This is a genomic window from Bifidobacterium sp. KRGSERBCFTRI (assembly GCF_025908335.1).
Map to the genome: position 1 here is coordinate 703728 of NZ_CP109653.1, position 57671 is coordinate 761398.

Consider the following 57671-nt stretch of genomic DNA (forward strand, 5'->3'; position numbering starts at 1 on the left):
TAGCCTTCCGTGGCACCGATGGCACGCTTGTCGGATGGAAGGAGGATTTCAATATGGCAGTGCGCTGTCCGGTACCGTCACAGGAATCCGCGTATCGGTATGTGAACTCGATTCTGGACAGGTCGGAAGGTTTCCTTTCGTCGGGCGATTCGCCCGCGGTCATGCTCGGCGGGCATTCGAAAGGCGGCAATATGGCCGTGTATGCGGCCATGCGTATCGCGCACGATGACATCGAAGTGGCTGGCGAGCGCGCGCGGCGGCTCGGATTGCTGCCCTCATTGGGTGGGCCAGTGCGGGGTCGCAACAGACGGATCTCCCGCATCTTTTCCCATGACGGGCCGGGCCTTCCGAAATCGACGGTGCGCGGTCAGGCGTACCGTGCAATCGAATCGCGTATCCGCAAAACCGTGCCCGAATCGTCCGTCGTGGGCATGCTGCTGCAATCGAATGCGCCAGTGCGCATCGTCAAAGCGGATGCCATCGGCATCATGCAGCATATGGGAAACAGCTGGCAAGTGGCGGAAAATGGCGATTTCGAACAGGTGGACGAGCTGACGGCCGGCGCGCAGCTCATCAAACGAACCCTCGACGGGTGGCTTGACACCGTAAGCCAGGAGCAGCGCGAGCGCGCCATTGACCAGATCTACGGGATCTTCGCGGCGGCGGGATACGGCAATATCGCCGATTTGGTGGAGCATTGGACGGATTCGCTGCCGAAGATTGTGGAGGCGGCGCGCAATACCGATCGGGAGACGCGCGGACTCATCAGGGCGGTGATCAAGGCGATTCCGGTCAGCGCGGCGAAGGCGGTGCGCGAGGGCTGAAGCGGGTTGAGTGCCGAGGCGGGCTGAAGCGCGTGCCGAGGCGGGGCTATGGGCGGATGCAGCGGCTGGTCGGGATGGTTGCCGAGCCGCATTTCGGCCGATTCATGTGTCACGATCCTCGAAAAGGCGTGAAAAATGGAATTGTGACACATAAGTGCCGCGCAAGTGACACACGAGTGCCGCACAAATGACACATAAGAAGGGCAATGGAGGGCATTGGGGCGCCGATGATCCGGATGCATCCCCGTTCGCTGACGTAGGATGGTGCGGTGCGGACGCATAATTGTGGAAGCATAATGGAATGCGGAATGTCGACGGCTGCGAAAGGGGTGTGCAATGGGCAACATCATCGATTACGCGCGTACGGAGACGCGCGATTTCGGCGAGCTTCCCTTCCGTGAGGCCGACGCGCTCGTGCTCGCGCAGCTTTCGTACGACGACGTGCCGGAATGCGTGCCGCGGCTTGACGACATCGAATCGCGATACGGCACGTTGCATGACCGTGTGAAGCAATTCGACCCGCGCCATCCCATACGCTCCGTGCGGATGCTGCGGAAACCTCCATTCGACGGTGTGACGATCGCGCGCGCCGACGACGAGCTGCACCATGGAAGCGCGGTGCCCGACCATAATGTCGAGAACGTGGGCTTGGTTGATCCGCAGGTGACGCACGATTTCTACCATGCCATCGCCGCGAATCCGCGTTTTTCCGACATTGAAATGGGGGCGTTTCTCGAGCAGTTCGACGGCGATGAGCAGACGCAGTTCGCCGCCGTGACCTATCGCCTGCCGTCCGGCATGCTGGTTGTGGCGTTCCGCGGTACCGACGATTCGCTCGTGGGTTGGAAGGAGGACTTCAACATGGCCTTCCAATACCCGGTGCCGGCGCAGGTGACCGCCGCCGACTATCTCGCCAGGGTGGCCGAGTTGTGGAAGGATGTTCCGATCGTGCTCACCGGCCATTCCAAAGGCGGCAATCTGGCCGTTTATGCGGCGATGAACGCTGAGGACGGGGTGAAGGACCGCATCGAACGCATCTATTCGTTGGATGGGCCGGGCTTCCCTGAGGCGGTGGTGAATAGCTTCGAATATGCGAGCGTGAGCGATCGAATCGTCAAAATCGTGCCGGACTCATCGGTAGTGGGCATGGTGCTGGAAACTCCCGAACGCTGCATCGTGGTGAAATCCGACGTGGAAGGAATAATGCAGCATTTCGTGTTCTCCTGGCAGATGCACGGCGGTGAATTCGACAAAGTCGAGGATGTGGCCAGCAGTTCGGTGACCTTCAACAAAGCGCTGAACAAGTGGCTTGCCAACCTGTCCAAGGAGCAGCGCGAGCGTGCGGTGGACGCGTTGTTTGCCGTGCTCGAAGCGTCCGGTGCGGGCAGTATTTCCGCCATGATGGCGGCCGGGCCGAAAGTCATTCCCGAAATGCTTGGCACGTACGTTGGGTTGAGCGGTGAGGATCGACGCAATCTCAACCAGGCGCTGGCGATTATGTTGCAGGCCGCTCTTGCCCGCAATCCGAAAGTGCGGCGCAAGTAGACGTAGCGCGGAGGTCGTGACGCAGTGGTGTGAGGTGAGGCGTTGCGGTGGATGGCAATCGCTATTAATGCGACATGCTGTGCAGTTTGTTCTAGACAACTTGTATAGTAATTCGCGTTGCGCTTTTAAATCGAAGGTACAAAATAGGGGGAGCCATGCCACGTCCACGCCGAGATTCGGAGATTCTGCCAGCCAAAGAACGGCTCGAAAACGCATTCTGGGAACTGCTTTCCGAACGCGAGTATCGCAAAATCACCGTCACCGACATCGTGCGCACGGCGGACGTGAATCGCAATTCCTTCTACTATCATTTCACGGGACTGCCGGAACTTGCCGATTCCGCCATTCTGCACGCCGTGGAAAACACGCCGCTTCCCAGCGCGCCCAACGCGAATTTCAATCCCGACAACGAATGGCGCAAGCATGTCACCGCGCTGCTACGCGAGCCCGAGCAGCGTCAGCGTCTTGACCGGCTCGCGCTGCTTGCCGGGCCGCACAGCTCGCCGGAACTCGTTGAATCCCTGCAGGACTTCGGCAGGCTCACGTTGATCTCCGTGCTGGGGCTTGACGCCGACCATCTTGACCTCAAAACTGACCTGATGCTCGACTTCACCGTCGGAGGCATGTTGGCGGTGCTGCGCCGCTGGCCGAAGCTCCATGAGCAGCTGCCGATGGACGCCGTGTTCAACGAGGATGTGGCGGTGCTGGCCACGGGCATATTCATGTCCATGTCCAAAACCGACATGCTGGGTTATTGGAAGCGCATCTTCAGCAGCGGTTTCGTGGCGGGGCAGGGCGTGCAGAGCGAAGCCGAACAGAAAGCCGAACAGTGAACGATGCGCCGCATGTCGTGACTTTTCGGTGGTAGAAACGTCTGTAGCGGCGCTCTTTCAGGGTGCGTCAGACGTATGCAACAGCACGACAGGGAGGTTGTTCCATGATCAACGAAGCCTACAAGGCCATGCTCGGCGGAAAATCCGTAATCCGCGAGCTGAGCGAATACGCGACCGCGCGTGGCGCCGAAATTGGCTACGAGAACGTGTTCGACTATTCGCTGGGCAACCCGAGCGTGCCGTGCCCGCAGGACTATACCGACGCCGTGATCGACATGTATAAAACGGCCGAACCGGTGGCGTTGCACGGCTATTCTCCGTCCTTGGGCATTTCGTCGGTGCGCAAGGCGATCGCCGAAAGCCTCAACCGCCGCTTCGACATGGACTACACCGCCGACTACATCTTCCCGACCACGGGTGCGGCCGGCGCGTTGACGCATGCGCTGCGCGTGGTGACCAAGCCGGGCGACGAAGTGATCACCTTCGCCCCGTACTTCCCGGAATACCAGCCGTATGTGAACGGCACCGGCGCGCACCTGACCGTCGTTCCGGCCGACACCGAGAACTTCCAGATCAACTTCGACGCGTTCGAGAAGGCGCTCAACCCCGGAACCGCGGCCGTGCTCATCAACACCCCGAACAATCCGTCCGGCGCGGTCTATTCCGCTGAAACGCTGACCCGCCTGGCCGAGGTGCTCAACGCCAAGCAGACTGAATACGGCCACGACATCTTCCTGATCGCCGACGAGCCGTACCGCGAGATCGTGTTCGACGGCGGCGAGCAGCCGTATCCGAGCAAATTCTACGACAACACGCTTTCGTGCTACTCGTACTCCAAGTCGCTGTCACTGCCGGGCGAGCGCATCGGCTATGTGGCGGTGAATCCGCGTGCCACCGACGCCAAGCTCATCGTGCCGATGTGCGGCCAGATCAGCCGTGGCACCGGCCACAACTGCCCGTCCTCCACCGCGCAGCTGGCCGTGGCCAAGGTGGTTGACGAGACAAGCGACCTGTCCGTCTACGAAACCAACATGAACCTGCTGTATGACGCGCTGACCCGTCTGGGCTTCGACGTGGTGCGCCCCGGCGGCACGTTCTACATCTTCCCGAAGGCGCTTGAGGAGGATGCGAACGCGTTCTGCATGAAGGCCAAGGATTACGACCTGATTCTCGTGCCGTCCGACAGCTTCGGCGTGCCCGGCTACTTCCGCATGGCCTACTGCATCGACACGGAGAAGGTGGAGCGTTCCATCGCGGCGCTTGAGAAATTCGTGCACGAGGTGTACGGCCGCTGAGCCGCTCGCGTATTTCGCCTATATTCCGCTTATAGATGGCGGATTCGCTCTCGTGCCTGATGCCATCTCGCTTATGGATGGCGGATGATGCGGGGAAAAGCCGGTTGGAGGGTATGGATATTGCCCCCTAACCTTTTTGCTGTAGGACCCCGCCATCTATAAGCGAGATAGTGCAGGATTGTGGGGCGGCAAGCCGACTGTCTGACGGGACCGTGTGCGTTGATACAGGTTCGCCCGGAGCTGGTGGGGTCCAGCTCCGGGCGAAGTCTGTTATGGGGAAGGAAGGAATCTGAATCGGTTAATGCGTGAATCCGTCAGTGGGTGGCGATCTCGTCGATCTTGGTGACGTGGCCGCCGAACTGGGCGCGCATGGTGGACACGACGCGCAGGATGTTGTCGGCGCCGCCGCGCGAGGTCTGACGTGCGTACAGTGCGGCCGCGGTGGCCGGGGTCGGCACGCCGAGTTCGAGAGCCGCCTCGATCATCCACTTCGCCTCGCCGGACTCGTTGGCGACCGGCGGCATGGACTTGAGCGTCGGGTCGGACTTGAAGGCGATGGCCAGCAGGTCGAGCAGCCAGGACTGCACCACGGAACCGTCCCTCCAGGAGCTCATCACGGCCGCCGGATCCTCAACGAGATCGGACTTCACCATGGTGGCGAAGCCTTCGCCGAAGGCCTGCATCATGCCGTATTCGATGCCGTTGTGCACCATCTTGGCGAAGTGGCCGCCGCCCACCGGGCCGGCCAGCACCAAGCCGGAATCGCCTTCCGGCTTAAGTGCCTCGAAAATCGGGCGCGCGCTCTCGAAGTCCCCCTGGCTGCCGCCAACCATAAGCGCGTAGCCGCGGTCGATGCCCCACACGCCGCCGGAGACGCCGCAATCCATGAAATGGATGCCCTTCGGCTCCAGTTCGGCCGCGTGGCGTGCGTCGTCGGTGTAACGGGAGTTGCCGCCGTCGATGATCATATCGCCCGGCTGAAGAAGCTCGGCAAGCTCGTTGATGGTGCTGTCGGTCGCTTCACCGGCCGGCACCATGACCCACACCAGACGCGGGGCCTTCAGCGCGGCCACCAGTTCCTTCAGGCTTGCCACGGTGCGGTCCGACTCGGGGGAGTGGTCGTAGCCGACCACCTCATGCCCTGCCGCCGCGATGCGCTTCGCCATGTTGCCGCCCATACGTCCCAGGCCGATCATTCCCAACTGCATGATGTGCTTCTTTCTCTAAAAATGGTTGAAAAGTTTTTGCGATTTTGAATAAGGATTGATGCCGCCCGTTGGCTTCCCGCGCCTTCCGCAACGCAGAAAAGAAGGTTGCGGCAAGCTTTGCGGGCGGCAAGTTTTGGTTATGTTTTGGGTTATGTGAGTGTGGTTGCGATTGCTGCGTTCAGTGCGTCAAAGCACCAGCGAGAGCAGCATCACGCAGCCCAGACCGACCACCGACAGAATGGTTTCCATCAGCGACCAGGTCTTCAGCGTCTGGCCCACGCTCATGCCGAAGTATTCCTTGACCAGCCAGAAGCCGGCGTCGTTGAGGTGGGAGAAGAACACGGAGCCTGCGCCGATGGCCAGCACCAGCAGTGCCAGATGGGTCGGGCTCATGCCGGCGGCGAGCGGCACCATGATGCCGGAGGCGGTGACGGTCGCCACGGTTGCCGAACCGGTGGCGAGACGGATGAGCACGGCCACCAGCCAGCCTGCGATCAGCGGGTTCATGGCGGATTCGGTGATGGAGTTGGCGATCACGTCGCCGATGCCGGAGTCGACCAGCGTCTGCTTGAAGCCGCCGCCTGCGGCGACGATCAGGATGATGCCGGCCACGGAGCCGAAGGACTGTCCGACCATGCCGTTGACGGCGTCACGGGAGAACTTCTGCATGTAGCCAAGGGCGACCATGGCGAAGACGGTGGTGATGAGCAGTGCCACGAGCGGGGTGCCGAGGAACGCGATCACACGGCCCCAGGCGGTGGTGTTCTGACCGGTCAGATCCACGATGGACGCGGCGAGCATCAGCACGACCGGCAGCAGGATCACGGACAGGGCGGTGCCGAAGGACGGGCGGTTTTCCGCGGACTTCGGAGCTTCGGCCTCAGCCTCGTTCTCCGGAGCTGCGATCGGAACCCACTTGGCGGCGAGCCTGCCGAACAGCGGGCCGGAGATGATGACGGTCGGGATGGCCACGATCAGGCCGAGGGCCAGGGTGATGCCGAGGTTCGCGTTCAGCGCGCCGATGGCGGTCAGCGGACCGGGGTGCGGCGGCACGAAGGCGTGCAGCGTGGACAGGCCGGCGAGGGCCGGGATGCCGAGCAGCACCACAGGGGACTTGGAACGACGGGCGGCGAACAGCACCACCGGGATGAGGATGACCACGCCGACCTCGAAGAACATCGGGATGCCCACGATGAACGCGATCAGTGCCATGGCCCACGGCAGACGCTGCAACGGTGTCTTGGCCATGATGGTGTCGACGATGGTGTCCGCACCGCCCGACTTGAACAGGATGGTGCCGATGATCGAGCCGAACGCGATAAGCAGGCCCACGTTGGAAATCGTGCCGCCGACGCCGGAAGTGAAGCTATCGAACGCCTTGTCGAACGGCACGCCCGCGCACACGGCCATGACGAATGAGCCGGCGAGCAGGGACAGGAACGGATGCACCTTGCATGCCGCGATGAGAAGAACGATGACGGCGATGCCGATGATCGCCGCTGCGATGAGATTCATGAATCCTCCTTGACTCGTTGAATTTCTCTTTCGATTTTTAGTTATGTGCGATTATTTTGCGCTGTGTTGCGGCTTGCGCCGTTCACTCGGCTTGCTGCGATTGCGAGGCCACCTTCGCCGCGTACTCGTTCACTGCGGCGACGGCACGTTCGACCATTTCCTCGACGCTGCCTTCGATGGAGACTTCCACGCCGTTCTCGTCTGGCTGGAGCGGCTCAAGAATGGCGAACTGGCTCGGCAGCAGTGCCGGCGGCATGAAGTGGCCCTTGCGCTCGTTGAGACGCTGCTGGATGAGTTCCTGCGAGCCGGTCAGATGCACGAAGAAGGTGGGAACGTTCTGGGCGAGCACCTCACGGTAGCTGCGCTTCAGGGCGGAGCTGGAGACCACGGTGTTCTCGTCCAGCGCCTCGCGAGCCACCATCCAGGTGTTGATGACCTTGAGCCACGGCCAACGGTCCTCGTCTGTCAGCGGAATGCCTGCGCTCATCTTGTCGATGTTGGCCTGCGGATGGAAGTCGTCGCCCTCCGCGTACACGTATCCGAGACGTTCGTGAATGGCTTCTGCCACGGTGGATTTGCCGCATCCTGCAACACCCATCACCACTACGTGAATGCTCATGTTGTCCTCCTTGAACTCTGCTGTATTGCCAGTGCCACTTCGCATCGGCGATGACATCAATATAGCTATGAAAGGTAGTACTAGTCAAGTTAAAAGTACTACGAATAAAAATAATCATGCGACTTGCTATGCTGTAGGTAGTACAAATCGGCGGCAAATCGCGCGAATCGTGCGGGGGTAATTATTCGGACGTCACGCGAACGGCAATCGTATACGGCGTGTCGCAAAAACCTGAAAAAAGATTTGCACGCACAACGAGAGGAATTGTGGATGGCAGGAAACGAAAACGGCGGCGAACTGCTGCAGGATGCAGTGTGCCGCACGCTGGCCATCGAAATGCTGGACGGCAAATGGCCGGCCGGTGAAAGCTTGACGTTGGAAGACGTGCAGAACCGTTTCGGCATCTCCCGTACCGTGGCGCGCGAAGTCGCCAAAACGTTGGAATCCATGGGTGCGGTGACGGTGCGCCGACGCGTCGGATTGGTGGCGCGGCCGTTCTCCGACTGGCAGGCGCTCAACCATCAGGTCATCGAATGGCGACTCCACTCCACGCAGCGCGAGCGGCAGCTGTCGTCATTGACCGAATTGCGATTGGCGGTCGAACCGGCTGCGGCGGCCTCGGCGGCACGCCTCGCCTCCATCGACGTCAAGGCGAAATTCCCCGTCTACGCGGCGCAGATGCGCCAAATCGCCGAATCAAACGAAGAGGGGGCTGCCGGCCTGACCAAATTCCACGATCTGGACGTGGAATTCCATACTTTGATACTGCGCGAAAGCGGCAACGAACTGTTCGCCGCGCTTGCCGACACCATCGCCACCGTGCTGCGCGGCCGTGTGGAACTCGGCAAATACCCGATGAAGCCGAAGCCGGCCGCGCTCGACGCGCACGATGCGGTCGCTGACGCGATAGCGAAGGGCGATCCGGAACGTGCGCGCAAGGCCATGTTCGACATCGTCGACGAAGTGGCCCGCGCGCTCAACTTCTTCTAAAACCAATCGCTACCGGCGTCGAACCGCCGGATTCGCGGTCAAATCACAGGTTCGCGTCGACCGTCTGACGCAGGTCGTCAACGATTTCGCCCAAAGTCTCGCTGAACACCGCCTGATCGGCGTACATCGAATCGAACAGCGTATCGATGTTTTTGCGGAAATCCTTCGGCAGAATGGCGCAGTCGCGTTCGGCGAGCTTGTCGAGACGCTTCTCGCCGGGATGCGTGCGGCGGTTCAGCGCGAATAGCACATCGAAATACGATTCCATGAACGCGGCCATGCGATGGTTGACCGCGATTTTGTCGCCTCGGCTCGCGGCCTTGCGGATCTGTGCGTCGTACGACGGCAGGTTGCCGGTAAGTAGACGCATGTTGCGATTGATGATGTTGCGGCGCAGTTCCTCGGGGAACGGCACGTCGAACCGCTGTCGGGTCGCGGCGTACTGGCCGTCGCGGTCGAACAGCACCTTGCTGGTGAGCATGTTGTGCCACATGCACGTCGTATAGCCGTTGCTGGCCTGAAACCGTTCCACCACGTCGGCGACATTGGCTGCGAACTGGTCCAGATCGCGGTACAGCACGTCGATATTGGTGCCGTCGTTCAGCGTGCAGTCGTCTTCGGTCTCCCAAAAATCGTTGTCGATTTCCATATGGCTGCAATAGTTGCGCAGCAGCCTGCGGCGGCGTTCGGCAGACACGGGTGCGGTGACGTACACGTAGACGTCGTAATCGGATTTTTCATCGTTATCGCCGGTGGCGCGTGACCCACCCAACGTGATGGCCTCGACTTCCGGCCATGCGGACACTGCTTCGACTAGTTCATTTGCCAATGACATCGTTTACCTCTCTCTGCGTCATTGCTGGAGCGGCGCTACGTTGCGCCACGGTGTGCAAACGATGCCAGTATAACATACCAGATGGTAACTGTCGAAGTTGTGCCGGCCTACGCGGTTTCCCGCAGGCCGGCACAGCGCATTCCGCCGAACGACGATTGTCAGGCGGAATGCTATCGAGCGATTGCTGTCGAGCGGAACGCTGTCGGACGGCAGCTGTCAGTCGACGGTTGCGGCTTCCGTCGAACCCTTGGTCGGATCCTTCTGCAGAAGCAGGAAGACGAGCGCGACGGCCAGCAGAATGGCTATCGACAACACGCCGATCGACGCGTTGCCAGTCAGCGACGTCGTGGTAGCGACGAGGAACGTGCCGATAATCGACGCCGTCTTGCCGAAAATATCGTAGAAGCCGTAGTACTCGTTGGCATGGTCCTTCGGAATGATCTTGCCGTAATACGAACGGGACAGCGCCTGGATGCCACCTTGGAACATGCCGACCAGAATCGCCAGAATCCAGAATTCAAGTGCGGCGCGCAGGAAGAACGCGGCGAAGAAGACGATGCACATGTACGCCACCACGGCCGCGGTGATCATGGTTTTCGAGCCGAACCGGCCTGCCAGCTTGCCGTAGATGATGGAGCAGGGGAACGCCACGAACTGCGTGACGAGCAGCGCCACGACCAGCTGCGTGGAGTCGATGCCCAGCTGCGTGCCATACGACGTGCTCATGGAAATGACGGTGTTGACGGCGTCGATGTAGAAGAAGAACGCGATCATGAACATCCACAGCGGCTTGTTCTTGCGGATGGCGCGGAACGTGGAGCCGAGCTCGGCGAACGTGCCGCGGATGGCCTCGCCTGCCTGCCCCGCGGTGGCGCGGTAATGCACCTGCTTATAGCTGGTGAGCAGCGGAATGGTGAACGCCACCCACCACAGCGCGGTGATGACGAACGAGGCGCGCGTGCAGGCTGTGGTCGACCAGCCGAACAGCGCGGGGCCTCCGAAAATCAGCGCGATGCAGACGATGAACGGCACGGTCGAACCGATATAGCCCCATGCGTAGCCGTGTGAGGAAATGCGGTCCATCCGTTCGTTCGAAGTCGTGTCCACCAGCATGGAGTCGTAGAACGTAAGCGAACCATTAAGGCCGATGGTGGACAGCACGTACACGATGAGGAACGCGAGCCAACCAAGCGGCATCGCCATCGCGCAGCACATGACCACGCCCGTCAGGAAGAAGCCGGTGAAGAAGCGGATCTTCATGCCCTGCACGTCGGCGATGGAGCCGAGCAGCGGCATAAGCACGGCGATGACGAGCGATGCGATGGTCTGCGCGTAGCCCCACGTCGACACGATGTTCGTCTCGCCGGCCGCCTTGAGCAGCGAATTCGCGTAGATCGGCACGACGGCGGTGGACAGCAGCACGAACGCGGAATTGCCGACGTCGTAGACGATCCACTTCTTCTCGCGTGGCGTCATCATATGCTTGGATTGCTGGCTGGATTGCTGCGGCTGCTGGGCCTGCGCGTTCTGCTGGGACGGTTGGGTCTGCGGCTCGGCTGTGTCGGTCAATGTTGACTCTTTTCGGCTAAATGTCAATCTTATGGCTCATCTTATTCCATTACTTCATCGTACGGGCGTGGCGGGTGGTAACAGACCATTCGACATGAACAGCGCATGAACAAGCATGTTCTGCCCGTACGGGCCGCATACGCGTGCTGTCGAGACATGGCAAAAACGGCGGAATATGGGGAATGCAAGCCGATTTTCGTCCACAAGTTTGCGATTGGCCGGGGCTGGTTGTATAGTTGAGAAGTTGTGTGTTCTGCCATGCACTTCGTTGTGTGGTGTCGAACGCGCAGACTTGCAAGTCAATAGTAATTATAGGGAGTCCATTATGGCAGCTCGTTGCGCAGTGTGCGGCAAGGGACCGCAGACCGGTTTCACCGTTTCGCACTCACATATTCGCAATAAGCGCACCTTCCGCCCGAACCTGCAGCCGGTTCGCACCACCATCGACGGCGAGAACGTTCGCGTTCGCGTTTGCGTGAAGTGCATCAAGGCTGGCAAGGTCCAGCGCGTTGAAGCGTGAATCGCGAAATAACAGCTTGAAACCCCGGTAAGCCGAATGGCCGCCGGGGTTTTGCTTTATCTGACCGTCCACAAGCCGTGTTGCGGCGAATGGCGCCGCCACGAATAATGGGGAATTCAGCCCGCCGCACAATCATCCGGTCGTGACACAATGGAGTGTTATGAGCACCACATGGCAAACCCCGATTTCCTCGTTCGAAACGAACCGCCGCAGAGTCGGCGCGCTGAAATCGCTGGGCGTGGTGTCCGTGGGCGACGCGCTGACCTACTATCCGTTCCGCGTCACCGAGCCGGTGCCGGCACGCGCCCTGCGCGAAGCGAAAATAGGGGAGAACATGGCCTTCGCCGCGCACGTGCGTGGCGTGCGCGTCTTTCCGATGGCCCGTCGCGGATTCCGGCTGATCGCCGACGTTGATGACGGCGATTTCGCACGCAGCCGGCACATGGACGCTTCCATGGCGTCTCTCGTGTTCTTCTCCTATCGCAAGTCGTACGTCGATTGGATCCAGCGCAAACTGCACGAAGGCGCGTTGCTGGTGGTCGCGGGCGAGCCAAGCGTATACAACGACCGTCTGCAATTCACCCATCCCGACATACTGACGGTCGATCCAGCCGGCGAGCAATTGCGCAGCCGCTCATCTGAGGAAGCCGCCGAATGGGATGACGGCTTCGGCACGGAACAACCGGCGGTCGTCCCGCAATCGTCGACCATGCCGAATCTCAAATACGATGCGGCTTCCGTACCGGAGGCGATGCGCCACGTATGCCGCCCACGTCCCGTCTACCACGCGAACTCGCGCATCTCCAGCGAACACATCCACGAGTCGATCGAAAAATGCATGGACCGGCTGTGCGGTGACGAATACGCTGCGGCACAGGCAGCCCGTGCATTGCATGGCGCCGATGCCAGCGACGCGCAACATGGGGAATTCGACGCGCCGCAAGCCGACCGGCAGGCACGGACGGAAGCGCTTGCCGCCGCCATTCCCGACATCATGCCGGAAGCGTTTCGTATGGAACATGGGCTGATGCACCGAGCCGAAGCGTTCAGGGCGATTCACGATCCGCAAAACCGCGACGGTTTCAACAAGGCGTTGCGTACACTGCGCTACGAGGAAGCGCTCATCTGCCAAACCGCGCTGGTGCAGTCTCGTGATTCGTCGCGTAAGGCCACGGCCACAGCCTGCGCCGACACGCGGCTGAAAGACGATTTCGTCGAGTCGCTGCCGTTCTCGCTGACGGACGGGCAACAGCAGGTGATCGCCGATATTTCCGACGATATGGCACGTGATTACCCCATGCAACGCCTGCTGCAGGGCGAGGTCGGCTCCGGCAAAACCGTGGTCGCGGTGGCGGCTATGATGCAGGCCGTCGGCTCCGGCAAACAAGCGGTGCTCGTCGCGCCGACGCAAGTGTTGGCGGAACAACATTACAGCAGCATCCGCGGCATGGTGGATCGGATGTGTGGTACCGGCGAAGAGGCTGACGAAAACGCGAAATCAGGGGAATCGCAGACAAAATCAACGCACCGTGCGGTTGTGGATGAAAGTGGACAAGTCACGTCGGGAAACGCGCCGGAACCGCAAAACGGTGGACAATCGGATGGCGGCCAGGTGGAGAAACTGCTGGACGGCCAATCGAACAGCCTGCCGGACATTCCCGTGCTGCTGCTCACCGGCGGCATGAAACTCGCCGCCCGCCGACGCGTCCTCGCGCAAGCGGCCTCCGGCAAACCATGCATCGTGGTGGCCACGCACGCCGCGTTCTCCAAAACCTTCCAAGCGCCCAACCTCGCGCTGGCGGTCATCGACGAACAGCACCGTTTCGGCGTGGAACAGCGCGAATCGCTGAACGCCAAAGGCTCCACGGCACCGCATCTGCTGGTCATGACGGCCACGCCGATTCCGCGCACCGCGGCCATGACCTGGTTCGGCGACCTCGACATCTCCTGGCTCACCGAACTGCCCGGCGGCCGCAAGCCGATCCGCACATTCGTCGTGCCCGAAGCGAACGGCCCGCTGATGGCGGAAATGTTCGGTCTGATTCGCAAGCGTATCGACGCGGGGGAACGTGCCTACGTGGTCTGCCCGCGCATCGACGCCGACGCGAAGGATGCCGACGATGCGGGCGGTTCAGGCGATGCGGAAGTCGGTTCCGCATTCGACGCCACATACGATTTGGGCGAGGATGACGAACAGCGCGAACAGCGGCCGCCGTTGCATTCCGTCGCGGAAATCGCGGAACGCTTGCGATCGCTGCCGCAATTCGCTGGCATCCGTATCGCCACGCTGACCGGCCGCGACGATGACGAAACGAAATCGCAGATTATGGCCGATTTCGAAGCGGGCGTGACGCCGATTCTGGTGGCCACCACCGTCATCGAAGTGGGCGTGGACGTGGCGCAGGCCAGCTGCATGGTGATTTTCGATGCCGACCGGTATGGCCTGTCCCAGTTGCACCAGCTGCGTGGACGCGTGGGCCGTGGAGGCACCGAATCGGGCGCGTTCCTTATTTCACGTGCGCCGGAAGGCAGCGATGCGGCCAAACGCCTTGACGTGATTGCCGGCACGTTGGACGGCGCCGAAATCGCACAGGCCGACCTTGAATTCCGCGGCGCGGGCGACGTGCTGGGCGACGCGCAATCCGGCGGCAAATCCGGACTGAAACTGCTGCGCGTGGTCAAAGACGTGAAGATCATCGAGGAAGCCAGAGCGGAAGCCGCGAAACTGGTGGCCGAAGACCCCACGTTGCAAGGGTACGTGCAGCTTGCCGGCGCGGTGCTCGACTTCACGCGCGGCAACGAGACGTTCCTGACCAGCAACTAGGCTCGATGGTTATGCGCGTAATTTCAGGACGATTCAAAGGCATGGCGTTGACCACGCCGAAACCGGGCACCAGGCCAACCACCGACCGTACCAAGGAAGCGATATTCTCGCACCTCGATTCGTGGGGCGTGCTGGATGACGCACGCGTGCTCGACCTGTTCGCCGGAACCGGCGCGTTGGGCATCGAAGCGCTGAGCCGTGGCGCGCGCGAACTGGTGGCGGTGGAATCGGCCGCACCGGCCGCCGCGCTGATCGCAAAGACGTTGACGGCGTTGAAGCACAACCGTTCCTGGGAGCCGGGCATGAGCGCCCGCGTGGTCAAGGCGCGTGCGGAAAAGTACGCGGCGGCCGCATCGGCGATTGCACCATTCGGCGTGATCTTCATCGACCCGCCGTACGCGTTCGAAACCGAGGCGTGCAACCGGCTGCTGGCCGATTTGGCGGGCCGTGAGTCCGGCGAACTGACTGGCGAGGGCACGGTGATCGTGCTGGAACGCTCCACTCGTTCCGACGAGCCGACCGCGCCCGAAGGCTGGGATATCACCGACCGGCGTGATTACGGCGAAACCGCCGTGTATTACATCGAACCTGCCGAAACCGCCGAGCCGGCAGAGCCGGTTGAATCCGCGGACTGACGTCCGGGCTTTCCAACTAAAAACGTCGACGGTGGACCTGCATGCCCTCCGTCGACGTGAACAATCGTGCGTAATCAGCGCTGCCGTGGGTGCGCGCCGGAAACCTCCCAGCCCAACGCCATCAGCGTTTTGCGATCGGCCTTGTCAAGCTTGGAACAATCCAACGCCTCGATGAGATCCGGACGCAGCTCGTTGGTCTTCGCCAGCGCCTCATCGCGGCGGAAACGGTCGACCTTCGCGTGGTCGCCGGACAACAGGACGTCCGGAACCTTGATACCGCGCCAATCGGCCGGCTTCGTATACTGGCGGTGCTCCAGCAGGGCGTTCTCTCCCGTATACGATTCCTCCACGATCGAGGCCGCATTGCCCATGAAACCGGGCAGCAGACGGGTGATGGCCTCCAACATGACCGACACGGCCACCTCGCCGCCGTTCAGCACATAATCGCCGATCGAATATTCACGCACGTCGACGCCCTGCGCACGGTAATACTGCGGAATACGCGCGTCGTAGCCTTCGTAACGGCCGCAGCCGAACAGCAGATGGTTGGCGTGGCTCAGCTCCGTCGCGTCCTGCTGGGTGAACAGGGGGGCGGACGGATTCGGGAAAATCAGCACCGGACGGTCGGTCGCCGGAACGGTATCGGCATTTGCGGCGATTTCTGTCGCCGATTCCGCCGGTTCGGCCGCGTCCGCGGAAGCCGTGTCGTCTGCGTCTGCCGTGGAATCGCAAGTAACCATGGAATCGCAAGTAACCGTGGTCGGCTCAAGATGCAGCAGCTCGTCGAGACATTCGCTCCACACTTCCGGCTTCATCACCATGCCCGCGCCGCCGCCGACGGGAGTATCATCCACGGAATGGTGCACGTCGTGCGTCCAGTCGCGCAGGTTGTGCGCGGTGACTTCGACCAGGCCCTTCTCCTGCGCCTTGCCGAGCAGGCTCAGGTTGAGCACTTCGAAATATTCCGGGAATACGGACACGATATCGATCTTCATAATGTTCCACAATACCGGTACGCCTGCCAAGCGCGGCGCGTACGAACAAGGCGCCGGCATAATCGCCAGCGCCTTGTTGAAAAAGCAGCGGATCAGAGCCCCGGAATGAGTCCGCCCGGCGGGTCGAGGGTCAGATATCCGCCCTCGAGGTCGATGTCCGGCACGAGCTCGTCCACGAACGGCACGAGCGCGCTGTTCTCGACCACCACGCCATCGGCGTCCTTGACGGGATTGGCCAGACGGATCTTGAGCAGCCACTGGGCCACTTCAATCACATCCACCACCTTGCCTACCACAGTGCCGGGCGCAAGCCCCAGCGTATTGCCCTCGGCAAGGCGCGCCTCAAGACTGATCAGGTCCTTCGGGTACCACTCGTCTGCTTCAAGCATCTCCTCCGGATCGTCCGCTTCGCCATATAGCACCACGCCATTGGCGGCTTCGGACGCATCACGGTCGTCGATGCCTTCGAATTTGATGATCCAACGGTTCTTGAAGGTGCGGGAGCTTTCCACCACGTACTCTTCCTCGCCGTCCTTCGTATACAACACAGCACCGGGAGCGAACCGGTATTCCGGTTCGTCCGTAAAGATCTGCACGGTGACCTCGCCCTTGAGCCCCTGCGCACGCCCGATACGACAGACCCTCAGCAGCTCAAGCTGTTGAGGGTCGTCGGAATGCATATCACGCACCACGCTAGGATCTCACCTGCGCACGTCCATGATGTCGACGCGCACCTTGTGGTCGGACAGTGCCTGCACCACGGTGCGAATCGCATTTGCCGTGCGTCCGCTGCGTCCAATGACGCGACCGATATCCTCAGGGTTCACGCGCACGCGAATGAGTTCACCGCGCGGATTCTCATGGGACTTCACCGAGACATCATCGGGAAAATCGACGATGTTCTTGATCAGATGTTCCACAGCCTGGGCGAGCATGATCACTCGGCTTCCGCAGCCGGCTCTTCAGCCGGAGCTTCCTCGGTGGCGGCGGCTTCGGCCTCAGCCTTGGCCTTGGCGTCAGCTTCGGACTTGGCGGCCTTCAGCTTCTGGGCCTGGGCTTCGACAGCCTCGACGCGAGCGGCGGCATCCGGGCCAGCCTCAACGGTCTTCAGGGTGCCTTCAGCACCGTCAAGACCCTTGAACTTCTGCCAGTCACCGGTGATCTTCAGCAGGTTCAGCACCTGCTCGGTCGGCTGAGCGCCAACGCCGAGCCAGTACTGAGCGCGCTCAGAGTTGATGTTGATGGTCGAAGGCTGGGTGTTCGGGTTGTAGGTACCGATCTCTTCGATGGCGCGGCCATCACGCTTGGTACGGGAATCCATGATCACCACGCGGTAGAACGCGTAGAACTTCTTACCCATGCGCTTCAGACGAATCTTGGTTGCCAAAATGGCTCTCCTTGTAACTAGGGGTGTGTGTTTCGTGTTCTGTGTGGGGCACGGAATCCGAAACCCACGTGTTCCTCACGTCACGCGATTGGTAGAGGGCCTCGCGCGCGCGAATAACTGAGCAATTATAACCGTGGGGTATGGACGCGTTCCCGTATGCGTTCCCGAGCGTCCGTTTCTGTTGACTCGGACGCTCGGCTTGCGTTTTGCGCATTCTGAATGGCCGTTTCTCCAGAATCGGACATTGGTGAGGTGTTGTGGCGGTCTCGGGCGTCCGAATCACCCGAATCGGACGAACTCGCTATGCTGGATATGTTCATTGGCGGTTTTCGTGCGCCTGATTATGGCCATTTCAAGGGGATTTGCATGAGTGTTGCGTTGTGGATCGTACTGCTGGTATGCGTGTTGTGGATCGCTCTGAGCGAAATGCCGGCCGGTTGGGACGGCCACTTGCCGTTGCCGTATCTGATTGCGCTGACACCGCTGTTGTGGATTCCAACATTGGCGATTGCGATTGCCGGTGCCGTACGGCATGACACCGCCCTCGCCGTCGTCGCGGCGATCGCGTGCATCGCCTCGCTGCTACGCAAAATCGCGTATTGGAACAACAATCTCACGTCCATCAACACGGCGCAGATGGTGGCCGACAACATCGCAAAAAAGCGTGAAACATCCCGTGGAACACATACGTCGACTGCCGCGGAAGCCGCGAAACACGGCCGTTTCCGCGTGATGACGCTCAACTGCCGGTACGGTCGTGCCAATGCGGCCGCAATCGTCAGCGCCGTCAAGGAACACGACGTCGCCGTGCTCGCGCTGCAGGAATTGACGGACGATCTGGTCGCGGCCTTGGACGAGGCCGGCCTGTCCGATTTGCTGCCGTACCGCCAGTTAGGGGAGAACAAAGATACGGACAACGGCGGCTTCAACGGTATTTGGATTCGCATCGAGCCAAGCGACACGTCGCCGATCACCGCCGTGATTCCCGCCGCCGACGTGCCTGGCGTGTGCTTCCCGATTGATGCGATGCGCGGCATCACTTTCGTTTCCGCCCATCCGAAATCGCCGATGCGCGGCTGCCGCGACTGGTCCGCCGGCATCATCGGCTTGGGTGAGCTGGCCACATCGCAGAAGCAGGGCGATATCACCGTCGTATTGGGCGACCTCAACTCCGGTACCGACCATCCGAGCTTCCGCAAGCTGCTTGACGCCGGCTTCCAGGACGCCGCGTTGACCGAGGCGAAGGGCCGCCGCGCCACGTTCCCATCGTGGCTGCCGTGGCCGCGTCTCATCCTCGACCACATCTTGTTCACCGCCGGTCTGACCGCATCCGACGTGCGCTCCTTCACGGTCAACGGTACCGATCATCTTGCTCTGGCTGCCACGCTGACGTTGAAATAAACCGAAAATAAGCTGGCATAACGAAACTGCCGACGCTGGAAAACGTTCCAACGTCGGCAGTTTCGTTATATATGCCGTATTGCGATTGCCGGTTGTCGTAATCGCCGGCAATCGCACATATCGCGGCTTAGTGCAGCAGACGCTTAGTGCAGCAGACCGGACAGACCGCCACCTAAGTTCGGCGGCAGCTCGCCGGAATCGCCCAGCATATCCTGCAATCCGGCAGGAAGCGCCGGATTCTGCGGCTTCTTGGCGAACGCGGAGCCACCTGACGAAGCGCCGTCGGAAGCCTTGCCGGCGAGCTTGTCGCGCAATGCCTTCTCCTCGGCTTCACGCTTCATCGGATTGCCGGACTTGCCCGACTTCTTCTTGTTCTTCTTGCCTTTGCCCTTGCCTTTGCCGCCGCCCATCGCGGGGCCTCCGAAGCCGGGCACGCCGGCGCCGACCTTGTTGCTCATGCGGCGCATCATCTTCGCGGCCTGGTCGAAGCGCTGCAGCAGCGCGTTGACCTGCGAAACCGTCACGCCGGAACCGTAGGCGATGCGGGCGCGGCGGGAACCGTCGATGATCGAGGGATCGCGACGCTCGGCCGGAGTCATCGAACGGATGATGGCCTCGGTGCGGTCGATTTCCCTCTCGTCGAACTGCTCAAGTTCCTTACGATGCGCGGCCATGCCCGGAATCATGCCAAGCAGGTTTTTCATCGGGCCGAGTTTGCGCACCTGCTGAAGTTGGTCGAGGAAATCGTCAAGGCCGAAGGAACCGTCGGAGATCTTGACGGCGGCCTTGCGGGCCTCTTCCTCGTCGAACTGCTTCTGCGCCTGCTCGATCAGGGTGAGAATATCGCCCATGTCGAGGATGCGGGACGCCATGCGGTCCGGATGGAAGACCTCGAAATCCTTCAATCCTTCGCCGGTGGAGGCGAACAGGATCGGCTTGCCGGTCACGGATGCCACGGACAGCGCGGCGCCACCACGGGCGTCGCCATCGAGCTTGGACAGCACCACGCCGGTGAAATCCACGCCCTCGTCGAACGCCTTGGCCGTCTGCACGGCGTCCTGGCCGATCATCGCGTCGATGACGAACAGAATCTCGTTCGGCTGCACGGCATCGCGGATGTCGCGAGCCTGCTTCATCAGCTCCTCATCCACGCCGAGACGGCCTGCGGTATCGATGATCACCGTGTCGTAAAGCTTCTGCTTGGCGAGCTCCACGGCGTCACGGGCCACCTTCACCGGGTCGCCGGTGGTCTGGCCGGGGGAGACGACCGCTTCGCCGCCATCGGACTGCACGCCCTTCTCCGGCGCGTACACCGGCACGCCGGCGCGTTCGCCGACCACCTGCAGCTGCGTCACCGCGTTCGGACGCTGCAGATCGGCCGCCACGAGCAGCGGGGTGTGGCCGGAATCCTTCAGCCAGTAGCCCAGCTTGCCGGCGAGCGTCGTCTTACCGGCGCCCTGAAGGCCGGCGAGCATGATGATCGTCGGCGGATTCTTTGCGAAGTTCAACGGGCGGTCCACACCGGCGCCAAGCACCGCGGTGAGTTCCTCGTTGACGATCTTCACCACTTGCTGCGCCGGGTTGAGCGCTTCGGAAACCTCGGTGCCGAGCGCGCGTTCGCGGATGCGGCTGGTGAAGGAACGCACCACGTCGAGCGCCACATCGGCGTCGAGCAGCGCGCGGCGGATCTCGCGGATGGTACCGTCGATATCAGCCTCGGAAAGCTTGCCCTTGCTCTTCAGATGCTTGAACGCATTCGAGAGCCGGTCTGTCAAAGAACTAAATGCTGCCATAATGTTCCTCAGTCTAGCGTTTCACGCGGATAGCGGATGAAATGGGTGCGATTGCCTACTTCAGCGACCAAGTGGAGCCTTGCGGACCGTCCTCGATGGCGATGCCGGCCGCGCCCAGCGCGTCACGGATCGCGTCGGCACGTGCGAAATCCTTGGCCTTGCGCGCTTCGGCACGTTCCGCAAGCTGTTCGGAAACCAGCTTGTCGAGCGCGTCATGCTCGGCGGAATCGGCTCCGGCACCAGCCGCACCACCTGCGGCACCGTCGGAAACCCACGGCTCCGCCAGCGGATCCAAGCCCAACGTGTCGAGCATCGCACGCACGTTCACCAGCGCCTCGCGAACCTCGGCCTTCGCCACGTCCGAATCGGCGCGGTCGGCCAGCTTCGACAGCAACGTGTTGCCGGAACGGATCGCCGTGAAAATCGCGGCGGAAGCGCCCGAAACGTTGATGTCGTCGTTCATCGCGGCAACGAAATCGGCGGGAAGCGCGTCGGCGGAAATCGCCATAATCTCTTCTCGTGACGGCTGTTCGCCGACGGCAGCGCCCGCGCGCTCGATGAAGTTCGCCACGCGGTCGTACGCGGACTGCGCCTCGGCAAGCGTCTGGTCGGACCATTCCAGCATGGAACGGTACTGCACGGAACCGAGGGCGTAACGCACCACCCAAGCGGAATGCTCGGCCAGCACCGCCGGCACGGACAGGCCGTTGCCGAGCGACTTCGACATCTTCTCGCCCTTCGCGGTGACCCAGGCGGAATGCATCCAGCGCGCGGCCGAATCGTAACCGGCGGCGCGCGTCTGCGCCATCTCGTTCTCGTGGTGCGGGAATCGCAGATCAAGACCGCCGCCGTGAATGTCGAACATGTCCTTCAGATAGCGGTGGCTCATCGCGGAGCATTCGATATGCCAGCCCGGACGGCCCGTGCCGAACGGGGTATTCCAGCGCGCGTCGAGCGGATCGGAATCCTTCGGCGCCTTCCACAGCGCGAAATCGCGCGGATCATGCTTGTCGGGGGACATGTCGGCAGGGTCGACCGGATTGTACTTGTCGTTGCCCGCGTTGTCCACGGACGGTCCCATCGCGTCGGTCACTTCGGAAGCCGCGTCGGAAACCGCGGTCTGCTTCTGGTGCGTCAGCTCGCCGTAATGCGGCCAGCTCGCCACGTCGAAGTAGACGTTGCCGGTCGGGTTGCCGTCCGCGTCACGCACCACATAAGCGTGGCCGTTGTCGATGATCTTCTTGATGAGGTCGATCATGTCGATCATGTGGCCGGTGGCGCGCGGCTCGTACGTCGGCGGCTCCACGCCAAGCTTGCTGTACGCCTCGGTGAACTCGCGTTCGTAGATATACGCGCGCTCCCACCACTGCTGGCCCGCGGCGGCGGCCTTGTCGAGGATCTTGTCGTCGATGTCGGTGACATTGCGCACGAACGTGACCTTGTAGCCCAGACGCTCGAACCAGCGGCGCACCACGTCGAACGCGACGGCGGCGCGGATGTGGCCGATATGCGGTGAGCTTTGCACGGTGGCGCCACACGCGTAGATACCGACCTGACCTGGTTTGATCGGCGTGAAGGACGACACGGCGTGCGATGCGGTGTCGTACAGCTTCAGCCCCGCGGCGGCCTTCGCCACCGCAAGAGCGCCGGAAGTGTTGGTATTCTGCGGTTCTTGCGTGTTTGTCATAGTCACGAGAATATTGCCAGAATCGGACATGACGCTTGGTTTTCCCGGCATATGCACGGCATCGTATTGCGAACGTATGCAGACACAGAGCCGAATCGCGAGCGTCATTTACGCAGATGATGTAAAAATAGTGGCATGACGCAATCGCATGTGCTGATTCTTCAACACGTCCCGTGGGAGAAACCGGGGCGCATTTTGGATAGTCTCGACGACTTGGGCATGTCGTATGAAGTGATGAACATCGCCAAAGAGAAAAAGCCCGATCTTCCCGATTTCAGTGACGTCTCCGGCATCGTGATTATGGGCGGCCCCATGGGCGCGCTCGACATCGACAAGTATCCCGGTCTCAAAGCGGAATCCAAACTCGTACGCGCCGCCGTCAGCGTCGGCAAACCGTTGCTGGGCGTGTGCCTCGGACATCAGATCATTGCCACCGCGCTGGGCGCGAAACTCAAGAAGGGCAGCGAGCCGGAAATCGGATTCGCGCCGATTAAACGCATCGACAAGCACGACTACTTCTCCATGTGGAACAAGACGTTGGACGTGCTGCACTGGCACAACGACGTGGTGACCCTGCCGGAAGGCGCACAGCCGTTGGCCAAAAGCGCGAAGACGAAGAACCAGGCGTTCCGGTTCGGTTCGGCGCTTGGCCTGCAATTCCACCTGGAGGTCACCCCCACGTTGTTGGACGAGTGGCTGGACGAGCCGTGCATGGTGAAGGATTTGAAGGCCGCCGGCGGTTCGAAATCGCAGCTACGTGACGCCTTCGCCGAATACAATCCGCAGCTGCAGCCGATGGCCGATCAGGTTTTCTCCGGATTCGCGGCCCGGTGCAACACCTATGCCGCAACGCTGGAGCGCTGATAAGCGTTCTGCCCGCTACACGCCCCACTGAATCGCCAGCTGAGTGCCTTCCGTAGGTGGTTCCTGAGTTCCGTAGGTGGTTGGGTGATGGACCAGTGTTTCGGAAAGGCTGAATTTAAGGCTTTTCTTCGTGCGGTATCCGAAGACAACCACCTACGGAAGCGGAAAACCACCTACGGAATCTTCTAGGGCGTTTTCGTTGCCTACATTCCAAGGTCTCCTGTCTACGTTTCGCATCATGCAGCTGGTGAGCAAGCCCCAAATACGTGTGCGGGAGGCGGTGTTCCGCCGACGCGCTACATTGGTGAGTTATGCCGACTTATGATTTGGGACTTGAACACGTTTCGCTCGCTTTCGCGACCAAGAATATTTTCACCGATGTGACGCAGGGCGTTTTCGAAGGCGACCGCATCGGCGTCGTCGGCAAGAACGGCGACGGCAAATCCACGCTGCTGCACCTGTTCAAAGGCACGCAGGAACCGGATTCCGGTCGCGTGACCATGCGCAATGGACTGACGTTCGGCATGCTCGACCAGCGTGACCCGCTCGACGACAACGCCACCGTGCGCGAAGCCGCGTTGGAAGGGCGAGAAGATTACGAATGGGCTGCGGAAACCAAATCGCGTGAGATTGTGGAGGCTCTGCTGGGCGGCATCAGTCTGGACGCGAAGATCGGCTCCCTGTCCGGCGGCCAGCGTCGCCGCGCCGACCTTGCCCGCCTGCTGCTCAAGGACTGGGACATTCTCGCGCTTGACGAGCCCACGAACCATTTGGACGTGGTGACCATCCACTGGCTCGCCGAGCACTTGAAGAACCGTTGGCCGTCCGGCCAGGGCGCGCTGCTGCTCGTCACCCACGACCGTTGGTTCCTCGACGAGGTATGCGAATCGATGTGGGAGGTCCACGACGGCGTGATCGACCCGTTCGAAGGCGGATATTCCGCGTATATGCTGCAGCGCGTGGAGCGCGACCGCCAGGCCGACGTGCGCGAGACGAAGCGCCGCAACCTGGCTCGCAAGGAGCTTGCCTGGCTCACCCGTGGCGCCCGCGCCCGTTCCACCAAGCAGAAGTTCCATGTCAAGGCGGCGCGCGAGCTCATCGCCGACGTGCCACCGGTGCGCAACACGTTGGAGCTGAAGCAGATGGCCACGTCGCGTCTCGGCAAACAGGTGGTCGATCTCATCGATGTGACGCAGATCTTCGAACATGCGCAGGGAGAGGCCGATATCGATCCGGATGTGGCGGAAATGGAAGCTTCGGCCTCGCGCGTGGACGTGGTGCCGGCCATGTATGCCGAGCCGCAGGCGCACGGCAGCGTGGAGGTCGCCGTCGACGATCTGACCGATCCGCGGTTGGTGGACGCCGGCGTGCCCGAGGCGCGACAGGCGGCGCAGGCCGCCCGGCAGGCCGAGGAGGAGTCGCACGAGTCGGGTGACGACGCCGACGAGTCCACGCCGGAAGTCACGTCCGCGGCGCAGAAGGTCACCGTGACCGGCCGCAAGATCCTCGACGACGTGACGTGGCTGATCGGCCCGGGCGACCGCTTCGGCATCGTCGGCGCGAACGGTGCCGGCAAATCGACCCTGCTGAAGATCCTCGACGGCACGATCACCCCGACCGCCGGCCATGTGAACATCGGCAAGACCGTGAAGTTCGCGGTGCTTTCGCAGCGTCTCGACGAGCTGGAGAAGCTCGGCAAGTACAAGATCAAGGAAGTGCTGAGCCGCTACAAGCCGAGCTACATCGTGGACGGCAAGGAGACCACGCCGGGGCAGATGATGGAGCGTCTCGGCTTCGAATCCGCACAGCTCATGACGCCGATCAAGGACCTCTCGGGCGGGCAGAAGCGCCGCATGCAGCTGCTGCTCATCCTGCTCGACGAGCCGAACGTGCTCATCATGGACGAGCCGGGCAACGACCTCGACACCGACATGCTCGCCGTGATGGAGGATCTGCTCGACACTTGGCCGGGCACGCTGATCGTCGTCTCCCACGACCGCTACCTGCTCGAACGCGTCACCGACCAGCAGTTCGCGCTGATCGGCGGCAAGATCCGCCATCTGCCCGGTGGTGTGCAGGATTATCTCGACATGACCGAGGCCATCAAGAACGGTAAGGACCCGTTTGTGGACGAGAAGGCCGGCAAGGCTAGCAAGGGCGGTAATGCCGCTGCGTCCACGGGTGCTGCCGGCGACTCCTCATCCGTGTCTGCCGATGGCGACTCGACTGCTTCCGCGCCGAAGCTTACCGGCAAGGCGTTCCACGAGGCGTCCAAGCGCGTCGCTGCGATCGAACGCAAGCTGGCCAAGCTGGAGGAACAGAAGGCCGATCTGGAAGCGCAGATGGCCGCGCATGACCCAAGCGATTACGAAGGTCTGGGCAAGCTCAACGAGCAGTTGCAGTCCGTCACGGACGAGTCTGAATCCCTCGAAATGGAATGGATGGAGCTCTCCGAACAGCTCGAGTAGTCCCAGTCGGGCAAACTGATGGTGAGAGGCTTGTAGGCGTCGGTTTGGCGGTACGGAATGTGCAAAACCGACGCTGGCGATTCGCTCAGCGTCGGTTTACCGGAATAATTCGTCGTGGCTGCCAGTACGCTCGAAGAACGCGACCGAATCGTTCGATGACCAGATCACCAGCCAGTCCCCGGCATTGGCGACATGGCATTCGTACCGTCCACGCCAATTGCCGGACAGGGTGTGCATGTTGTGGCGGCGGTGCAGCTCCTCCAGCGTTTTCGGGTGTGTAGCCATTCGTGCGACAGCAAGGTGTAGCGCTTGAGATATCAGTGTCATATTCTTGTTCTTACGGGGGTGGAGCTGTTCTCCGCAAGAACAACCAATGGGGGTGTCTCATGAATCAAGTGATGCGAAGAAGCGTCTGTTGTTTGTTGTCGGCTTTGTTGCTGTGCTCATGCGCCGGTTGCGCGAATTCCGTGCACGAAACCTCCGATGGTGACGCTGCTCGGAGCAGCAGCAAGAATGATGATGCTGCGGAGCAAGCGTATAAAGCATTTACTGTGGACGCTTTGGACCGTGTTGCCGCCGATGATCTCAATAACTCGGACAAATTGGTTCTGGTGAACAAGCTGGGCGCGAAATCCGTGCACGGCGATGGTGCTATTCCATTTGCCAAAAAGGTCGACGAAAACCATATGTATTATGTCGTCTCCATGTGCAAACAGAAGGAGCAGGCTCCTTACTCACTTGTCCTCTACAAAGATGGACAGCCGCACACTTTAACCACTAGGGAATCCTGTACGTCTAATGGAGTGGAAACAGTCTCTCTTCCGGCGAAGAATTTCCTTGGCGCCACCTCATTGTCCATTATCAATATCGGCAATACGGATCTTGTTGTTTCCGTATATGAAGTAAAGGAAAGCCACCGTGAATAAATGCTGGTGGCTGGTTTAATGTGTTTGATGAGTTAGCGGAATCGCTAGGGACAATGACCATTCTTCATTTTCTGAATTTATGGTCATTGTCCCATTATGTTGTTGCGCAAAATCTTGTATGAGGGCTGTCCCGTAGTGATTTTCTGGAGCACTATTTATTGCGGCGTTATATAGATTTGATGCGAAGATGCGGACCGCATCTGGTCCTACAGAGAGGATAAAAGCAAAAGCCCCGGGTTTCCCGTGTTTGGCAATGTTATTGAGAATTTCGGTACAAACCGTTTGCAACGATGGTAGTAGTGACTTGTCCATTGCGTTTAGATTCCCGCGGATTATTGGTGTCCCGGTAAAACCCAGTATTCTCAGTCTTTTGCATTGAGCTTCTATATGTTGTTGAAAGAGCTCGTCCGCGTCTTCCTCTTTGTCTGTTTTAAGCTCATCGGTCATCGGGCTGATGATTTGAGTGCGAAGCTCATGTAATGCCTGCATGAGGACCTGTTCAATCTGTGGCAAAGTGTCGCTGCTCTCTGAGGACTCTTTTTTGCGGCACAGCAGAATCGCATATGTCATAGCTCCTGCGATGGAATCGTGCAGTATGTGAATTTCTTTGAGTCTTTTCTGCTGGCGTCGAACTTGTTCTTGTGCAATCGCCAAGTCCATTTTTCGTTGTGCTGTTTGCGCTTTCCATCTCACGGCAAAACCAACGCAGAATGCTCCAATGTAGGAGCATGCAAGCACGGGGATGCTTGGATTGTAGTCGATGCCGCCTGTCCAATAGCCCAAAGGAAGTGCTAGTGCGCAAAGCAGCGGTCCCATGATGGCAAATTCAAATCGTTTGATTTCAAATGCGATTATCCCGCATGCAAGCCATGTGCCATATAACGTCGAAGGGCCATCGCATATTGCCGGGATTATCGCGCATGCTATGTGTGTTACAAGAATCGCCATGCTTGCCGGTACGGGGAACCAGGCCAGTAGCAGCAGGGCGATGCAGTACGGAGCCAAATATAGCCATGACCAAGGTGACATATTTGGCCAAGCGGTCAGCTCGAGCAGGAAAAAGCAGATGCAGATAATGGATCCCGCTAAGTAGGGCTTGCGCACGGCCTTTGCCAATGACATTATTTGTTGGGGCAGCCTCATCGTTATATCCAACCGTTTCTTACGCACATCGCAACAGCTTCGGCACGACTATGAGCATGGAGCTTCTCGAAAGCTCGTCGTGCATATGTCTTTACCGATGCTTCGCTGATATTCAGTTGGTGCGCAATAGTGGAAGTGGTGAATCCTCTCGCATAGCCGGCAATGATCTGTAATTCCTTGCCGGAAAGCCGCATGGAGTTTATGCTCTTCCCCGCCCACGACGCAACCTCGTCATTTCCAGTGGCTTTTCCGATGATTCGAACCAGTTGAATCGTGGGAATTTCTTTTGGAATAATCGCATAAAACGCATCGGACCATTGTGCTCCGTATCTTTTTTCGTTTTCGTCATCCAAAAAGGCGCTGATACCAATGACGGCAATATCTGGATGTTGTTCCTTGATATGATGCGCTAATTCCGAGCCGTTCATCCCAGGCATTGCGATATCGGTAAGCACGGCTTGTGGCCTTTGTGCAGAGTCCCTCATGGCCTCAAGTGCTTGTTCTGCAGAGGTGACAGTCCACAGAATCCGTATTGGTGCGCATGTCTCGACCAACAAGCTTTGAATTGCGCTTGCGACCAGTGGATCATTATCCACAATCCCCAAAGTCGGATCATTGACAATCGTGCGCATAATGCCCCCCCATTAGTCTGCTTCTTGCTCCAGAATAGACATTTTCCCACTGCTGCAAGGAATCATAGCGTTGCCGGTAGCGTATGTCGTGATTGAGATCAAAGCACGAATATATTGTACAAATAATTTGTATATAATGGGAGGCGATGGAAAGGAGTCTTCTACGATGAACGATACGAACTCCAACGAGGGGCAGCTGCCCGAAGACGCCGCAGTGACCGTGACCAGTGCCGATACTCTTCGGGCCATGGCGAGTCCTATTCGCATGAGGATCCTTGGAACGTTGCGGGTGAACGGCGAACAGACCGTGGGAAGCATCAGCGAGCAGCTTGGCGAGGCTCCCGGAGCCATCAGCTACCACTTGGGGCAGCTTGCGCATGCGGGACTAGTGAAAAAGGTGGAGTCTCCTGACGGAGATCGAAGAAAGAGCTGGTGGAAGGCCTGTCAAAGCGCCATTCGTCTGGGAAGGCCCGAAGAAAAGAACGGTACGGACGAGTCGAAGGCCATGGATCTGTTCCGGCGTTCCGCGGCGCTCTCCTACGAGATGGCCTACGAGCGTTTTCTGGACAGGCTGCCGGAATTGCCTCGGGAATGGGCTGATTCATGCACCAGCGATGATCATGTTCTGAACCTGACCGCCGAGGAGACGAGCTCGATGATCGAGGAACTCAATGAGGTCGTGCGCCGCTGGCAGATCAAGGCCGGCATGCACGGCGACGATGAGCTGGGCGTCGAACCCGTGGCTCTGATTCTGCAGGCCTTCAGGTGGGTCTCATAAGACGCCGGCGGGGTTGACGCATGAATCCACGAGCAAACCGGAAAGCGTGGGCGGAACAGTCGGAACAAGTGGGTTAATTGGAGCAAAGCATGAGTGAAACGACGAAATCATTCTGGCATTCCGCAGGGTATATCCCGTGGTTCACCGCCGATACGGCGTCGGCGGTCGGAGCGGCGCTGCGCGCACTGGCGATCAGTTTGCTCGGATATGCGGTGTCCGGCTCCACCATCGCCGCCGGGTGGCTCGGAACGTCGTCGATGATCGCGCAACAGGTTGCGAGCGTATTCGGAGGTACCTTCGTCGACAGGCATGACCGCAAACGGCTTATCGTGGCGAACGCCGTCGTCGGCGTTCTGGCTTGGGGCGCAATCGCGGTGCTGCTGCTGTGCGGCGCATTGTCGTTCCCCGTGTTGCTGTTGATCGCGGTGCTCGCATCCGGCATCAACGGATTTCTTGGGAGCGCTACGGATGCGATGCTTCGCTCGATCATCGATATCCGCTATTATCCCAAGGCGCGGAGCCTCAACGAGGGGCGCGACGCGACCATCACCATGGTAGGAGGGCCCATCGGAGGTTTCCTGTACAGCGTCGCTCCATGGCTGCCGTTCCTGGCGTCGGCTTGTATGTACGCCGTGGCCGGCGTCGCCGCCACCGGCGTCCGCGAATATGGTTCGGATGGCGGGCGTATCGGGGAACCGGATGGCGATGCAGCGAAGGGCGGTTTCTGCCACGATTTCCTGGAAGGCTGGTCATGGTCGCTGCATCGGAAAACGCTGGTGATCGTGCTCATCGTGGCGGCATTGGTCAATTTCGGCGTCAATGGCATCCAATATGCCATCCAGCTGCATCTGGTGTCGTGCGGAACCAATGCGACCCTCATCGGATTCATCAGTGGCGGCATATCGTTGACGATGCTTGTGGGATCGTTGCTGGCCGGCAAACTCAGCGATAAGGTTCCGGTCGGACCAACCGTGTGCCTCGCCTACCTGTTCATCTGCCTGTGCGCATTGCCGATGGCGTTGACCGACAACTATTGGGTCATGCTGGTTGCCAATTCGTTGGTTGGCCTGCCGTTCCCGTTGATCAACGCGATGCTCCTCGGTTTCATCTTCGCCAAGTCGCCTACGAGCATGCAGGGGCGTATTACTGTTACATTGACGGTTCCGGCCCAGGTGCTTTCGATGTTCTGTAGTGCTGTGGCTGGCACCTTGCTCCCGGTTTTTGGATTCCATGGCGCGGTGCTGTTGTTCCTCGCGGTTCTTGTGGCAAGTGCTGTGCTGGTGATATGTTCCCGTTCCATTCGTAGCATTCCCAAGGCGGCGCAATGGGAACATACGATGTTGCGGTGAATCGAAATAAAAAGCGCCGCCCCACGAAACGAATCGTGGGGCGGCGCTTTGTCGTAGGCAATGCCGCTCAGCCCGTTCAGCGACCGGTGATCTCGGAGCCGAGCACCTTCTCGCTCAGGGCTTTCGGGCCGCGGGTCACGGCCACCGCGCCGGAGCGGACCAGCTCGATGATGCCGTAATGCTCCAGCAGACCGAGCAGCGCATCGATCTTGCCTTCTGCGCCGGTGGCCTCGATGGTCAGCGACTCCGGATTCACGTCCACCACGCGCACGCGGAACAGACGCACGATCTCCAGCACGTCGGAGCGGTTGGACTCGTCGGCGGCCACCTTGATGAGCACCAACTCGCGCTCCACGGTGGTTTCCGGATCGAGATCCACGATCTTCAGCACATGCAGCAGCTTGTTGAGCTGTTTGATGATCTGCTCGAGCGGCACTTCCTCCACGTCGGCCGTGACGGTGACGCGGGAAATGTCCGGACGTTCGGTGGGGGAGACGGACAGCGAGTTGATGTTGAACGCGCGGCGGGCGAACAGGCCGGCGATACGCGCCAGCACGCCCGGACGGTTCTCGACGAGCACGGACAGCGTATGACGCTTGGAACCCGGCTGGGATGCAGGATAGTTTGCCATGATCGAAATGTCCTTCCTTACGCTCTACTCGTTCACTCGTTCTCGCCGGCGCGCTGCAGAGGCTTGACACCGGGCATGTAGGTGACGTTGTCGTTGGAGTCGCCGGCTGCGACCATCGGCCACACCATGGCGTCCTTCCACACGCGGAAGTCGATCAGCACCGGACGGTCGTTGATCTCGTTGGCCTTCTTGATGCATTCGATGGCCTCGTCCTTGGTGAACGCGCGCATGCCCACGCAGCCGTACGCTTCGGCGAGCTTCACGAAGTCCGGCACGTCCACGATGTCAGACATGTTCTCGCCGTCCAGCAGGTTCGTGGCGGAGTAGTGGTGATTGTAGAACAGGGTCTGCCACTGGCGGACCATGCCGTACACGGAGTTGTTGAGCAGGGCGATCTTCACCGGCGCGTGGTCGAGGAACGCGGCCGCCAGCTCTTCGGAAGTCATCTGGAAGGAGCCGTCGCCGTCGATCAGCCACACCGGCTTCTTGTCATCGAATTCGCGGGCGGATCCGACGCGTGCGCCGATGGCCGCCGGCAGGCCGAAGCCCATCGTGCCCAGGCCGCCGGAGGACAGCCAGGAGTGGGGCTTGTTGAATTCGATGATCTGGGTGGCCCACATCTGATGCTGGCCCACGCCGGACACCCACACGGTGTTGGGGTCGGCCATGTCGGACAGCTGCTTGACGACCCACTGCGGAGCGAGGCTGCCGTCGGTCGGCTCATCCCACGTGATCGGGTATTCCTCACGCCACTTGTTGATGACGTCCCACCAGTGGCTGGTGTCGGGCTTGCCATGCACCGCCTGCTCGCGCTTGATCTCCGGAATGAGGTCCTTCAGCACGGTGGCCACATCGCCGACGATCGGCACGTCCGGCTGACGGTTCTTGCCGATTTCCGCAGGGTCGATGTCGATATGGATCACGCGTGCGCCCGGAGCGAACGCGTCGAGCTTGCCGGTGACGCGGTCGTCGAAACGTGCGCCGATCGCGACCAGCAGATCGCAACGCTGCACGGCGCCGGTCGCCGCGATTGTGCCGTGCATGCCGAGCATGCCAAGCACCTTCGGATCGGAATCGGGCACAATGCCGCGCGCCGGAAGGGTGGTGACGATCGGAGCGCCGGTCACTTCCGCCAGCTCCTCGACCAGCTCGCCCGCGTCGGAACGCACCGCGCCGCCGCCGACGTACAGCACCGGACGGTACGACTGCTCGAACAGCTTCGCCGCGTCGGACAGCACGCGACCGTGCGCCTTGGTGGTCGGGTTGTAGCCCGGCAGAATCATGCGCTGCGGCCAGGAATAATACATTTCGCCGGTCTGCGCGGTCTTGGTGACGTCCACCACCACCGGTCCCGGACGACCGGAACGTGCGATGTAATGCGCCTCGGCCAGCACGCGCGGAATGTCCTGCGCGCGGGTGACGAGGTACGAATGCTTGACCACCGGATAGGTGGCGCCGACGATATCGGCTTCCTGGAAAGCGTCCGTGCCGATGGCGTTCACGCCGACCTGGCCGGTGATGACGACCATAGGAATGGAATCCATGTTCGCGTCGGCGATCGGGGTGATCATGTTCGTCGCGCCCGGACCGGAAGTGACGATGCACACGCCCACCTGTCCGGTGGTCAGCGCGTAGCCTTCTGCCGCATGTCCGGCGGCCTGCTCGTGACGCATCAGCACGAAGCGGAACTTCGTATCGTCCTTGATGGAATCGTAGACGGGCAGAATCGCACCGCCCGGAACGCCGAAGACGTCCTTGACGCCCAGATCCTCCAGCGAACGAACCAGCGCTTCGGCGCCGGTCATCTTTTCGCCGTCGACAATGGTCTGCTTTTCAGTGGTAGCGGATGCCTTTGGCATGCCGCTGAATGCCTGCAGAGGCGTAGGTAACACCATGTTCCCTCTCATGCTCGTTCGTGGAAAATTTCCTCGTAAGGGGCCGCGGCCGCGTCGTTCATGCGCCGTTTTACCCCTTAAACGGAATGCTATGCAACCGCTTGTGGCGGATTGCAGCCGCATTCCTCTCTGATAATGAGTCTATGCTAACGGCTGACAGCTTGGTTCGCCGGAAAGGCCCATATTCTGGCGCGTTACGCGCCATTGTGATATGGACCATATTTTTTGCGATTGCGACGCTGCCTTGTAATGCTGTTTCGTGACGCCGGCCGTGCCGCCGCTTGCGTTACCGTTTGCGCGGTTACTTGCCCTGCGCTGCATCCTGCGTGCCACCGTTGGACTTGCGATGTGACCTGTGGTGCGACTTATGCGTCTTCCCGTTCTGCTTGCCGCCCATTTCGCCCTTGCGACTGTCAAGCGCCTTCCAGCCCATTTCCGCGGCCGCCAGCTGCGCCTTGCGTTTGCTGCTGCCGGTACCGACGCCGATGACTTCGCCGCCATCGCCGAGAATCGCGCGCGCGGTGAACTCCAGTGCGTATTCCGGTCCGGCGACCGACGTCTGGTAGTGCGGGTCGGGCAGACCCATCTCATGCGCCTTGACGGTCAGCGACGTCTTCCAATCGAGCGCCGGACCTTCGGTGGCGACCTCCGCCAGCGTATCGTCGACGAGATGATGCACCACGCGGCGCGCCTCGTCGATGCCGTGCTGGATGAACGTCGCGCCGATCAGCGATTCGACGATGTCGCACAGAATCGAACTTTTGTCCGCGCCACCCTGTTCCGCCTCGCCGTGGCCGAGCAGAATGTACGGGCCGACGTGCAGCTTTTCGCGGGCGATTTTGCTCAGCGATTCCTCGGAAACGGCTTTCGCGCGCATTTTGGCCAGCTGGCCTTCGTTCATGTCGGGATGCACCTTGTACAGCGTTTCCGTGGAGACCAGTTCGAGCACCGCATCACCGAGGAATTCGAGGCGTTCGTAGTTCTTGGCCCCCTCATGCTCGTGTGAGAACGAGCGGTGGGTGAGCGCTTCGACGAGCAGGTCCGGTTCGATTGTGGTGCCGAGCGCCTCGAGCAACACATTGGCGGTCATCTCGCCTTCGGGGGTGATGGAGGTGCCGATGCGGCCGGCGTTGGTATTGTTGCCGTTTTCGGTTTGGGTGTTGTCCTGCGCGTTGTCCTGATTGGTCTCTTTGGCCATGGATGTTCCTTACCGTTCATGCGGCGGGCCGAGCCTGCCGCGGTCTGTGGTTGTGGCCGTTGCGCACATGGCAAGACGCCAGCTGATCTGGCGGTTTTGCTACGCAAGCAACGTATGTCGTACGCCGATCGCACGCGGAAATAAACGCAATGCAATCGCCGTATCACTTGATAATAATAAAAGAAACCCTGCCACCCGTCGATGGCAGGGTTTCGATGCTTTATACCGTTATCCGGCAACCACTCACTTGGTGTGGATGGAGCGGACAGCCTCGCGGTACACGCGGCCGCGGAAGGAACCGCAGCTCGGGCATGCCATGTGCGGCAGCGTCGGAGCGCCGCAGTTCGGGCAGGTAACGGTCTGGGCGGCCTTGGCCTTCCAGTTTGCGCGGCGAGAATGGGTATTCGCGCGCGAGGTCTTGTACTTAGGCAGTGCCATTGTGTTTCCTCTATTTCGTTCGAACGATTGAGCTTAAGCGTTCAGTATCTTAACGTGAGCTCCGTACAAACGATGGACCATCCCATCCGAACGGCTTATTCCTTGCCTTCCAGCTTGGCTTTCAGCCCTTCCAGCGCGGCGAAACGAATGTCGGTCATGTCATGCTGATGGTCGGGGTTCTCGTTGAGGTCGATGCCGCACTGCGAGCACAGGCCCTTGCAATCCGGCTTGCACAACGGCTGCAGCGGCAGTTCCTCGACCAGCGTGTCGCGCAGCAGCGCCTCGAGGTCGGCCCATGCGCCGCCGTCGAGCAGCGGGTACGTGTCTTCCGCCTCGTCCTCGCCGGCGATGATGTCCACTTCCTCTTCCTTGCCGTTCTTGCCGGCCTTTCCGCCCTTGCCGGCGGCGGACTTGTCCTCATACGGGAAGAAGGAGGTGACGTTCACCGTCCAATCGCGCTGGATCGGCTTCAGGCAGCGCGTGCATTCGGCATGCACGGGAGCGCTGATACGCGCGTTCAGAATCAGACCGTCGACGATCGAATCGAACGAGCCGACCACGCTCACATCCGCGCCTTCGTCCACGCCGACGATCTCATCGCCGATGCCGCTCGGCGCGGGGAAAGTGGCGTCGATCTCCTTGCTTTGCCCCGGACGCGAGGCCACCTGCGCCACGGAAACGGCCCATGGGGAATCTTCAGTACGTGCCATAGTTCAGTCTTTCGCTCTTTCTTGCTATGCGTTCCACGCGTGTTACGCGTCTTGCTCAGTTTTCCGGATAATCGTCCGCATCGAGATGGTCCAGATGCGCGCCGGCTTCGCGTTGGCGATCGTACAGCACGTTCAGGCCCGCCTGCACGCCGGTGCCGATCTTGTCGACCTGCTGTTGCAACGATTCCATCATGGTGATGCAGTATTTGTCGGCGTTCTGCGTGAGCTTGTCGGCCTTGGCTTGCGCCTGGTCGAGAATGCCGCGCGCCTTCTGCCTGGCGAGTTCCGTCACGTTCTCCTGCCCGGCAAGGAACTGCGCCTGCTCGTTGGCTTCGCGTACGGTGTCGGCGGCACGCGACTGCGCGGATGCGATGATCACGTTGGCTTGCGTTTGCGCGCTTTCCAGACGGCGTTCCGATTCGCGCATCAGCGCGGAGGCGCGTTCCAGCTGCACTGGCAGCATCTTCTTGAGTTTGTCGAGCTTGCCGGTGAACGATTCGCGGTCCACGCGCACCGAGCTCGGCGCGAACAGAATCGGCTTGGCCTCGTCCAATTCCTCTTCGATGCTGTCGATGATGTCGTAGACGGTGGTGAATTCGTCGCGGCTGCGATCCGAACTGTCGTCGAGTGGCGCATCGGGATCGAACGTGGCACGAAGGTCGGGCAGGTCCGACATGGAAATCGACGGTTTCGACGATTTCGCGGGCTTTGCCGGCTCATCCGTAGCACGGTCGGCGGCATTGCCGGTTGCGGAGTTGTTGGTCGCTGCGGTACCGGCAACAGCGCCGGTGGCCGGATAATCGGCCGCCGGCGTGACCGGCTGCTGCGACGTGGCGTCATCGGCGTCAGCAAGCGGCTTGAAATCGTTGGTCTCTTCACTCATCATGCTCTCTTTTCGTTCTTGAGCGCCTCGCCGAGCAGTGGAATCACGCAATCGGGCACCATGCCCGTCACATCGCCTCCGTGCCGTGCCACGTCCTTGACGATGGAGCTGGAGATGTGCTCCAGGTCCGGGGCCGCAGGCAGAAACAGCGTTTCCACTCCGGCGAGTTTGCGGTTGACCAATGCCATGCCCAGCTCAGCCTCGTAATCGCCGTTCTGCCGAAGTCCTTTGACGATGACCGTCGCACCGATTTTCGTGCAATAGTCGGTGATCAGGCCGGTGGTAGACGCCACCTTCACATTGGTGCAACCGCGCTTGGCGAGCGCCTGGCGGATGATCTCAACACGGGTTTCCTCGGAAAACATCGGCGTCTTCGCCGCGTTCACGGCCACCACCACATGCACTTCGTCGAAAAAGCGCGCGCAACGCTCGATGACGTCCAGGTGGCCGGCGGTCACTGGGTCGTACGACCCGGGGCAAACTGCAATTGTCATAACCTTAAGCGTACCGCGATTGGTTGAGAACGTGCGCAACATCGGCGTATGCCCGTGTTGGCGCGGTTCGTGCGCACGGGTGGCGGCGCAATGCGGCTCGGCTATGATGGAAGGCAGTGGGGCCGCGATCGCGGCTTGTGTGAGGAGTCTTAATTATGGTATTTGCGATTTTCGATGGCCTGTTCGGATCCGACGATCCGGTTTCGCCGCTGTCCAACCCGGATGCGGGTACCGGTACCGCCGTTCTGGAACGTCCTGAAGAGGAAACGAAGCTTGATGACGGTGGCAATGGCGATGCCGACCGTTTCGCGCATTATGTGTCGCGTGACCGTATCGCCGAATCGAAGATGACGGGCCGTCCGGTTGTGGCGTTGTGCGGCAAGGTGTGGGTGCCGAAGCGTGACCCCACGCATTACCCGGTGTGCCCGGATTGCAAGCGCATCTATGACGAGATGATGAACAGCTCGTTCTGATTGCCGTTCGACCATGTTGCCGATTCATGCCGCCGGTTGCGGTGGCTGAACGTGGCGATTGAATATGGCGGCTGGGTGCGGCGCAACGTCGTATGTTATGCAAAAACCGACGCCCGGTGAATCACCGGGCGTCGGTTTTTGTTATGTCGTTTGCTCCGTACAGGGCGGTTCACGCCATGACGGACGTCACAGCACGGTGACTTCGGTCGGGATGACCGGATCGCCCTTCATCAGGCTCTGTGCGCCGATCGGCAGTTCGGCGAGCGCCTGCGCGCGGTAGTTGTGCGCGTTGACGATCGCGTCGTGGCCCTGGTATTCGCTGTGGTTCTCGCCATTGGTGACGTAGTCGACGAGCAGGTCCTTCCAGCCGTCTTCCGGCTGGTATGCGGCGAGCTTGTCTTCGGAGCCGGAGATGACGTGTTCGCAGTCGGCCAGCGAGTATTCGTAGGAGCGGAAGGCGAGCTTGCGGCCCGGAACGGTGGCCTTGTCCTTCGACTTCTTGGCGACCGGCTGCATTTCGCCGGCGGAGTTCTCGCGTTCGGTGAGCTTGTAGACCATCGCGCAGGTCGGGGCGCCCGAGCCGGTGACGAGCATGGTACCCACACCATAGGAATCGACCGGAGCGGTCTGCAGAGAGGCCAGTGCGTACTCGTCGAGATCGTTGGTGACGGTGATCTTCGTATTGGTGGCACCAAGCGCGTCCAGCTGGTTGCGCACGCGCTGCGCGAGGGAGGCGAGATCGCCGGAATCGATGCGCACGCCGCCCAGTTCGGGGCCTGCCACGTCGACGGCCGTCTTCACGGCCTCTTCGATGTTGTACGTGTCGACCAGCAGCGTGGTGTTCTTGCCAAGCGCGGCGATCTGCGATTCGAAGGCGCTCCGCTCGTCGTCGTGCACCAGGGTGAAGCAATGCGCGGCGGTGCCGATGGCCTTGAGGCCGTACATTTGCGCGGCCAGCAGATTGGCGGTGCCCTTGAATCCGCCCACCACGGCGGCGCGGGCGGCTGCGACGGCGGCCCATTCGTTGGTGCGGCGGCCTCCCATGTCCATGCACGGGCGGTCCTTCGCCGCGCTGACCATGCGGGACGCGGCGGAGGCGACGGCGGAATCGTAATTCAGAATGCTCAGCAGCAGCGTTTCCAGCAGCGTGCATTCACCGAACGTGCCTTCGACCTGCAGGATCGGCGAGTTCGGGAAGAACATCTCGCCTTCGTGGTAGCCCTTGATGGAGCCGGAGAAGTGGAAGTTCTCCAGCCATTTGATGGTTTCCGGGCTTACCACCTTGCGGTCGGCGAGGAATTTCAGGTCGTTGTCGTCGAGGTGGAACTTCTCGAGCGCGTCGAGGATGCGTCCCTGTCCGGCAGCCACGCCATAGTGGCGGCCCAGCGGCAGATGCCGGGTGAAGATCTCGAATACGCACTTGCGGTTGGCGGTGCCGTCCTTCAGGCATGCGTCAAGCATGGTGTATTCGTACATGTCGGTCATGAGTGCGGGTGAATAATCCAGCATTTCCAAAGCCTTTCTTGACTTTTGGTGAAACTGACCATAAGTGTAGGACCCACGGTGGCCAATCTTTGGTTGCATCCCATCATACGTGCAGGAGGGGTCTCGAGGCGCGGCGTGCTTGGCTGGTGATAGGGTCGAATGCTGAAAAGACGAGTAATCGGACGGCGGCAAAAGCCGAAATCAGCGGAAAGCGAAGTGCAGAACAGCAATGGTAGCGATTAAGGATATGTTGGGCGACCAGACCGTGGTGCGTGCGGACGGACGCAAGGTCGACGAACTGCGCCCGGTGCGCATCACCCGCCATTTCACGGACGTTCCGGAAGGCTCCGTGCTCATCGAATGCGGCAACACGCGCGTGATGTGCACCGCCACGTTCACCGCCGGCGTGCCGCGCTGGCGCAAGGACTCCGGCCTGGGCTGGGTCACCGCGGAATACGCGATGCTGCCGCGCGCCACCGCCGACCGCACCGACCGCGAGTCCGTGCGCGGCAAGATCGGCGGCCGTACGCACGAGATCAGCCGTCTGATCGGCCGCTGCCTGCGTGGCGTCGTCGATATGAAGGCGCTCGGCGAAAACCAGGTGCAGATCGACTGCGACGTGCTGCAGGCCGACGGCGGCACCCGCACCGCTTCGATCACCGGCGCGTACGTGGCGCTCGTCGACGCGATGCATTGGGCCGAGGAACACAAGCACGTCAAGTCCGCCAACCGCGTGCTCAAGGACTGGGTCTCCGCCGTCTCCGTCGGCGTGATCAACGGCAAGCCGATGCTGGACCTGCCGTACATCGAAGACAGCCAGGCCATGACCGACATGAACGTGGCCATGACCGGTTCCGGCGATTTCATCGAGATCCAGGGCACCGCCGAGCATCGTCCGTTCAACCGCGCCGAACTCAACACCCTGCTCGACCTCGCCGAAAAAGGCAACAGGGAGCTGCAGGCCGCCCAACGCGCCGCGCTCGCGCTCGACTGAGCCGATCGACGGCACGGCATGCGCTGAATGTAGGACGTTGACGGTCCGATGCCGGCGACTCGGCGCGCATGGAACAACGCAAACAGATATAAGTCGGAAAACGACGGAAGGAACCGTAAGGCATGAAGATCATCGTCGCCACGCATAACGAAGGCAAACTGGCGGAAATCCGCCGCATTCTCGAGGAACGTCTCGGCGCGGACGCCGCCGACATCGAGCTCGTCTCCGCAGGCTCCCTGGGATTGCCCGATCCGGTCGAGGACGGCGTGACCTTCCAGGAGAACGCGCTCATCAAGGCGCGCGACGTGGCCGAACGTACCGGCTGCCCGGCAGTCGCGGACGATTCCGGCCTGATCGTGGACGTCATGGGCAACGCGCCGGGCATCCTGTCCGCACGCTGGGCCGGCGAGCACGGCAACGACAAGGCCAACAACGCGCTGCTGCTCAAGCAGCTGGCCGACATCCCCGACAGCAAGCGCACCGCACGGTTCCGCTGCGCCGCCGCGCTGGTCCTGCCAGGAGAGCGCAAGACGGACGGTGCGGATGATGATAAGCCGTACACGATCGCCAGCGAAACCGTCGAAGTCGGCGAAATGCCGGGCGTGCTGCTGCGTGCCCCGCGCGGCGCCAACGGTTTCGGCTACGATCCGCTGTTTGTGCCGAACGATCAGCCGCAGCGTGCGGTCGACGCCGGCGAAAAGCTCACGTCCGCCGAAATGGAGCCGGCCGAGAAGAACGCGGTCTCCCATCGAGGCAAGGCGCTGCGCGCGCTGGTCGCATCGATCGAAGCGCTGGTCAAATAACATCGGATGACGGCCGCGACGGGCGCTTGCCGTGGCGCGCGACACTGGATGGCGTGCGTGCGATTTGTGCTCGTCCGGTTTTTCCGCTATGCTTTGTTTCTTGTGCGCGGCTAGCGTATGCTTACTGGGCATTGCGCCACTTTAGCTCAGTCGGTAGAGCGGCTCACTCGTAATGAGCAGGTCGACAGTTCGATTCTGTCAAGTGGCTCCACTGCCCTAGATGTTCGGAGGTTTTCCGAGCATCTAGGGTTTTGCATATGTGCATCCGTGCGTATCGGTTTTCGCCGTGCGCGGATGGTGATTGCGCGAGTGGCGGAATTGGTAGACGCGCAGGATTTAGGTTCCTGTGTCTTTGACGTGTGGGTTCAAGTCCCATCTCGCGCACATGTCCACGTTAATTCAGCCAATCGCGCTGCTGGCCATCATCCTCACCGGCTACCTGTTCAAACGCGCCGGCAAATTCAAAAACCGCGACTACCGCATCATGCAGGTCGCCCTGTTCAACCTGGTTCTGCCCTGCGCCATCATCTACTCGTTCGCCACGAACCCGCATGATTCCAGCATGCTGTGGATCTCCGTCTTCGGCTTCGTGGTCGCGTTCATCCCGCCCGTGCTCATCTTCCTCACCACACGTCACACGCCTGTGCAGGATCGCGCGTTCACCATGCTCAACGGTTCCGGCTTCAACATCGGCTGCTTCTGCTTCCCCGTGGCACAGGCGTTTCTCGGCACCGCGGCGATCGTGCCAGCGGCCATGTTCGACATCGGCAACTGCGTGATGGTGGCGGCCGGCACGAACGTCATGACGCAGACCCTCCTGCACATCCAGCCCGGCAAGACCTTGGACGAGCAGTACCAGGGGCATGCGCCGGTGCTGCCGTATACGAAACCCAAGGATCGCGATGCCCGCCGGCTGGCACGCCACGCGCTGCTACGCAACGTGGCGAAAGGCTTCTTCGGCTCCATCCCGTTTGACACCTACCTGGTCATGATCGTGCTCATGCTTGCCAATGTGAAGATCCCCGCCGTCGTGGCCACGTTCGTTGAGCCGCTCGCCAACGCCAACTCGTTCGTCGCCATGCTGATGGTCGGCATGCTGATGGACCTGCCCGCCGGCCGTGACGATGTGATGAAGCTGCTGAAGATCATCGGCCTGCGACTGCCATTCGGCCTGCTGTCCGCCGTCTGCGCATGGTTCGTGCTGCCGTTCGGCGCCAATGTGCGCGAAGCCGTGGTGATGTGCTGCCTCGCGCCAATCGCCGTGTTCTCCACCCTGTTCACCGACGAAGTGCTCGGCAATGCGAAACTCGCCGGCTTCTCGCTGTCCGTGTCCGCGATCATCGGCCTGGTCATGATGACCGGCGCGCACTTCCTGCTCGCCGCCATCGCCTGACTTGCGTAAGCCGCGTGCGTGGTCGTGCGTAAGTTGCGTACGTAATCGTAATGCGATCGTTGCATACGACAGCCGTTTTCACGTGCGTTGAAGCTTTCCCGCTGAACGTTGCATACGATTTCAGTAATCGTCGTTTATCTGGCATGTCGCCACTGAAAAGTGGTCGGAACCGCGGTATATCGCGCTTCCGACCGAATGTGTTAACTCGGGAAACATTTTTGTGTTGTTCTGTCGGCTTTTGTGAGTATCTTGTGAGGTGAAGAAAACGGCTCGTGCCGTGGAAAATCGAACGAGATTCCACCGTCACGTTCCGCTTCACAGTGATGATGAAAGGACCTATCAACATGGCCATCAATCCTCCCGTTGACGCCACCAAGACCCCGGAGTGGGCCGCGCTGCAGAAGCACTACGACGAGCTGCAGTCCGAGGGCATCAGCCTCAAGCAGTGGTTCGCCGATGACGCCGAGCGCGTCGAGAAGCTGAGCTTCGATGCAGGCGACCTGCACTTCGATCTGTCCAAGAACCTGATCAAGCCGGAGACCCTGCAGCTGTTCGCCGACCTGGCCAAGGCCGTCAAGCTCGACGAGCGCACCAAGGCCATGTACACCGGCGTGCACATCAACAACACCGAGGACCGCGCCGTGCTGCACACCGCGCTGCGCCGCCCGGTCGAGGACGAGGGCAAGTACATCGTCGACGGCCAGGACACCGTCAAGGACGTGCGTGAGGTGCTCGACCGCATCTACGCGTTCGCCGACAAGGTCCGCTCCGGCGAGTGGACCGGCGTGACCGGCAAGAAGATCGAGACCGTGGTCAACATCGGCATCGGTGGTTCCGACCTGGGTCCCGTCATGGTGTACGAGGCGCTGAAGCCGTACGCAGACGCCGGCATCTCCGCCCGCTACATCTCCAACATCGACCCGAACGACCTGGCCGAGAAGACCAAGGGCCTCGATCCGGAGACCACCCTGTTCATCATCGTTTCCAAGACCTTCACCACCTTGGAAACCCTGACCAACGCCCGTGAGGCCCGCACCTGGCTGCTCGAAGAGCTCAAGGCCAAGGGCGCCATCGACGGTTCCGACGCCAAGAACGCCGAAGCCATCAAGAAGCACTTCGTCGCCGTCTCCACCAACCTGGAGAAGGTCGCCGAGTTCGGCATCGACCCGAACAACGCGTTCGGCTTCTGGAACTGGGTCGGCGGCCGTTACTCCGTCGATTCCGCCGTCGGCACCTCCCTCGCCGTGGTCTTCGGCCCGGCCCGCTTCGAGGAGTTCCTGCACGGCTTCCACGAGATCGACGAATACTTCGCCAACACCCCGTTCGAGAAGAACGTCGTCGTGCTGCTCGGCATGCTGAACGTGTGGTACCGCAACTTCTTCAAGGTCGCCTCCCACGCCGTGCTGCCGTACGACCAGTATCTGCACCGCTTCCCGGCCTACCTGCAGCAGCTGACCATGGAGTCCAACGGCAAGTCCGTGCGTTGGGACGGCACCCCGGTCACCTCCGAGACCGGCGAGATCTTCTGGGGCGAGCCGGGCACCAACGGCCAGCACGCCTTCTACCAGCTGATCCACCAGGGCACCCAGCTCATCCCGGCCGACTTCATCGCGTTCGTGAACACCCCGAACCCGACCAAGGACGGCGACCAGGACGTGCACGAGCTGTTCCTGGGCAACTACTTCGCCCAGACCAAGGCCCTGGCCTTCGGCAAGACCGCCGACGAAGTGCGCGCTGAGGGCACCCCGGAAGAGATCGTCCCGGCCCGCGTGTTCACCGGCAACCGTCCGACCACCTCCATCTTCGGCGTGGCTCTGACCCCGTTCGCGCTCGGCGAGCTCATCGCCCTGTACGAGCACATCACCTTCGTCGAGGGCACCGTGTGGGGTCTGGACTCCTACGACCAGTGGGGCGTCGAGCTCGGCAAGCAGCTTGCCAAGCAGATCACCCCGGCCATCTCCAAGGATGACGACGCCCTGGCCGCCCAGGATCCGTCCACCCAGTCCCTGATCAAGTTCTACCGCGCCAACCGTGAGTTCTGATTCCGCTGCGTTGCATCAGAACTCACGGTTGCGCGCGCCGCACGGTGTTGTCTGGTGAACGGTCTGGCGACCGTTCATGCCGCGAGTTCTGATCTTCCATCGAAACGTGGCGTCTAGCGCGTACGTGGCATACCCCATCCGTGTCTTACGGATGGGGTATTTTTGATTATTGCTGTGCTGAAAGGTGGGATGCCGCATAATCCCGCTTTTCTTTGGGTCCAGCCGGAACGGTCGCAGGTAACTCCGGCCGTGCTTTATCGCAATATTTCCGGCGGATCGGCAACCCTTCGCAGGCAGACCTGCGGAGCGGAAGAACAGGCCGAGACGGCAATCGCAAGAACGCCGTACGAAGCCCTTACCTGTGCGCCGATATGCGGCGGCGACTCGAGGAAACACAATGGTTAACGCTATTGAGGCATTTGACGCCAAGCACATGAAGCCGGCCGAGGAAATCCCGGCTTTCCGTCCCGGTGACACCGTCGAAGTCAACGTGAAGATCAAGGAAGGCAACAACTCCCGTATCCAGGCCTTCACCGGCGTGGTGATCGCTCGTCAGGGCGGCGGCGTTCGTGAGACCTTCGTGGTCCGCAAGATCAGCTTCGGCACCGGTGTCGAGCGCCGCTTCCCGCTGCACTCCCCGGCCATCGATTCCATCAAGGTGGTCCGCAAGGGCCGCGTGCGTCGCGCCAAGCTGTACTACCTGCGCAACCTGCGCGGTAAGGCCGCTCGTATCGTCGAGCGCCGCGACAACTCCGAGAAGTGAGTTCGAATCGCAAATAAAGCGTGGAATCGGCTCTTCGGCAACCCGTCGAGGAGCCGATTTTCTATATTGGGCCGCTATGATAGGGGCCAGTGCGTGAAACCGGACGGTAAGGAATCCCATGAAGCATGCCAGAAGAAGAGTCGAAAGCGAGGAAAGCTTCGGCTTACGAGACACCCTGATCTGGTGCGGCATACCCATCGTCATCGTGCTGCTGGTGCGCATGTTCCTGTTCGGCTTCTACGTGATTCCGTCCGGCTCCATGCTGAACACCATCGAACCGGGCGACCGGGTCATCACCAGCAAACTCACCCCCAAAGTCTTCAAGCTCCAGCGCGGCGACGTGGTGGTCTTCAAGGACCCCGACCATTGGCTGCAGCAGGAGAACAGCGGCCGATTCGGCGGCGACTACCTCATCAAACGACTTATCGGCCTGCCCGGTGACACCGTGGCCTGCGAGGGGCCCGGCAAGCCGGTCACGGTCAACGGTGTGGCCATCGACGAAACTTCGTACATCCGCTCCGGCGTGGACCCCAGCTCCTTCGCGTTCAGTGAAAAAGTGACTGCGGGACATGTGTTCGTCATGGGCGACAATCGCGCCAATTCCGCCGATTCCCGCTACCATCAGGACGATTCCTCGCACGGCCTCGTGCCGGTTTCCGACGTGGTCGGCGTCGGTCTGGTCAAGTATTGGCCGCTGAACCACATCAGCACGCTGGACGCGCATCACGACGTGTTCAAGGACGTGCCGGAAGGATCTGCCGACTGATGTCCGTTTCCATAGTGCCCACGCTGGATATGGAACGGGCGATCGCGGCCTCCGGCTACGACGTGATCGTCGGCTTCGACGAGGTCGGCCGCGGCTCGCTCGCCGGTCCCGTCATGGTCGGCGCCGCCGCAATCCGCACGTGCGACCTGTCCGGTCCGTCGCCGCTTGCCGTACCCGACGGCGTGGCCGATTCCAAAATGCTGACGGAACACCGCCGCGAAGCCATATTCGAAGAGCTTAAATCGTGGTGCGCGTCCTGGGCGGTCGGCTCGGCCAGCAACACGGAAATCGACGATTGGGGCATCTCCTACGCGCTCGGCGTGGCCGCGTTGCGTGCGCTGTCGGAAGCGGAGACGAGACTCGGCATCGACGGCAACGGTCTGCTTGACGGGCGGCCGGTGAAGGTCGGGGCGATCCTCGACGGACCGAACGACTACATCACCAAAGCGCTGAACACCTTCGACGCGCCTGACGTGCCGGTTCCTGCGGAAGTCTCTACCAAAGTGAAGGGCGACAGGTACTGCGCCACCGTGGCCACCGCAGCCGTCATCGCCAAAGTCACGCGAGACCGGCTCATGGTCGAACTGGGAGCGCAACCCCAATATGAACCCTATGAATGGGCCCACAACAAGGGTTACGGTTCGGCCGCACACCGTGACGCCATCGCTGAATTCGGACCCAGCGACCTGCACCGCCTCTCCTGGCATCTCGTCTGACATACGGCATCTCATCCGCAGTCCGCGATTACGCTAATCCTTGCGGATGATGCATGCCGGAAGGAAACCTGTAAGTTCATCCCGCCGTCTGATGGCCGGGACCAATCCGTTTCCGTACCGTAGGAAACATGGAACACATACTTCACGCGACCGATCTGGTCATGGATTATTCGACCCAACAGGCGACACCGAACGCCACACACATGCTGGCGCTCAATCACGTGGATTTCGGCATCCAGGCAGGCGAAAGCATCGCGGTCATGGGACCGTCCGGTTCCGGCAAATCGACGTTACTGCACGCACTCGCCGGCATCATCACCCCGACAGCCGGCAATGTGATGTTTCGCGGTGCCAACCTGGCGCGGTTGAGCGACGCTGACCGCACCAAACTGCGCCGCAGCGCCTTCGGCTTCGTCTTCCAATCCGGACAACTGCTGCCGGAACTGCCGGCCATCGAAAACATCGCGTTGCCGATGATGCTGGGCGGCGCAAGCTACCAGCAGGCCACCGACACGGCCATGCTATGGCTGGAACGATTGGGATTGCGCCAGCTCGCGCAACAACGTCCCGGCGAAATGAGCGGCGGCCAGATGCGGCGCATCGCCATCGCACGTGCGCTCGCCGCGCAGCCGGCAGTCATCTTCGCCGATGAACCGACCGGCGCGCTCGACCAGACCACCGGCCACGAAATCATGAGCATTCTCATGCGGACCGCACGACAGACCGGCGCGGCCGTGGTCGTGGTGACGCACGATTCGAACGTGGCCGCATTCTGCGATGCCACCGTTACCATGCGTGACGGCAGGCTGAGCTCGCCGCAGCAATCCCAACCTACCGCCGGAGGCGCACGATGAACATGTTCCGATTATGGCGATTGTTCCACCGCTCCGGCACCCGCGGCACATCCAGCCGCACCTCTGCGCTGGCCATCGTTGCCTTCGCATCCGCCACCGCCGTCTTCCTAACCGTGCTCGGAGGCCTGCATGGCTTCATCTGGCGGGCCTCCGCCGACCACACGTTCGGTTGCATGATCAATTCCAACAGGTGCGCGCCCGGTACATACGAAACATGGTCCAAAACCCTGGCGCACGCCGACAAGCTCGTCGCCACGGTCGGCGACGGCCATTGGACGGCCGACCAGGCCACAGCCGTCATGAACACCTATTCCGACGGCTATGTGCTGCTCGCCGCATTCGCCAGTCTGCTACTCATCGTGCCGTTCGTGGCGCTCGCCGGCTCGGCGGCCCGTCTCGCGGCCTCCCGCAGGGACGCACGTCTCGCCGCACTGCGACTTGCGGGCGCCACCACCGCGCAGGTCACGAAACTCACCGCGCTCGATGCTGGTGGCCAGGCTCTGCTTGGCGCGCTGGTCGGCATGGCCGGCTACTTCGCGCTGATACCGGCGATCATGCTGCTCGACTTCCAAAACCAGCATTTCACCTTCGAACAGTTGTGGGTGGGACTGCCTGCTCTGGCGGCCGTGACCGTCGGAGTCACGCTGCTTGCCTTGGTCTCCGCGCTGGTCGCCCTACGCCGCGTGGCCATCACCCCGCTTGGCGTGATGCAACGTACCGGACAACCCATGCCGTCCGCATGGCGCGCACTGATTTTCCTTGCCGTGTTGGCCGTAGGCTACCTGCTGCTCAACAGCATCTCCGCATTCGCGCACTTGGGTCAGATGGTGGTCTACGCCATCATCTTCGGCGTCTTCTTCCTCGGTTTCGCCATGGTGAACGTCGTCGGTACCTGGGTGGTGGCGATGCGCGCCAGATCGCGTGCGAAACACCCGAAGGACGCGGCCACTATGATTGCCATGCGCCGTATCCTCGACAATCCCAAGCGTGCTTGGCGTAACGTGTCCGGTGTGGCGCTCGCTGTGTTCATTGCGGGGATGACGTCGGTGTGCGGATTGCTCGCCACCGGAATCGGAGGCAACCACGACCCGTTCGACCCATCTATGCTGTACATGCGCGATATAGCGATGGGTGGTTTCCTGACGCTCGCCTTTGCCGCGGTGCTCGCCGCCGTCAGTTCCGGCGTGATGCAGACGGGCAACGTCTACGACCAGGCCGACGAGTACCGCATGCTTGCGTTGGAAGGCACGGATGAGGCGACGCTCGACAAGGCACGCATGATGGAAGTGATCACCCCGCTCAACACGGTGATGGCCGTTTCATTGGGGTGCTCGGTGTTGTTGCTGTTTCCGATTCTGGCAACGTCGTTGCTCAATCCGGCTTCGTTGCTTACGTTGGCCGCGGGAATCGGCTTGTGTTATGCGCTGATGGTGCTCGGAGGGTGTGCCGCGAATCATGCGGCGCACGGGCTCGGTCATGCCGGCTACCGTATGGACGATTGATGGCCTCGCCGCGGCGGTCGTGGATACCGCGGCGAGGACTGGCGAGGTCAGCCGAGCAGCACCGCGATAATCGCGATGAAAATCGGCGACGACAACGTCGAGAACAGAATGCCGTCGCGTGCGAACGACAGACCCACGTTGTACCGCGCCGCGTAGTTGTAGACGTTCTGCCCGGTCGGCAGAGCGGCGAGCACCACGCACGCGTACAGCGTGGCGCCACGGAAGCCCATCACGAAATACGACAGCAGGAACGCGATGATCGGCATCACAATGTTCTTCAAAGCGGCCACCGTGAACACCGCCGGAATATTCGACTTGTCCTGCAACGGCTTCGTGCCGTGCAAGGACATGCCGAACGCCATCAGAATCATCGGCACCGCGGAATTGCCGATCATGTCGATCGGATCGTAAATACAGTCCGGCACCACGAAATAGCCGACCTTCGCGGAAATCGCGGACACCACAATGCCCAGCAGCGAGCCGATGAGCAGCGGCTGATGCAACGGCTGCTTCAAAATCTCCTTCGCGGAGACCTTGCCTTTGGTGGTCACGTCGAGCACGGTCAGGCCGATCGGCGTGAACACCGCCTGCTGCATGACCAGAATCGGTGCGACAAGCGCCGGATTGCCCAGAATGTACGTGGCGATCGGCAGGCCGATGTTGTTCGAGTTCAGATACAGCGAATTCAGTGCGCCGATGGTGGCGTCCGCGGCCTTCATATGGAAGAACAGCCGGTTGAGAATCAGGAAGACCACGCCCACCAGCAGCGCCGAAAAAAACGCCACGACGATGGAGGAATGGAAAATCTCGAAGATTTTCTCCTTGGACAGGATGGCGAACATCAGGCACGGACTCGACACGAAGAAGCTGAACCTGTTGAGCACCATCTGCGCGGTCGGCCCGCCGATGCGCATGCGCGCGGCCACATAGCCGGTCGCGATGACGATGCCGATGACGCAGAAACCTTCCATCGCGCTTAACAGACCCGGCATTGCACTCTCCTTTTCGTTGCGGCCGTTGCCTTTCGACCGCTATCTAGTGTGGCACCAAGCGCGCGTCGGTCGTATGCACGTCTCAAAAGCGAGCCCGATACACGATTGACGGCACGTTTTGCCGGATAATGGACGGCATGAACGAACTTACGATTGGATTTTCCGCTTCCGCCAGCAAACAGGAGCAGTTGAACGAGCTGATGAGGCAGATCATGGGCTGCTATTCCGTCAGCGATGACGAAGGCCCGTTGACGGACGCCGTCGAGGTGTTCCTGAAAAAACAGCCGCATCTGACGGTGCGCAGGCACGGCGACACATTGGTGGCATCCACCGATTTCGGCCGCGAGCGCCGCGTGATTCTTGCCGGCCATCTCGACACGGTGCCGGTGATTGACAATTTCCCGCCGAAATGGCTTCAGCCGGGCGATCCGCTGATTCGCGAGGATGTGGCGGCCGGTCATGAGCATGAGCGTGTGATCTGGGGTCGTGGCGCCACCGATATGAAGGGTTCCGACGCGGTCATGCTGTATCTGGCGGCCACGCTGACGGATGCGAAATACGATTTGACGTACGTGTTTTACGACCATGAGGAAGTCGCGGCCGAGAAGAACGGCCTGCGCAAGGTGGTCGAGTCGCATCCGGATTGGATCACCGGCGATTTCGCGATCATCGGCGAGCCGACCGATTGCGGCATCGAGGGCGGCTGCAACGGCACGATGCGATTCGACGTGATCACGCACGGCGTTGCCGCGCATTCGGCCCGCGCCTGGATGGGCAAGAACGCGATCCACGCGGCGGCCGAGATTCTGAACCGTTTGAACGCACATGAGAACCGCGCCATCGAAGTAGATGGCCTGACCTATCAGGAGGGCCTGAACGCCACGCTGATTTCCGGCGGCAAGGGTACCAATGTGATTCCCGACGAGTGCCGTGTGCACGTCAACTACCGGTTCGCGCCGGACAAGTCGCTCGCCGAGGCGAAGGCGCTGATGATCGGCGCGGATGCGGGCGCGAAACTCGGCAACGGCGAGCATCAGGCCACTGGTGGCGTGTTCGAAGGCTTCGGCATCGAGATGAAGGACGAATCGCCGAGCGCACGTCCGGGCCTCAATTCGCCGCTTGCCCAATCGCTGGTATCGCTTGTCAAGGAACGTACCGGTCGTGACCCGCTTGCCAAGCTGGGTTGGACGGATGTGGCGCGTTTCGCGATTCTGGGCATTCCGGCCGTGAATCTCGGCGCGGGTAGCCCGCTGCTGGCTCACAAGCAGGACGAGCAGCTGCCGGAGACCGATCTGCTGCTCATGGCCGACCTGCTGGAGGACTGGCTGCGTTGAATCGCCGTTGAGTCGTTGCTGAGCTGCCGTTGAATCGCCGGTAATTCGCTGCCGCGGGCTTGCCGCAGAACCACTATTGGTCCACCGTTGAACCGCTGCTGAACCACTATGCCGGCGCACGTTCATTCACGGCGTGTCAACGCGAATCATTGGAAAACGGAGCGTGTAGGGGGAATAAATTTCCCGTCCTGTCACGCTCCGTTGTTTTTTGTGTCATACTTATAGACGGTGGTTCTGCAAGACCGCCGACGCATCCGATGGCGTTGATCCCCTCGCGTGAATGTTCTGTGAGTCGCGAGCGCAGGTGTCCGCCGTCGCATGATGAAGACTTTTGACGGAAGTTGCTTCCTACGGGCGCCATGATGCGCGGCCACGGTGAGAGCGTGGTGTGAGAACCGTTGGGGCTTGAGTGAAGGCGATGCGATTGCAGCGCGTTGCCGAGGAGCGTTGTGCCTACTACCAATGAGGGCCTCGATCAGGTCGAGGCTGTTGTGTCATCCGATAATTCAACCAATAATGCGGCAAGCAGTGCGGGTTCTGTGTCTGCCGATCCGGCTCCGCGCCGCCGTCGTGGAGGTCGCCGCGTGGTGCGTGGCGTAGGTGCCGCGGGCGCGTCTTTGGAGCTGAAGGTCGAGGAGCATGCCAAAGCCCCCTTGTTTGAGGAACCGAAGCTTGAGCCTGTCCAGCCTGCGCGTGATTCCGCCGATTTCAATGATGCCGATGACGCCGAGCCGTCGCGTCCGCGTCGTCGTCGCGTGACCCGTTACGATGACGACGATGAGATGCGTGACGAACGTCCGCGCCGTCGCCGTCGTTCCTCTGTGGACGTGCAGGACGAGGATGATCGCCCGTCGCGTCGCCGTCGCCGTATCAGCGACGAGCCGCGTGATGACCGTGACGATCGTGACGATTACGGCAATCGTGGCAATCGTGACGAATCATCCGAAGACCGTGCGCTCGACGCCGTCAGCGCGCTGCCGGAAGGCCATGAGACGCGTCATAATCCGCGTCCGATGACGTCGCTGCTGTTCCAGGAGCCGATTCTGCCGGCCGCCCCCGCGGGCCGCGGATCGTCCGACGATGACGATGCTGACGATACGGGCCGCAGAGGTTCGGACGATGCCCGTGACAGCCGTGATGACCGCGACGATGACCGTCCGACTCGTCGCCGCCGCCGTCGCAGCCACGACACGGCCGACACGGACCGCACGGACGCTTCGAATGACGGTCGCGGCCGTGATGATGGCAATGACCGCAACAACGACGCCGAAGACGATGATCATGGCGATTCCCGTCGTTCCCGTCGTTCCCGTCGTCTGAACGCGCAGGAACGTCGTGCCGCTGCCGAAGTGGAGCAGATCGAGGAGGACCTGGTCCTCGATGGCATCACGTATGCGCCGATCGATGACGAGTCCCGCAATGGAAACGATGATGATGACGAGCAGCCGACGCGCACCCGTCGCCGCCGTCGCGGACGCGGCAACCATGAGGAAGCCGACGAGCAGCAGACCTCCGAACGCGAATCCCGTCGCCGTCATGAGGATGACGATGAGGAAGAGGGCACGGTGACCCGTCGCCGTCGCCGCCGCCGTGGAGGGTCGAAGGCCGAGGAATCGGACGAGACGATGTCCCGTCGCTCCCGCAAGCAGCAGTACATCGACGAAATCACCGACGTCGAAGGATCCACCCGTCTGGAAGCCAAGAAGCAGCGCCGCCGCGACAACCGTCGTGAACGCAGCCGTCAGAACCAGCTCATGGAGCAGGACTTCCTGGCCCGTCGCGAACACGTCGAGCGTCTGATGGTGGTGCGCGAACGTGAGCGCCACACCCAGATCTCCGTGATCGAAGACAATGTGCTCGTCGAGCATTACGTGTCCGGCATCCAGGAAGTGGCCACCGTCGGCAACATCTATCTTGGCCGCGTGCAGAACGTGCTGCCGAGCATGGAGGCCGCGTTCGTGGACATCGGACAGGCCCGCAACGGCGTGCTGTACGCCGGCGAGGTGAACTGGGATTCCGCACGTCTGGAAGGCCAGCCGCGTCGTATCGAACTGGCGTTCAAGTCGGGCGATCCGGTGCTGGTGCAGGTAACCAAGGATCCGATCGGCCACAAGGGCGCAAGGCTTACCTCGCAGGTCACCTTGGCCGGCCGTTTCCTCGTGCTGGTGCCGTCCGGCGGCATGACCGGCGTGAGCCGCAAGCTGAGCGAGCGTGAGCGCGCCCGCCTGAAGAACATCGTGTCGAAGATCGCGCCGAAGGATATGGGCGTGATCATCCGAACCGCGGCCGAAGGCGCTTCCGAAGAGGCCATCACCAAGGATCTCGAGAACCTGGTGCGCCAGTGGGAACGCATCACCGCCAAGCGCGACGAGTTCCTGCACGGCAAGCGTCCGAAGCTGCTGCAAGGCGAGCCGGACGTGGCCATCCGCGTGGTGCGCGACATCTTCAACGACGACTTCTCCAAGATGATCGTGGAAGGCGACCGCGTGTACGAGCGTATCGAGGAATACCTCGACACGATGGCCCCCGACCTGAAAGACAAGCTCGAGAAGTGGGATCCGGCCGAACATGACGGCAAGGACGTGTTCGACAAGTGGCAGATCGACTCCCAGTTGCGTAAGGGCATGGAACGTCAGGTCTACCTGCCGTCCGGCGGTTCGATCGTCATCGACCGCACCGAGGCCATGACCACCATCGACGTGAACACGGGCCGTTTCATCGGCCGCGGCAAGAGCCTCGAGGAAACGGTGACCCGTTGCAACCTCGAAGCGGCCGAAGAGATCGCGCGACAGCTTCGTCTGCGCGACATCGGCGGCATGGTGATGATCGACTTCGTCGACATGGTCATGCCGGCCAACAGGGATTTGGTGCTCCGCCGACTGGTGGAGTGCCTGGCGCGCGACCGCACCAAGCATCAGGTGGCCGAAGTCACCTCGCTGGGACTGGTGCAGATGACGCGCAAGCGCATCGGCCAGGGTCTGGTGGAGGCGTTCTCCGAGGAATGCCCGACCTGCAAGGGCCGCGGCTTCATCCTCCATGACGAACCGACCGTTTCGGCGGATTACGACGATCCGTACGCCCTGAAGGGCGGCGATCCGTTCGTCAAGACCAACAAGCATGGCCATGGCACGGACGTGCAGGTGCCGAAGGGCTCCTCGCCGGACGTGAAGGCCAAACTCGCGCAGATCGCGGCGGCAGCCGTGGCCGCCAACAATGCGGACCTGGGCGAGGAAGAACAAGAAGAATAAAGGAAAATCCCGGTATGTCAACTTGACACGCCGGGAGCAGACTTGCGGTTGTACGCGGGTATGTGTAGATTAGATTGCTGGTGTCTGGCCGCGAGGCTCGAACGTGCCGGGCAGTAAGCTTTCCAAGTTAATAAAGGAACGGATATGTACGCTATTGTGAAGGCCGGCGGCCATCAGGAAAAGGTCGAGGTCGGTGACGTCATCCTCGTCAACCGTCTCAACGCCAAGAAGGGCGACACCGTGGAGTTTCCGGCTGCCCTCGTGGTGGACGGCTCCAAGGTCATCCTCGGTGCCAAGGATCTCGCCAAGCTCACCGTCAAGGCTGAGGTTGTCAACGATGAGGCCAAGGGTCCGAAGATCAGCATCATGAAGTACAAGAACAAGACCGGCGTTGCTCGTCGCAAGGGCCATCGCCAGCAGCTGACTCTCGTCAAGATCACGGCTATCGCCTGATTCGCGTAGGGTTAGAGTCAAGGACCGAAAGGAACAGACATGGCACATAAGAAGGGCGCGTCCAGCTCGCGCAACGGTCGCGATTCAAACGCGCAATACCTCGGTGTGAAGAAGTTCGGCGGCGAAGCCGTCGTGGCCGGCAACATCATCGTTCGCCAGCGTGGCACCAAGTTCCACCCGGGCGAGAACGTCGGCATGGGCAAGGACCACACCCTGTTCGCCCTCAAGGACGGCAGCGTGAAGTTCGGCGTGCGTCGTGACCGCAAGGTCGTCGACGTGATTGCCGCCTGAGACACGCGCAAATAACGCTTTTGATGAAAGACCGCGCCCATATGGACGCGGTCTTTCTGTTATGTAAGGTAGATACATGAGTGATTTTGTGGATCGAGTGACCGTCCATGTCAAGGGCGGCGACGGCGGCAATGGTTCCGCCGGCATCCGTAGGGAGAAATACAAGCCGTTGGCCGGCCCGAACGGCGGCAATGGCGGCGACGGCGGTTCCGTGATCTTCATGGCCGATTCGAACGCCAACAGTCTGCTTGATTACCGTTTCATGCCCCACCGGGAGGCGGAAAGCGGCACGATGGGCCTGGGCGACACGAAGGACGGTTCGAAGGGCGCTGACCTGATCCTGCCCGTCCCGGTGGGCACGGTCGTGTTCGAAGCCAAGGGACCGCAGGGCAAGCCGAAGCATCCAGGCGAGCAGCTCGCCGACCTGCGTCATGCAGGAGACAAGTTCGTCGTGGCCGCGGGCGGCAACGGTGGTCTTGGCAATGCGGCGCTGGCCAATCGCACCCGTCGTGCGCCGGGCTTCGCACTGCTGGGCGAGCCGGGCGAGGAACGTGACGTCATCCTCGAGCTCAAGTCCATCGCCGACGTGGCGCTGGTGGGCTTTCCGTCCGCAGGCAAGTCGAGCCTGATCGCGGCGATGAGCTCCGCCAAACCGAAGATCGCCGACTATCCGTTCACCACGCTTGTGCCGAACCTCGGCGTAGTGGTGGCCGGCGACATGCGCTACACCATCGCCGACGTGCCGGGCCTGATTCCGGGCGCATCCCAGGGCAAGGGCCTCGGCCTCGAATTCCTGCGTCACATCGAACGTACTGAAATCATCGCCCACGTCATCGATTGCGCCACCCTCGAACCCGGCCGTGACCCGATGAGCGACTACCAGGCGCTCGAACACGAGCTCGCCGAATACGCCGGCAAGCTCGAACTGCCGCTCGGCGCGATTCCGATCCCCGAACGTCCGCGCATCATCATCCTCAACAAGGTGGATGTGCCGGAAGCCAAGGAACTCGCCGAATTCGTCAAGCCCGAATTCGAAAAGCTCGGCCTCAAGGTCCACATCATCTCCACCGCCTCCCACGAGGGCCTGAAGGAACTCAACTGGGCGCTGGCCGACCTCGTGACCAACATGCGCGCGGAAGTCGCCAAACGCGAGCAGGCCGAGGAAGAGGCCCGCGTGGTCATCAAGCCGCTCGAGGAGCCGCGCAATCGCCGTCGCCGTAACGACGAAGGCGGCAACGCGCTCGACTTCACCGTGGAACGCAAGGAGAACGGCAACGGCGAAGTCTGGTACGAGGTGCTCGGCACCAAGCCGGAACGTTGGGTCATGCAGACCAACTTCGATAATGACGAGGCCGTCGGCTACCTTGCCGACCGTCTGGCCAAGCTGGGCGTCGAAGACGAGCTGCGGCACAAGGGCGCCAAGCCGGGCGACGAAGTGCGCATCGGCCGTGGCGACCGTGCCGTGGAATTCGATTGGGATCCGACCATCGCGGCCGGCGCGGAAATGCTCGACGGCACCCAGTTGGGCGCACGCGGCGTCGACCTGCGACTGCAGGAATCGGATGGTCGTGCGCAGCGTCGTTCCAACACGGAACGCCGTCGCCAGTACCACGAGATGATGGACGCCCGTCAGGCCGTGCGCGAAGCCATGATGGCCGAACGCAAGGCAGGACACTGGGCCGATCCTTCCGTGGACGACGACCGTCACGACGAAACCAGTCTTTTTGGACGTGGCGAGACCGCCGACGACGAGGATGTGGAACAATAGAACCATCCAACGAAGCCCGCTGATGTGCCGATGGCATGTCGGCGGGCTTTTTCAATAGCCGGTAACGGTACCGGGAGGAACTATGAACACGCCATCGCAAGCGCAAGTGCGCAGGGCCATCGCCGAAGCGCAGACCATCGTGGTGAAGGTGGGCTCCAGCTCGCTGACCGAGCCGAGCGGCCACTTGGATCCGCAACGGTTGAACGCGCTTGTGGCGGCCATCGCCCGCGTGCGATTGATGGGCGGCCGCGTGGTGCTGGTCTCCTCCGGCGCGATCGCGGCCGGTTTCGGCACGCTCGGTTTCGACAAGCGTCCGACCGACGTAGCCGACCAGCAGGCGTGCGCCGCCGTCGGCCAAGGCCTGCTGATGGCCCAGTATGAGGCCGCTTTCGCACGGTACGGGCTGCGTGTCGGACAGATCCTCATCACCGTTTCCGACACGATCGCCCCACAGCAGTACCGCAACGTGCGCCGTACGCTCGACCGCCTGCTCGACTTGGGCGCGGTGCCGATCATCAACGAAAACGATTCCCTCGCGTCCAACGAGATCCGGTTCGGCGACAACGACCGTCTGTCCGCGCTCATCGCCAACATCGTCGTCGCCGACGCGCTCGTCCTGCTCACCGACGTGGACGCGCTGTACACCGCGCCGCCAAGCGAGCCCGGCTCGAAACGCATCTCCTATGTGCCGAACGTCGAGGACGCGCTGGCGAAGGTTCAGGTCGGCGGAACCGGCTCGAACGTCGGCACCGGCGGCATGGTCACCAAAATGGAGGCCGCGCGCGTCGCCGCGGTGTCCGGCATTCCCGCGGTGTTGACATGCGCGTCGAACGCAGGTCCCGCGATGATGGGCGATCCGGTCGGCACCGCGTTCGCGCCGATCAACGACCGCGGTTCGTCACGTAGGCTG

Annotated in this window: 53 protein-coding genes and 2 tRNA genes (2 of these 55 cut by a window edge); 32 read left to right on the top strand and 23 right to left on the bottom strand. The window is 61.3% G+C overall.

Features of this window, described 5'->3' with window-relative positions:
• From OGI63_RS02865 to OGI63_RS02880, 4 genes are all read left to right on the top strand, one after another.
• Positions 1-824 carry the 3' portion of a DUF2974 domain-containing protein gene (locus OGI63_RS02865; protein ID WP_003807625.1) on the top strand. The gene continues 382 nt to the left of window position 1, outside the view, so 824 of the gene's 1206 nt are visible here — the last part of the coding sequence; its start codon lies beyond the left edge, outside the window; the stop codon is at positions 822-824.
• A 336-nt stretch (positions 825-1160) separates the two neighbouring features.
• A complete protein-coding gene (locus tag OGI63_RS02870; RefSeq protein ID WP_003807627.1) occupies positions 1161-2369 on the top strand; it encodes a DUF2974 domain-containing protein in 1209 nt (402 codons plus the stop codon).
• A gap of 155 nt (positions 2370-2524) precedes the next feature.
• The gene (locus OGI63_RS02875; protein WP_011742725.1) at positions 2525-3202 is read left to right on the top strand and encodes a TetR/AcrR family transcriptional regulator; all 678 of its coding nucleotides are present in this window, start codon (positions 2525-2527) and stop codon (positions 3200-3202) included.
• Between the two features lie 104 nt (positions 3203-3306).
• Positions 3307-4497 carry a pyridoxal phosphate-dependent aminotransferase gene (locus OGI63_RS02880; protein WP_011742726.1) on the top strand — a complete coding sequence of 397 codons (1191 nt, stop codon included), beginning with the start codon at positions 3307-3309 and terminating at the stop codon, positions 4495-4497.
• 314 nt (positions 4498-4811) lie between these two features.
• On the opposite strand, the gene gnd is transcribed toward OGI63_RS02880, so the two are convergent.
• The 3 genes from gnd to OGI63_RS02895 all read right to left on the bottom strand — a co-directional run bounded on the left by gnd (position 4812) and on the right by OGI63_RS02895 (position 7839).
• The gene (gene gnd, locus OGI63_RS02885; protein ID WP_011742727.1) at positions 4812-5705 is read right to left on the bottom strand and encodes a phosphogluconate dehydrogenase (NAD(+)-dependent, decarboxylating); all 894 of its coding nucleotides are present in this window, start codon (positions 5703-5705) and stop codon (positions 4812-4814) included.
• 186 nt (positions 5706-5891) lie between these two features.
• Complete coding sequence (locus tag OGI63_RS02890; protein ID WP_011742728.1) at positions 5892-7220, bottom strand: GntP family permease; 1329 nt, start codon at positions 7218-7220, stop codon at positions 5892-5894.
• An 82-nt stretch (positions 7221-7302) separates the two neighbouring features.
• Positions 7303-7839 (bottom strand): gluconokinase, encoded by a 537-nt coding sequence (locus OGI63_RS02895; RefSeq protein ID WP_011742729.1) that lies wholly within the window; start codon positions 7837-7839, stop codon positions 7303-7305.
• 270 nt (positions 7840-8109) lie between these two features.
• Between OGI63_RS02895 and OGI63_RS02900 the strand changes: the two genes are divergently transcribed.
• Entirely contained in the window at positions 8110-8829 is a 720-nt protein-coding gene (locus tag OGI63_RS02900) for a FadR/GntR family transcriptional regulator (protein ID WP_003807641.1), read from the top strand.
• Between the two features lie 43 nt (positions 8830-8872).
• Here OGI63_RS02900 and OGI63_RS02905 read toward each other — a convergent pair whose 3' ends face one another.
• Both OGI63_RS02905 and OGI63_RS02910 read right to left on the bottom strand, forming a co-directional pair.
• The gene (locus tag OGI63_RS02905; protein ID WP_003807643.1) at positions 8873-9664 is read right to left on the bottom strand and encodes a DUF4037 domain-containing protein; all 792 of its coding nucleotides are present in this window, start codon (positions 9662-9664) and stop codon (positions 8873-8875) included.
• 216 nt (positions 9665-9880) lie between these two features.
• The gene (locus OGI63_RS02910) at positions 9881-11143 is read right to left on the bottom strand and encodes an MFS transporter (RefSeq protein WP_011742730.1); all 1263 of its coding nucleotides are present in this window, start codon (positions 11141-11143) and stop codon (positions 9881-9883) included.
• A 415-nt stretch (positions 11144-11558) separates the two neighbouring features.
• On the opposite strand from OGI63_RS02910, the gene rpmB reads away from it, so the two are divergent.
• The 3 genes from rpmB (at position 11559) to rsmD (ending at position 15212) form a co-directional block, all read left to right on the top strand.
• Complete coding sequence (gene rpmB, locus OGI63_RS02915; RefSeq protein WP_003807649.1) at positions 11559-11753, top strand: 50S ribosomal protein L28; 195 nt, start codon at positions 11559-11561, stop codon at positions 11751-11753.
• 160 nt (positions 11754-11913) lie between these two features.
• Complete coding sequence (locus tag OGI63_RS02920; RefSeq protein WP_041777222.1) at positions 11914-14577, top strand: ATP-dependent DNA helicase RecG; 2664 nt, start codon at positions 11914-11916, stop codon at positions 14575-14577.
• A gap of 11 nt (positions 14578-14588) precedes the next feature.
• A complete protein-coding gene (gene rsmD / locus OGI63_RS02925) occupies positions 14589-15212 on the top strand; it encodes a 16S rRNA (guanine(966)-N(2))-methyltransferase RsmD (protein WP_041777223.1) in 624 nt (207 codons plus the stop codon).
• Between the two features lie 74 nt (positions 15213-15286).
• Here the strand turns inward: rsmD and trmD are convergent, their stop codons facing one another.
• The 4 genes from trmD to rpsP form a co-directional block, all read right to left on the bottom strand.
• On the bottom strand, positions 15287-16207 hold the full coding sequence (gene trmD, locus OGI63_RS02930) for a tRNA (guanosine(37)-N1)-methyltransferase TrmD (protein ID WP_011742733.1): 921 nt from the start codon (positions 16205-16207) through the stop codon (positions 15287-15289).
• Positions 16208-16299: 92 nt separating this feature from the next.
• On the bottom strand, positions 16300-16887 hold the full coding sequence (gene rimM / locus OGI63_RS02935) for a ribosome maturation factor RimM (protein WP_003807658.1): 588 nt from the start codon (positions 16885-16887) through the stop codon (positions 16300-16302).
• A 21-nt stretch (positions 16888-16908) separates the two neighbouring features.
• Positions 16909-17142 (bottom strand): RNA-binding protein, encoded by a 234-nt coding sequence (locus OGI63_RS02940; RefSeq protein WP_011742734.1) that lies wholly within the window; start codon positions 17140-17142, stop codon positions 16909-16911.
• 2 nt (positions 17143-17144) lie between these two features.
• Complete coding sequence (gene rpsP, locus OGI63_RS02945; protein ID WP_011742735.1) at positions 17145-17594, bottom strand: 30S ribosomal protein S16; 450 nt, start codon at positions 17592-17594, stop codon at positions 17145-17147.
• A 366-nt stretch (positions 17595-17960) separates the two neighbouring features.
• Here rpsP and OGI63_RS02950 point away from each other — a divergent pair, with 366 nt between their 5' ends.
• Positions 17961-18995 (top strand): endonuclease/exonuclease/phosphatase family protein, encoded by a 1035-nt coding sequence (locus OGI63_RS02950; RefSeq protein ID WP_011742736.1) that lies wholly within the window; start codon positions 17961-17963, stop codon positions 18993-18995.
• 143 nt (positions 18996-19138) lie between these two features.
• Here the strand turns inward: OGI63_RS02950 and ffh are convergent, their stop codons facing one another.
• Together ffh and cysS are read right to left on the bottom strand one after the other, a co-directional pair.
• The gene (gene ffh / locus OGI63_RS02955; RefSeq protein ID WP_011742737.1) at positions 19139-20788 is read right to left on the bottom strand and encodes a signal recognition particle protein; all 1650 of its coding nucleotides are present in this window, start codon (positions 20786-20788) and stop codon (positions 19139-19141) included.
• Between the two features lie 55 nt (positions 20789-20843).
• On the bottom strand, positions 20844-22475 hold the full coding sequence (gene cysS / locus OGI63_RS02960) for a cysteine--tRNA ligase (RefSeq protein ID WP_011742738.1): 1632 nt from the start codon (positions 22473-22475) through the stop codon (positions 20844-20846).
• A 135-nt stretch (positions 22476-22610) separates the two neighbouring features.
• Here cysS and OGI63_RS02965 point away from each other — a divergent pair, with 135 nt between their 5' ends.
• A complete protein-coding gene (locus tag OGI63_RS02965; protein WP_011742739.1) occupies positions 22611-23339 on the top strand; it encodes a type 1 glutamine amidotransferase in 729 nt (242 codons plus the stop codon).
• Positions 23340-23650: 311 nt separating this feature from the next.
• Positions 23651-25807 (top strand): ABC-F family ATP-binding cassette domain-containing protein, encoded by a 2157-nt coding sequence (locus tag OGI63_RS02970; protein ID WP_011742740.1) that lies wholly within the window; start codon positions 23651-23653, stop codon positions 25805-25807.
• 96 nt (positions 25808-25903) lie between these two features.
• On the opposite strand, the gene OGI63_RS02975 is transcribed toward OGI63_RS02970, so the two are convergent.
• Positions 25904-26092 carry a type II toxin-antitoxin system YafQ family toxin gene (locus OGI63_RS02975; RefSeq protein ID WP_050731439.1) on the bottom strand — a complete coding sequence of 63 codons (189 nt, stop codon included), beginning with the start codon at positions 26090-26092 and terminating at the stop codon, positions 25904-25906.
• A gap of 101 nt (positions 26093-26193) precedes the next feature.
• On the opposite strand from OGI63_RS02975, the gene OGI63_RS02980 reads away from it, so the two are divergent.
• A complete protein-coding gene (locus OGI63_RS02980) occupies positions 26194-26733 on the top strand; it encodes a hypothetical protein (RefSeq protein ID WP_041777225.1) in 540 nt (179 codons plus the stop codon).
• 15 nt (positions 26734-26748) lie between these two features.
• Here OGI63_RS02980 and OGI63_RS02985 read toward each other — a convergent pair whose 3' ends face one another.
• Together OGI63_RS02985 and OGI63_RS02990 are read right to left on the bottom strand one after the other, a co-directional pair.
• Positions 26749-27855: a sensor histidine kinase gene (locus OGI63_RS02985; protein ID WP_264309057.1), complete on the bottom strand. Its 1107-nt coding sequence runs from the start codon at positions 27853-27855 to the stop codon at positions 26749-26751.
• A gap of 23 nt (positions 27856-27878) precedes the next feature.
• Entirely contained in the window at positions 27879-28508 is a 630-nt protein-coding gene (locus tag OGI63_RS02990; RefSeq protein WP_011742743.1) for a response regulator transcription factor, read from the bottom strand.
• A gap of 166 nt (positions 28509-28674) precedes the next feature.
• Between OGI63_RS02990 and OGI63_RS02995 the strand changes: the two genes are divergently transcribed.
• Together OGI63_RS02995 and OGI63_RS03000 are read left to right on the top strand one after the other, a co-directional pair.
• The gene (locus tag OGI63_RS02995; protein WP_011742744.1) at positions 28675-29286 is read left to right on the top strand and encodes an ArsR/SmtB family transcription factor; all 612 of its coding nucleotides are present in this window, start codon (positions 28675-28677) and stop codon (positions 29284-29286) included.
• A gap of 89 nt (positions 29287-29375) precedes the next feature.
• Positions 29376-30635 carry an MFS transporter gene (locus OGI63_RS03000; protein WP_041777226.1) on the top strand — a complete coding sequence of 420 codons (1260 nt, stop codon included), beginning with the start codon at positions 29376-29378 and terminating at the stop codon, positions 30633-30635.
• 76 nt (positions 30636-30711) lie between these two features.
• Here the strand turns inward: OGI63_RS03000 and ilvN are convergent, their stop codons facing one another.
• The 7 genes from ilvN to coaD form a co-directional block, all read right to left on the bottom strand.
• Positions 30712-31266, bottom strand: a complete 555-nt coding sequence (gene ilvN, locus OGI63_RS03005) for an acetolactate synthase small subunit (RefSeq protein ID WP_003807691.1) — start codon at positions 31264-31266, stop codon at positions 30712-30714.
• Between the two features lie 32 nt (positions 31267-31298).
• Positions 31299-33161 (bottom strand): acetolactate synthase large subunit, encoded by a 1863-nt coding sequence (locus OGI63_RS03010; protein WP_011742746.1) that lies wholly within the window; start codon positions 33159-33161, stop codon positions 31299-31301.
• A gap of 301 nt (positions 33162-33462) precedes the next feature.
• Positions 33463-34251: a ribonuclease III gene (rnc, locus tag OGI63_RS03015; RefSeq protein ID WP_011742747.1), complete on the bottom strand. Its 789-nt coding sequence runs from the start codon at positions 34249-34251 to the stop codon at positions 33463-33465.
• Positions 34252-34602: 351 nt separating this feature from the next.
• Positions 34603-34797, bottom strand: a complete 195-nt coding sequence (gene rpmF, locus OGI63_RS03020) for a 50S ribosomal protein L32 (RefSeq protein ID WP_003807696.1) — start codon at positions 34795-34797, stop codon at positions 34603-34605.
• A gap of 95 nt (positions 34798-34892) precedes the next feature.
• The gene (locus OGI63_RS03025; RefSeq protein ID WP_011742749.1) at positions 34893-35507 is read right to left on the bottom strand and encodes a YceD family protein; all 615 of its coding nucleotides are present in this window, start codon (positions 35505-35507) and stop codon (positions 34893-34895) included.
• Positions 35508-35562: 55 nt separating this feature from the next.
• Positions 35563-36393, bottom strand: a complete 831-nt coding sequence (locus OGI63_RS03030; RefSeq protein WP_011742750.1) for a cell division protein — start codon at positions 36391-36393, stop codon at positions 35563-35565.
• Complete coding sequence (gene coaD, locus OGI63_RS03035; RefSeq protein WP_021913439.1) at positions 36390-36884, bottom strand: pantetheine-phosphate adenylyltransferase; 495 nt, start codon at positions 36882-36884, stop codon at positions 36390-36392. Before coaD ends, OGI63_RS03030 begins: the two co-directional genes overlap by 4 nt.
• A 155-nt stretch (positions 36885-37039) precedes the next feature.
• Here coaD and OGI63_RS03040 point away from each other — a divergent pair, with 155 nt between their 5' ends.
• Entirely contained in the window at positions 37040-37357 is a 318-nt protein-coding gene (locus OGI63_RS03040; RefSeq protein WP_011742751.1) for a DUF3039 domain-containing protein, read from the top strand.
• A 186-nt stretch (positions 37358-37543) separates the two neighbouring features.
• On the opposite strand, the gene OGI63_RS03045 is transcribed toward OGI63_RS03040, so the two are convergent.
• On the bottom strand, positions 37544-38941 hold the full coding sequence (locus tag OGI63_RS03045; RefSeq protein ID WP_011742752.1) for a nicotinate phosphoribosyltransferase: 1398 nt from the start codon (positions 38939-38941) through the stop codon (positions 37544-37546).
• A 130-nt stretch (positions 38942-39071) separates the two neighbouring features.
• Between OGI63_RS03045 and rph the strand changes: the two genes are divergently transcribed.
• The 11 genes from rph to OGI63_RS03100 all read left to right on the top strand — a co-directional run bounded on the left by rph (position 39072) and on the right by OGI63_RS03100 (position 48675).
• Entirely contained in the window at positions 39072-39836 is a 765-nt protein-coding gene (rph, locus tag OGI63_RS03050; protein WP_041777229.1) for a ribonuclease PH, read from the top strand.
• A gap of 122 nt (positions 39837-39958) precedes the next feature.
• Positions 39959-40639, top strand: a complete 681-nt coding sequence (locus OGI63_RS03055; protein WP_041777230.1) for a non-canonical purine NTP pyrophosphatase — start codon at positions 39959-39961, stop codon at positions 40637-40639.
• A 135-nt stretch (positions 40640-40774) separates the two neighbouring features.
• Positions 40775-40850: transfer RNA gene (locus OGI63_RS03060), tRNA-Thr, on the top strand.
• A 92-nt stretch (positions 40851-40942) separates the two neighbouring features.
• Positions 40943-41023, top strand: a tRNA-Leu gene (locus tag OGI63_RS03065).
• A gap of 1 nt (position 41024) precedes the next feature.
• Positions 41025-42032: an AEC family transporter gene (locus tag OGI63_RS03070; RefSeq protein ID WP_011742754.1), complete on the top strand. Its 1008-nt coding sequence runs from the start codon at positions 41025-41027 to the stop codon at positions 42030-42032.
• A 344-nt stretch (positions 42033-42376) separates the two neighbouring features.
• Positions 42377-44074 carry a glucose-6-phosphate isomerase gene (gene pgi, locus OGI63_RS03075; RefSeq protein ID WP_026647255.1) on the top strand — a complete coding sequence of 566 codons (1698 nt, stop codon included), beginning with the start codon at positions 42377-42379 and terminating at the stop codon, positions 44072-44074.
• A 397-nt stretch (positions 44075-44471) separates the two neighbouring features.
• Positions 44472-44837, top strand: coding sequence for a 50S ribosomal protein L19 (rplS, locus tag OGI63_RS03080; RefSeq protein WP_021912811.1), 366 nt, complete (start codon positions 44472-44474; stop codon positions 44835-44837).
• Between the two features lie 118 nt (positions 44838-44955).
• The gene (lepB, locus tag OGI63_RS03085; protein ID WP_021912812.1) at positions 44956-45603 is read left to right on the top strand and encodes a signal peptidase I; all 648 of its coding nucleotides are present in this window, start codon (positions 44956-44958) and stop codon (positions 45601-45603) included.
• Positions 45603-46319 carry a ribonuclease HII gene (locus OGI63_RS03090; RefSeq protein ID WP_041777232.1) on the top strand — a complete coding sequence of 239 codons (717 nt, stop codon included), beginning with the start codon at positions 45603-45605 and terminating at the stop codon, positions 46317-46319. The genes lepB and OGI63_RS03090 overlap by 1 nt, the downstream gene beginning before the upstream one ends.
• Before the next feature lie 161 nt (positions 46320-46480).
• Positions 46481-47173 carry an ABC transporter ATP-binding protein gene (locus OGI63_RS03095; protein ID WP_231837111.1) on the top strand — a complete coding sequence of 231 codons (693 nt, stop codon included), beginning with the start codon at positions 46481-46483 and terminating at the stop codon, positions 47171-47173.
• The gene (locus OGI63_RS03100; RefSeq protein ID WP_011742760.1) at positions 47170-48675 is read left to right on the top strand and encodes a hypothetical protein; all 1506 of its coding nucleotides are present in this window, start codon (positions 47170-47172) and stop codon (positions 48673-48675) included. The genes OGI63_RS03095 and OGI63_RS03100 overlap by 4 nt, the downstream gene beginning before the upstream one ends.
• Positions 48676-48722: 47 nt before the next feature.
• On the opposite strand, the gene OGI63_RS03105 is transcribed toward OGI63_RS03100, so the two are convergent.
• Complete coding sequence (locus OGI63_RS03105) at positions 48723-49667, bottom strand: AEC family transporter (protein WP_011742761.1); 945 nt, start codon at positions 49665-49667, stop codon at positions 48723-48725.
• A gap of 137 nt (positions 49668-49804) precedes the next feature.
• On the opposite strand from OGI63_RS03105, the gene dapE reads away from it, so the two are divergent.
• From dapE to proB, 6 genes are all read left to right on the top strand, one after another.
• Positions 49805-51001: a succinyl-diaminopimelate desuccinylase gene (dapE, locus tag OGI63_RS03110; RefSeq protein WP_038445334.1), complete on the top strand. Its 1197-nt coding sequence runs from the start codon at positions 49805-49807 to the stop codon at positions 50999-51001.
• A gap of 491 nt (positions 51002-51492) precedes the next feature.
• The gene (locus OGI63_RS03115) at positions 51493-54249 is read left to right on the top strand and encodes an Rne/Rng family ribonuclease (protein ID WP_413464221.1); all 2757 of its coding nucleotides are present in this window, start codon (positions 51493-51495) and stop codon (positions 54247-54249) included.
• A 144-nt stretch (positions 54250-54393) separates the two neighbouring features.
• Entirely contained in the window at positions 54394-54702 is a 309-nt protein-coding gene (rplU, locus tag OGI63_RS03120) for a 50S ribosomal protein L21 (protein ID WP_011742764.1), read from the top strand.
• A gap of 39 nt (positions 54703-54741) precedes the next feature.
• The gene (gene rpmA, locus OGI63_RS03125) at positions 54742-54993 is read left to right on the top strand and encodes a 50S ribosomal protein L27 (protein WP_003807757.1); all 252 of its coding nucleotides are present in this window, start codon (positions 54742-54744) and stop codon (positions 54991-54993) included.
• 76 nt (positions 54994-55069) lie between these two features.
• Complete coding sequence (gene obgE / locus OGI63_RS03130) at positions 55070-56761, top strand: GTPase ObgE (RefSeq protein ID WP_011742765.1); 1692 nt, start codon at positions 55070-55072, stop codon at positions 56759-56761.
• An 82-nt stretch (positions 56762-56843) separates the two neighbouring features.
• Positions 56844-57671: the 5' portion of a glutamate 5-kinase gene (gene proB / locus OGI63_RS03135; RefSeq protein ID WP_003807760.1), read on the top strand. Its footprint extends 306 nt past the window's final position; 828 of the gene's 1134 nt are visible here — the first part of the coding sequence; its start codon is at positions 56844-56846; its stop codon lies beyond the right edge, outside the window.

Bases quoted from the DNA above. Each gene is read 5' to 3' on its own strand.
- OGI63_RS02870 (WP_003807627.1), top strand. From the start codon at position 1,161: ATGGGCAACATCATCGATTACGCGCGTACGGAGACGCGCGATTTCGGC.
- OGI63_RS02875 (WP_011742725.1), top strand. From the start codon at position 2,525: ATGCCACGTCCACGCCGAGATTCGGAGATTCTGCCAGCCAAAGAACGG.
- OGI63_RS02880 (WP_011742726.1), top strand. From the start codon at position 3,307: ATGATCAACGAAGCCTACAAGGCCATGCTCGGCGGAAAATCCGTAATC.
- gnd (WP_011742727.1), bottom strand. From the start codon at position 5,705: ATGCAGTTGGGAATGATCGGCCTGGGACGTATGGGCGGCAACATGGCG.
- OGI63_RS02890 (WP_011742728.1), bottom strand. From the start codon at position 7,220: ATGAATCTCATCGCAGCGGCGATCATCGGCATCGCCGTCATCGTTCTT.
- OGI63_RS02895 (WP_011742729.1), bottom strand. From the start codon at position 7,839: ATGAGCATTCACGTAGTGGTGATGGGTGTTGCAGGATGCGGCAAATCC.
- OGI63_RS02900 (WP_003807641.1), top strand. From the start codon at position 8,110: ATGGCAGGAAACGAAAACGGCGGCGAACTGCTGCAGGATGCAGTGTGC.
- OGI63_RS02905 (WP_003807643.1), bottom strand. From the start codon at position 9,664: ATGTCATTGGCAAATGAACTAGTCGAAGCAGTGTCCGCATGGCCGGAA.
- OGI63_RS02910 (WP_011742730.1), bottom strand. From the start codon at position 11,143: ATGATGACGCCACGCGAGAAGAAGTGGATCGTCTACGACGTCGGCAAT.
- rpmB (WP_003807649.1), top strand. From the start codon at position 11,559: ATGGCAGCTCGTTGCGCAGTGTGCGGCAAGGGACCGCAGACCGGTTTC.
- OGI63_RS02920 (WP_041777222.1), top strand. From the start codon at position 11,914: ATGAGCACCACATGGCAAACCCCGATTTCCTCGTTCGAAACGAACCGC.
- rsmD (WP_041777223.1), top strand. From the start codon at position 14,589: ATGCGCGTAATTTCAGGACGATTCAAAGGCATGGCGTTGACCACGCCG.
- trmD (WP_011742733.1), bottom strand. From the start codon at position 16,207: ATGAAGATCGATATCGTGTCCGTATTCCCGGAATATTTCGAAGTGCTC.
- rimM (WP_003807658.1), bottom strand. From the start codon at position 16,887: ATGCATTCCGACGACCCTCAACAGCTTGAGCTGCTGAGGGTCTGTCGT.
- OGI63_RS02940 (WP_011742734.1), bottom strand. From the start codon at position 17,142: ATGCTCGCCCAGGCTGTGGAACATCTGATCAAGAACATCGTCGATTTT.
- OGI63_RS02950 (WP_011742736.1), top strand. From the start codon at position 17,961: ATGAGTGTTGCGTTGTGGATCGTACTGCTGGTATGCGTGTTGTGGATC.
- ffh (WP_011742737.1), bottom strand. From the start codon at position 20,788: ATGGCAGCATTTAGTTCTTTGACAGACCGGCTCTCGAATGCGTTCAAG.
- cysS (WP_011742738.1), bottom strand. From the start codon at position 22,475: ATGACAAACACGCAAGAACCGCAGAATACCAACACTTCCGGCGCTCTT.
- OGI63_RS02965 (WP_011742739.1), top strand. From the start codon at position 22,611: ATGACGCAATCGCATGTGCTGATTCTTCAACACGTCCCGTGGGAGAAA.
- OGI63_RS02970 (WP_011742740.1), top strand. From the start codon at position 23,651: ATGCCGACTTATGATTTGGGACTTGAACACGTTTCGCTCGCTTTCGCG.
- OGI63_RS02975 (WP_050731439.1), bottom strand. From the start codon at position 26,092: ATGGCTACACACCCGAAAACGCTGGAGGAGCTGCACCGCCGCCACAAC.
- OGI63_RS02980 (WP_041777225.1), top strand. From the start codon at position 26,194: ATGAATCAAGTGATGCGAAGAAGCGTCTGTTGTTTGTTGTCGGCTTTG.
- OGI63_RS02985 (WP_264309057.1), bottom strand. From the start codon at position 27,855: ATGTCATTGGCAAAGGCCGTGCGCAAGCCCTACTTAGCGGGATCCATT.
- OGI63_RS02990 (WP_011742743.1), bottom strand. From the start codon at position 28,508: ATGCGCACGATTGTCAATGATCCGACTTTGGGGATTGTGGATAATGAT.
- OGI63_RS02995 (WP_011742744.1), top strand. From the start codon at position 28,675: ATGAACGATACGAACTCCAACGAGGGGCAGCTGCCCGAAGACGCCGCA.
- OGI63_RS03000 (WP_041777226.1), top strand. From the start codon at position 29,376: ATGAGTGAAACGACGAAATCATTCTGGCATTCCGCAGGGTATATCCCG.
- ilvN (WP_003807691.1), bottom strand. From the start codon at position 31,266: ATGGCAAACTATCCTGCATCCCAGCCGGGTTCCAAGCGTCATACGCTG.
- OGI63_RS03010 (WP_011742746.1), bottom strand. From the start codon at position 33,161: ATGGTGTTACCTACGCCTCTGCAGGCATTCAGCGGCATGCCAAAGGCA.
- rnc (WP_011742747.1), bottom strand. From the start codon at position 34,251: ATGACCGCCAATGTGTTGCTCGAGGCGCTCGGCACCACAATCGAACCG.
- rpmF (WP_003807696.1), bottom strand. From the start codon at position 34,797: ATGGCACTGCCTAAGTACAAGACCTCGCGCGCGAATACCCATTCTCGC.
- OGI63_RS03025 (WP_011742749.1), bottom strand. From the start codon at position 35,507: ATGGCACGTACTGAAGATTCCCCATGGGCCGTTTCCGTGGCGCAGGTG.
- OGI63_RS03030 (WP_011742750.1), bottom strand. From the start codon at position 36,393: ATGATGAGTGAAGAGACCAACGATTTCAAGCCGCTTGCTGACGCCGAT.
- coaD (WP_021913439.1), bottom strand. From the start codon at position 36,884: ATGACAATTGCAGTTTGCCCCGGGTCGTACGACCCAGTGACCGCCGGC.
- OGI63_RS03040 (WP_011742751.1), top strand. From the start codon at position 37,040: ATGGTATTTGCGATTTTCGATGGCCTGTTCGGATCCGACGATCCGGTT.
- OGI63_RS03045 (WP_011742752.1), bottom strand. From the start codon at position 38,941: ATGCAACCAAAGATTGGCCACCGTGGGTCCTACACTTATGGTCAGTTT.
- rph (WP_041777229.1), top strand. From the start codon at position 39,072: ATGGTAGCGATTAAGGATATGTTGGGCGACCAGACCGTGGTGCGTGCG.
- OGI63_RS03055 (WP_041777230.1), top strand. From the start codon at position 39,959: ATGAAGATCATCGTCGCCACGCATAACGAAGGCAAACTGGCGGAAATC.
- OGI63_RS03070 (WP_011742754.1), top strand. From the start codon at position 41,025: ATGTCCACGTTAATTCAGCCAATCGCGCTGCTGGCCATCATCCTCACC.
- pgi (WP_026647255.1), top strand. From the start codon at position 42,377: ATGGCCATCAATCCTCCCGTTGACGCCACCAAGACCCCGGAGTGGGCC.
- rplS (WP_021912811.1), top strand. From the start codon at position 44,472: ATGGTTAACGCTATTGAGGCATTTGACGCCAAGCACATGAAGCCGGCC.
- lepB (WP_021912812.1), top strand. From the start codon at position 44,956: ATGAAGCATGCCAGAAGAAGAGTCGAAAGCGAGGAAAGCTTCGGCTTA.
- OGI63_RS03090 (WP_041777232.1), top strand. From the start codon at position 45,603: ATGTCCGTTTCCATAGTGCCCACGCTGGATATGGAACGGGCGATCGCG.
- OGI63_RS03095 (WP_231837111.1), top strand. From the start codon at position 46,481: ATGGATTATTCGACCCAACAGGCGACACCGAACGCCACACACATGCTG.
- OGI63_RS03100 (WP_011742760.1), top strand. From the start codon at position 47,170: ATGAACATGTTCCGATTATGGCGATTGTTCCACCGCTCCGGCACCCGC.
- OGI63_RS03105 (WP_011742761.1), bottom strand. From the start codon at position 49,667: ATGCCGGGTCTGTTAAGCGCGATGGAAGGTTTCTGCGTCATCGGCATC.
- dapE (WP_038445334.1), top strand. From the start codon at position 49,805: ATGAACGAACTTACGATTGGATTTTCCGCTTCCGCCAGCAAACAGGAG.
- rplU (WP_011742764.1), top strand. From the start codon at position 54,394: ATGTACGCTATTGTGAAGGCCGGCGGCCATCAGGAAAAGGTCGAGGTC.
- rpmA (WP_003807757.1), top strand. From the start codon at position 54,742: ATGGCACATAAGAAGGGCGCGTCCAGCTCGCGCAACGGTCGCGATTCA.
- obgE (WP_011742765.1), top strand. From the start codon at position 55,070: ATGAGTGATTTTGTGGATCGAGTGACCGTCCATGTCAAGGGCGGCGAC.